Below are 56,057 nucleotides of genomic sequence, written 5' to 3'. Positions count from 1 at the left end.
TTCATGATCGCGAAGATCGCGATGATCCAGCAGAGGAAGATGCAGCCGATCGCCCAGCCCTTGTAGTCCTTGATGGCGTTGATGTCGCCACCGCCACCGGGCATGCCGCCCGGCGCGCCGTAAGGGGAAGGCTGGCCGTACGGAGCCGGCTGGCCGTAGGGGGCGGGCATGCCACCGGAAGGCGGCCCATAGCCAGGCTGCTGTCCGTAGGGCTGCTGCTGGCCGTAGGGGTTGGTCATGAAATTGGTCCTCGTCGTTCTTTCGGCTACGGGTCGGGCTAGATGCTCGCGGCGACCAGGACGATCCAGAGAATGGAGAACAGGCAGCCGACACCGCCGATGATCGACGCGATCATGCACATGGTCTTCGTCGACTTCGACGCGTCCATGGCGGCGGCGTAGTTGCCCTGCATCTTGTAGGTGTTGACCTCGTTGGACTTCATGATCGCGAAGATCGCGATGATCCAGCAGAGGAAGATGCAGCCGATCGCCCAGCCCTTGTAGTCCGGGATCGAGTTGATGTCACCACCGCCACCGGGCATACCGCCCGGCGCGCCATACGGTGCGGGCTGACCGTACGGCGCGGGCTGGCCATACGGCGCCGGCTGGCCGTACGGCATCGGGTTCGGGCCGGAGGGCTGGCCGTACGGCGCGGGCGTGGCGCCGGACGGGGGTCCGTATCCGGGCTGAGGCTGCTGGCCATAGGGCTGCTGCTGGCCGGGGCCGGGCTGCTGGCCGTACGGGTTCGTCATCGGGGTTCCCCACTTATGTCGCGCTTCCCGGCGGGTGGATCCCGCCGGTTTCCTTACTGTTGCGGTGTTCCGGGCCCGTTCGGCCCATCCGCTCCGGGCAGCTGCTGCCTCAGCTGTTCCGGGGTGATCTTCTGCGTCGGCTCGGCTTCGTCGAACCCTGACGGTGCCTGCTGAGGCTGCTGCCCCGGGCGAAGGACCTGGGTCGGCTCGGCCTCGCCCAGGGCCGGCACAGGCTGGGACTCCGGTGACGGTGCCGCGGTTCCCTGCGGCTGCTGCCCGAACGGCTGCGGCTGCTGGGGCTGCTGGCCGAACGGGGACTGCTGCGGCGGCGCGCCGAACGGCTGCTGTTGCTGCTGGCCGAACGGTGCGGGCGGCGCGGGGAACGACGGCGAAGGCGACGGTGGCGCCGGGAATCCCGGGGCCTGACCGAACGGCGCCGACGCGGGCGCGGCATCGGCTTCGCCCGGTACGACGACGGTATTGAGGATCTTGTCGGCGAACGTCTGCTTCTTCTCGTCCCACAGCGGCCAGAGGTAACCGAGGCCGCAGACCCAGCCGTCCAGGTTGTGGCACAGATCCCGGACGAAGGCCATCAGCGGGCCGATCGGCTGACCGTCGCTCTCGCGGACGAGCTTGATCTTCACCATCTTCTTGCCGAGCGACTGGCCGGTGGTGCCCATCTTGATCCACCGGTTGTAGACGGTCCAGCCGATCCCCGCGAGGTAGCCGACAGCGGAGATGATGCCGCCGATGAGCGAATTCGCGTTCGCGGCGATGATGGCGCCGATGATCGGGAGCACGAAGATCGGCGCGAAGTCGATCAGCGACCCGGCGGCGCGAAGGCCCCAGTGGGCGTAGTCGGTCCGCGGACCGAACTGGGCGGCCTGACCGAACGGCGAGGGCTGGCCCTGCTGGCCGAACGGGGAAGGCTGCCCAGGCTGCTGCCCGAACGGGGACTGCGGCTGCGCGCCGAACGGCTGGCTCGGCTGCTGCGGCTGCTGACCGAACGGCGAAGACTGCGTTTGCTGCCCGAAGGGCGACGGCTGGTCACCCGGCGCGGGCTGCTGACCGAATGGTGAAGGCTGGTCCCCCGGCACCGGCTGCTGAGGCTGTTGCCCGAACGGCGAGGGTTGTTCTCCCGACGGCTGCTGCCCGAACGGCTGCTGCGGCTGCGGTGACTGCAGCCCGTCCCCAGGCGGAGGCCCGGGCGGCGGCTGCTGTCCCGGCGGCTGCTGGCCGTAGGGAGTGGTCATCGAAATCCCCTCGCTGGTTCCTCGCCCCTGGCGCACGGGGCCTCGTGCGGCGACCCGGGCTGAATGTACGGCATGTGTACATACCGAGCAGTCCGGTGCGCGGGAGCGTACTCGGTACCACCGACGATCCGGGCCTCGGCCCGGCACTCACACGTAGAGCGAGGTGAACGGGGCGAAGGGCAGGTTACGGATGACGAACCAGACGACGAACACGACACCGAACGCGAGTGGCGTCCAGCGCCAGTGCAGCCAGCTGTTCACCGCACGGCCGCGAAGTCTGCCGACCGCCCAGGCGGCGGTGCTCCAGATGAGCAGCAGAACGACCACAAAGGACACCGCGTTGTAGTGCAGTGCGGCGGGAATGTCCCCGTGCAGCGCGCTGTAGACCATGCGCATGCCGCCACACCCGGGGCAGGCGATGCCCAGCAGGGTTTTGGTGGGGCAGACCGGAAGCGGCCCGCCCGGCGTGGTGGGATCGCCCAGCCAGAGGACCACGCAGCCGAGGCCCGCCCCGGCCGCGATGGCGAGGGGCGGCCCCAGCGCGCGGGCCTTCGCCTTGAACCCGCGCGCCGGGAATCCCGTGTAGACGGACGTCGTCACGGCGTGAAGCTTCCCGCCGACGCGCCGATGATGACCATCACCACGATGAAGATGATGTACAGCAGGAAGAGCACGCCCGTGGAGATCGCTCCCCACATGGACCACTTCTTCGCGTCGTCGGCGGCCTTCTGGGCTTCGGCGTGGAAACCCTGCGCCCACAACGTCTGCACCTGGCTCGACTTCACGATCGCGACGATACCCAGCGGCAAGCAGCACAACACCGTGCAGAGAATGGCCCACACCAGGTTGTTGTCCGGCGGGGGACCGTAGCTCGGCATGCCACCGTAATACGGCTGCTGCGGCGGTGGCCCGCCCGGAGGCGGGTAGTTCGGGTACTGGTCGGTCATGAGGTCTCCCCCTCGAGCGCCGGGATCAGCGGTAGTTGTTCACGTCCACCGAGGCCGCGAAGACGCCCAGGACGACGACGAGGACAACGTACAGAACGATGAGGACGCCACCGACGATCGCCGCGATGATCGACCACTTCTTGGCGGCGTCGGCCGCTTCCTGCGCCGCGGCGGGCTGGCCCTGCGCCCAGAGGGTGTTCACCTGGTTCGCCTTGACGATGGCGACGATACCGAAGGGCAGGCAGCACAGGATCGTGGTGAGGATGGCCCACACCAGGTTGTTGTTGGGCGGCGGGCCGGGGTTGTTGAAACCGCCACCGCCCTGAGGGTCGCCGGAGTAGTTGGGCAGGCCCTGGTTGTCGGTCATTTACCGCTTTCCCTTCACGAATGAGATGTGGAACTCCGCCCCGGGCGCGCCGCCCGATCAGCGATCCCCGGAGTCAAGGGTTGAGACTCTAAGGTCACCCGTCCGGTTCCACATCATCAACCGGTCTCCGCGACCGAATCGAGACATTCCGTTCAGTCAGAAGCCCAGCCGTCGCAACTGACGGGGGTCGCGCTGCCACTCTTTGGCGACCTTGATGTGCAGGTCGAGGTAGACCTTCGAGCCGAGGAGCCCTTCGATCTGCTGCCGGGCGCGCGCGCCGACGTCCTTGAGCCGCTCACCCTTGTGCCCGAGGATGATGCCCTTCTGGCTCGGACGTTCCACATAGAGGAACGCGTGCACGTCGATCATGTCGTCCCTGCCCTCGTGTGGCAGCATCTCCTCGACGGTGACGGCGATCGAGTGCGGGAGCTCGTCACGGACACCCTCCAGCGCCGCCTCGCGGATCAGCTCGGCGACCAAGGTCTGTTCCGGCTCGTCGGTGAGTTCGCCGCCCGGATACAGCTGCGGCCCCTCGGGAAGGTGCCGCACCAACAGGTCCGAGAGCGCGCCGACCTGGAAACCGTCCACAGCGGACACCGGGATCAGCTCGGCGAACTCCATGACCTCCTGCAGGGCGAGCAGCTGCTCGGCGACCTGTTCGGGTTTCACGAGATCCGTCTTGGTGACGACGCCGATCACGGGCGTGCGCTTGGCGATCTTCTTGAGTTCGGCGGCGATGAACCGGTCGCCGGGGCCGACCTTCTCGTTGGCGGGCACGCACAATCCGACAACGTCCACTTCGGACCATGTCGAGTGGACGATGTCGTTCAGCCGCTCGCCGAGCAAGGTCCTCGGCCGGTGCAGACCCGGTGTGTCGATGATCACCAGCTGGGCGTCGTCGCGGTGGACGATACCGCGGATGGCGTGCCGGGTGGTCTGCGGTTTGCTGGAGGTGATCGCCACCTTGCTGCCGACGAGCGCGTTGGTCAGCGTCGACTTGCCCGCGTTGGGCCGCCCGACGAAGCAGGCGAAACCGGAACGATGCGGCTCGGCCATCAGCTCAGCACCTTGCCGCTGGGATCGGCAAGGTGGATCGGAGCGTTCTCCGCGATGTCGCGTACCGCGCGCACGGAAGCCTCCTGGAGCACGCCTTCGGCGGTGACCACGACCGCGGCCTCGATTCCTTCGGCTCCGCTCGAAACGGCGGCGGCGACGGCGGCCTGCAACGCGGTGAGCTTGAACGACGGCTGGTCGACCGTGCTCGCCGCGTAGGTGCGGCCGTCGGTGTCGCGGAGCGCGGCTCCTTCGGCGGCCTGTGTGCGGGCTCGCGCGGACCTGGCCAGGGTCACCAGCTTCTCGTCCTCGGCGTCCAGCTCAGGCATGTTCGACACTCCTGTCACTTTCATCGGGCTGCGGGACCCGGGTCCGGCGCCTGCCCTGGGCTGCGTCGGTCACCGCGTCCGCGTCGGCGGGGTGGACGACCACCGTGGTGATCCGCATCCGCCCGCGCCGGTCCTTACCGCCTTCGGCGAACAGCCGAAGTCCGGCGACCTCGGCTTCGGCCCCCGGCAGCGGGACCCTACCCAGTCGCTCGGCGAGCAGCCCGCCCACGGTCTCCACGTCATGGTCTTCGAGGTCGATCCCGAACAGTTCGCCCAGGTCGTCGATCGAGAGCCGGGACGAGACGCGGACCGCGCCGTTTTCGAGTTCCTCGACCTCGGGGCGTTCGTCGGTGTCGGATTCGTCGGTGATCTCGCCGACGATCTCTTCGAGGATGTCCTCGATGGTGAGCAGGCCCGCGGTGCCGCCGTACTCGTCGACGGCAATCGCCATGTGGTTGTGCGAGACCTGCATCTCCTTGAGCAGGTCGTCGAGCCGTTTGGAGTCCGGCACGAAGCTCGCCGGGTTCATCAGCTCCTCGACCTGCCGCTGCGAGCCGCCCTCGGCCATGTACGCGGGCATGAGGTCTTTGATGTTGACCACGCCCACCACGTCGTCGACGGAGTCGCCGATCACCGGCAGCCGGGTGAACCCGGTGCGCAGGGCCAGCGCGAGCGCCTGGCGCACGGTCTTGTCGTGCTCGATCCAGACGATCTCCGTACGCGGCACCATGACCTCGCGCGCGACGGTGTCGCCGAGTTCGAACACCGAGTGGATCATCTCGCGTTCGGATTCCTCGACGACGCCGCGTTCCTGGGCGAGGTCGACCAGTTCACGCAGTTCGACTTCGGAGGTGAACGGGCCTTCGCGGAAGCCGCGGCCGGGGGTGATGGCGTTACCGAGGACGATCAGCAGCCTGCTGAGCGGGCCGAGGATCGATCCGAGGACACGGACGGGACCCGCGACGACCAGGCCGATCCGGTACGGGTGCTGGCGGCCGAGGGTGCGCGGGCCGACGCCGATGAGCACGTAGCTCACCACGACCATCACGCCCGCGGCGACGACGATGGCGAGCCACAGCGGCCGGATCCAGCCGAGGATGTCGACGGTGACCAGCACGGTGGCGGTCAGCTCGCAGGTCATCCGCAGCAGCAGGATCAGGTTGATGTGGCGGCGGCGTTCGGCGATGACCAGCGACAGCTGACGCGCGCCGGGGCGGCCGAGCCGGACGAGGCCGTCGGCACGGGCCTTGGAGACCGTGCTGACCGCGGCGTCGGCGGCCGCGAACACCCCGGCGAGCAGGATCAGCGCGATCGCGATGACCAGCAGGGCCGTGGGACTACCCATGTCCTCGAGCCGCCTAGGCGGGGGGTTCTTCGGCGGGCGCGGCGTCGAGGCCGGCGGTGCCGAGGAGCCTGTCGTCCGCGGAGCGCTGCGCGTCGCGCTTGTTGTGCGCGGCGACGGCGGCCTGGAACTCGCCCAGGATCCGCTTCTGCAGCCCGAACATCTCGCGTTCCTCGGCGGGCTCGGCGTGGTCGTAGCCGAGCAGGTGCAGCACGCCGTGCGTGGTGAGCAGGTGCAGCTCGTCCATCAGCGCGTGACCGGCCGTCTTGGCCTGGTCCTTCGCGAACGCCGGGCACAGCACGATGTCGCCGAGCAGCGCGGGCGAGGCGTCGGGCGCGTCGGGGCGGCGCGACGAGTCGAGCTCGTCCATCGGGAAGGCCATCACGTCGGTGGGACCGGGCAGGTCCATCCACCGCTCGTGCAGGTCCTCCATCACCTCGAGGGTGACGAGCAGGATGGACAGCTCGGCGAGCGGGCTGACCTCCATCTTGTCGAGCGCGAAGCGGGCGGCCGACACGATCGAGGTCTCGTCGACGTTCACGCCCGATTCATTGGCGATTTCGATGCTCATTTCTCATCCCCGATAGTGCGCGCGACCGCTGATCCGTAGACAGACCTCCGGCCTGCCTCCGCATCAGCGGGGCCTCCGGCCGAAAACGCGCGCGCCTTGGTCAATTCGGGCGACGGGCGCTCAGTCCTCATCTCCGCTGACCCTTCCAACCGCTGCCCTGGTCCTTGCTGTCCTGCAGCGCCTGCCACTTCTCGTACGCGTCGACGATGTCGCCGACGAGCTTGTGCCGCACCACGTCCTGGCTGGTGAGCTGGGCGAAGTGCAGGTCCTCGACGCCTTCGAGGATGTCGCGGACCACCCGGAGGCCGCTCTTCTGGCCGTTGGGGAGGTCGACCTGCGTGACGTCGCCGGTGACGACGATCTTGGCGCCGAACCCGAGCCGGGTGAGGAACATCTTCATCTGTTCCGGCGTGGTGTTCTGTGCTTCGTCGAGAATGATGAAGGCGTCGTTGAGGGTGCGGCCGCGCATGTACGCCAGCGGCGCGATCTCGATGGTGCCCGCCTGCATCAGCCGGGGGATCGACTCGGGCTCGACCATGTCGTGCAGCGCGTCGTACAGCGGGCGCAGGTACGGGTCGATCTTCTCGTTGAGCGTGCCCGGCAGGTAGCCGAGGCGCTCGCCCGCTTCGACCGCGGGGCGGGTCAGCACGATGCGGGTGACCTGCTTCGCCTGCAGCGCCTGGACGGCCTTGGCCATGGCGAGGTACGTCTTGCCGGTACCGGCGGGGCCGATGCCGAAGACGATCGTGTGCTTGTCGATGGCGTCGACGTAACGCTTCTGGTTGAGCGTCTTGGGCCGGATCGTCTTGCCGCGCCGGGAGATGATGTTCATGCTCAGCACTTCGGCCGGTGACTCGTGGTCACCGGTGGAGAGCATGCCGACGGTGCGGCGGACGGTGGCCGGGTCGACCTGCTGGCCGCGGCCGGCGAGCGTCACGAGTTCGGCGAAGACACGTTCGGCGAAGGCGACGTCGGCGGGGGTGCCGGTCAGAGTGACCTCGTTGCCACGGACGTGGACGTCGGCGGCGAGGAGTTCTTCGGCGACTCGGAGGTTTTCGTCCCTGGAGCCGAGCAGGCTGAGCGCGGCGGCGTCGGGGATGGGGAATCGGGACTGGGCCGCTTCGGTGATCGCGGCCTCGTCAGCCTTCGTCGGGATGACGTCCGCGGGAACGTCGGGTCGGGCGGCTTCACCCGGTACGGTTCCGGCCACGTGGCCTCGGGCCTACTTCCTGCGCTTACGCTGCGATTTTCAACGACAGTGACAAGTTCGATGTTACTGGTTGCGGGTGGCGGCACGCAGTCCGGTTTCCGCAGGCCGGGCGCTTCAGCGCCCGAAATGCCCCAGCTGCTCGCCGCCGAGCACGTGTGCGTGCACGTGGAAGACGGTCTGCCCGGCGTCACCGTCGGTGTTGAACACCACCCGGTAACCGGACTCGGCGATCCCCTCGATCTCCGCCACCTTACGAGCGGTCGCGGCGACATCGGCGAGCAACTGCGGATCACCCGAGGCCAACTCGGCCAGATTGCGGTACCGCTTCTTCGGCACCACGAGCACATGCACCCGCGCCTGCGGCGCTATGTCCCGGAACGCATACGTCGTCGCGTCCTCGTACACCTTGTCGGACGGGATCTCCCCCGCGATGATCCGCTCGAACAACGTCTCCGCGTCACTCATCCCCTCACCCTATCGCCCACGAGAGCCCCACGCGGACGGGGCGAAGGGAGCTTTCGTCGCGTCGCATGCAAGGAAAGTCCCCTTCGCGTCCCCGCATCTCGGTCGGGGTGGTCGTGAGTGGCACCCGCACTCACGTGATCGGCGGCGGAACACCCCGAGTGCGGCCTCCAATCACGCGAGTCACGCCTTCACTCACGCCGCGCCTGTGTTCCCAAGTCCGTGATCGGCCGCAGCCAAAGTCCAGTAGGTCCTGAAGGCACCCTTCGCCCTAACCCGAAACGCCACTCACGACCACCCCGGCCGCCGACCTCACCGTGGGGGCTCGGCCCCGGGTCAACACGCGGAACCGCGCCGCGGCGCGAATTCCGGAGCGCGGCAAGGAGCGAAGCAACTTGCGGAGGGCCCGAAATGAAGATGCCGCGGCGCGGTGGACCCTGGGGGTCGGCCCACCGCCGCCGCGGCTCCGCCGGACCGAGGGGGGAGGTGCCCGGCGGGGATTCACACGCGCGACTGGGCTTCATCCCCAGTGGCGCGCCGAAACCGTGTGTTGCGCGTCAGTTAACGAGAGTAACGGCTGTTTGCGTGATCGCGCCATAACTCGCCGCAAATTAGGGGGGTGTTTTTTCACTTCCAGCGGTCGGTGAGAACCCCTAGCGCGCCGAGTGCCACGGCGGCGGCGGTGGAAGTGCGCAAAACGGTGGGGCCCAACCGGATGGCGGTAGCGCCGGCGTCGGTGAGGGTGGCGAGTTCGTCGTCGGTGATGCCGCCTTCGGGGCCGACGACGAGAAGGATGTCGCCTTGTGCCGGGAGTTCGATCTCGGTGAGCCGGGTGGTGATGCCGGATTCGAGGACGAGTGCGCGGGAAACGGTCTGGGCGAGTTCGGCGAGTTCGCGGGTGGTGGAGGGCTCGGCGACTTCGGGGACGTGGGCGCGGCGGGCTTGTTTGGCGGCGGCGCGGGCCGTGGTGCGCCAACGGGTGAGGGCCTTGTCGCCGCGGGTCCCTTCTTCCCAGCGGGCGACGCTGCGGGCGGCGCGCCAGGGGACGATGGCGTCGGCGCCGGCTTCGGTGGCGAGTTCGACGGCGAGTTCGCCGCGGTCGCCTTTGGCGAGGGCCTGGGCGACGATGACGCGCAGCGCGGGCGGTTCCTCGGTCCAATGTTCTTCGATGGCGAGGGTGAGCGCCGCGTCGCGGCCTGCCTGGACGGCTTCGACGACGCAGCGTGCCATGCCGCCTTCGCCGTCGGAGAGCACGAGACGTTCGCCGACGCGCAGGCGGCGGACGGTGGCGGCGTGCCGGGCTTCCTCACCGTCGAGGGTGGTGCGCCCGGAGCCGGGCAGCGCGGCGGTGAGGAAGACCGGCAGTGTCGTCTCGGGCACGGGTTACCGGTGGTTCTTGGTGCGCAGCTTGGAGAACAGCCCGCCGGGCTTGGAGCCGTTCGAGGACAGCGAAGGCACGTCTTCGCCGCGCTGCTGGGCGAGTTCGACGAGAAGGTCGCGCTGGGCGTCGTCGAGTTTGGTCGGCACGACGACGTCGATGTGGACGTGCAGGTCGCCGCGGCCGTCGACGCGGCCGGAGGACCGCAGCCGCGGCATGCCCTTGGCGGTGAGCACGAGTTCGGTGGCGGGCTGGGTGCCCGGCTCGATGTCGAGTTCGTAGTCGCCGTCGATGAGGGTCTCGATGGGCACCGTGGCGCCGAGGGCGGCGGTGGTCATCGGGATGCGGAAGTTGCAGTGCAGGTCGTTGCCCTGCCGGACGAACACCTCGTGCGGCGCTTCGTCGATCTCGACGTAGAGGTCGCCGGCGGGGCCGCCGCCGGGGCCGACCTCGCCCTGGCCGGAGAGGCGGATGCGCATACCGTCGCCGACGCCCGGCGGGATCTTGGCGGTGACGTTGCGGCGGGCGCGGACCCGGCCGTCGCCGCCGCATTGGCGGCAGGGATCGGGGATGACCTCGCCGAAGCCGCGGCAGACCGGGCAGGGACGGGCGGTGACGACCTGGCCGAGGAAGGACCGCTGCACGGACTGGACCTCGCCCGCGCCGCCGCAGGTGTCGCAGGTCTTGGTGCCGGTGCCTTCGGCCGCACCGGCGCCGCGGCACAGGTCGCAGACGATGGCGGTGTCGACGGTGATCTCGCGGTCGACGCCGGTGGCGCATTCCTCGAGGGTCAGGCCGAGGCGGATGAGCGCGTCGGAGCCGGGCTGCACGCGGCTGCGCGGGCCGCGGCCACGGCCGCCGCCACCTCCGGCGGCGCCGAAGAAGGCGTCCATGATGTCGCCGAGGCCGCCGAAACCCGAGAACGGGTCTCCGCCGCCGCCACGGGCACCGCCGTCCATCGGGTCGCCGCCGAGGTCGACGACCTTGCGCTTCTGCGGATCCGACAGCACCTCGTACGCGGTGGTCACCTCGCCGAAGCGGTGCTGGGCGTCCTCCGACGGGTTGACGTCGGGGTGCAGTTCACGGGCCAGTTTGCGGTACGCGCGCTTGATCTCCTGATCCGTCGCGTTCTTCGCAACCCCGAGAATGCCGTAATAGTCCCTCGCCACCGTCTTCGCCTTCTCCTTCTGACTTCGACCTCACCGCCGCGTTCAGCGGCCGGAGAGGATCTGCCCCACGTAGTTCGCCACCGCGCGCACCGCGGCGATGGTGTTCGGGTAGTCCATCCTGGTGGGCCCGACGACGCCCATCCCGCCCAGCAGCAGGTCGTCCATTCCGTAGCCGATGGACACCACCGAGGTGCTGCGCATCTGCTCGTCCTCATTTTCCTCACCGATGCGCACCGTGATCGCACCGGGGTTGCGGGCGGCCGCGAGCAGCTTGAGGACGATGACCTGCTCCTCGAGCGCTTCCAGCACCTGCCGCAGCGATCCGGGGAAGTCCGAAACGTTGCGGGTGAGGTTGGCGGTGCCGCCGAGCACGAGCCGCTCCTCGGGGTGCTCGACCAGCGATTCCACGAGCACGGTGCAGACACGGGTGAGGTTGTCGCGCAGTTCGCCCGGTGCCTTCTCCGGCAGTTCGGCGACCGCCGCCGCGGCCTCGGAGAGACGGCGGCCCGCCAGCGCCCCGTTGAGCACCGTGCGCAGCCTGCCGACGTTCTCCTCGGTGATGACGTCCCCGAGGTCGACGGTGCGCTGGTCGACGCGGCCGGAATCGGTGATCAGCACGAGCATCAGCCGGGCCGGGGTGAGCGGCACCACTTCCAGGTGGCGGACGGCGGAGTTGGTCATCATCGGGTACTGGATGACCGCGACCTGCCTGGTCAGCTGCGCGAGCAGCCGGACGGAGCGGCGCAGGACGTCGTCGACGTCGGTGCCGCTGTCGAGGAACGCGGTGATGGCCCGCCGCTCGGCCGAGCTGAGCGGTTTGACCTCGGCTATCCGGTCGACGAACAGCCGGTACCCCTTGTCGGTGGGGATACGGCCCGCACTGGTGTGGGGCTGTGTGATGTAGCCCTCTTCTTCCAGCGCCGCCATGTCGTTGCGCACGGTGGCGCTGGACACACCGAGGTTGTGCTTGTCGACGATCGCCTTGGAGCCGACGGGCTCCTGGTTGGCCACGTAGTCGGCGACGATCGCGCGCAGCACTTCGAAGCGGCGCTCTTCCGCGTTGGCCACCTGCACCTCCCTCGGCTCGTCCTCACAACGAGTTTACGGAAGGTGGAGTGCCCGGCGAGCCACCGGACTTCTTTGGGCACCTCAGCCGCGCCCTCGCGGAGAGCGCCGGCGCGGCTCCAAGGGCTTCCGGATCACCTTCACCGACCCCCACCAGGCGAAACCCGTGACGCGCAGCACCGGCGCGCCCGTCACCGGCCGCCGGCGCCCAGTCCTGCGGCCAGTGCCGAACCCGCCCATCAGGCCGATCCCCCGGACGTCGAGGGCGAAGTCCTCGGGAACGAGGATCTTGACGCCGCCCATGATCGCCACCGCCCTGATCGTGCAGGGTCCGGCGGCGATCCGGGCCTGCCGCAGATCGAGGCGCACGCTGCCCCAGAACGCGCGGCTGACGTGGTTCGGCGGCAGCGGTCCGCCGAACCGCCGCGTGGTGGCGGACATGACGGCGAACGAGCGCCGTCCGCCTTGCTCCTCGTCGCCGGCGTGGGACAGGGCGAGCGCCCCGCCGGGTGACAGATCCGCGACGACGGGTTCGAATTCCGCGAAGGTCTTGGCCGCGTAGACGGTGTCCAGTCTCGTTTCCAGTTCACCGGCGGTGATCCGTCCCGCTCCCATGGCTTCGTACAGCAGTTGCGCGACGTTTTCGCGATCGGAATCGGCCACCCGCATCGCCGATCGCTTCGGTTCTGCCATGACGGCGACGATAACCGGAATCGGCGAATTCCGGAAATCGCACGACCGCCGCACGGAAAGCCATGAGTGAAATCAGTTTCGCCACACTGACGGGAATGACAATTCGACGACCGGCCATTGACCGCCCAGCACCGGAAGGTCTTCCATCTAGCTCACGTGCGGAGTTTTCGTCCACCGGCCTCACATTCCGACTCAGCGTGGAGCGCAGTATGACTTCTTCCTTTCGCCATGTCCTGATCGCCGTCATGACCGTGACGTTGGTCGCGGTGGGCGCGCCGGCCGCGAACGCGGACACCGATTCGGTATACGTCTCCTCTTCACCGCTTCCCGCCGGCGAGAACGGTGACGTGGTCAAGTCCCAGCCCTCGACCTACAACGGGGCGAAATCGACCCGGATCCAATATCTTTCCCGGGACAACAAGGACAAGCAGGTCGCGGTGAGCGGCACCGTCCTGGTGCCGGACAATCCGTGGAACGGTCCCGGCGAACGGCCGATCGTGGCCTATGCGCCGTTCACCTTCGGCATGGGTCCGGACTGCGCTCCCTCGAAGACCCTCGCGGGCGAGGGGGCCTCGGACATGGTCTCCGGTTTCCAAGGCAGTTTCGTCAACGCGTTGCTGGGCGCCGGGTTCGCCGTCGCGCAGACCGACTACATCGGCCCATGGGTGACGGGCGGCGGCGACCACCCGTACGTCATCCGGCTATCCGAAGCGCACACGGTGCTCGACGTCATCCGCGCCGCGCAGCGGTTGCCCGGAACGGGTCTGCCCGCCAACGGCCCGGTCGGCATCGCCGGCTACTCCGAGGGCGGCAGTGCCGCCGCGGCCGCCGCCGAACTGGCCGCCACTTACGCTCCCGAACTGAACGTCAAGGGCGTCTACTCGGGCGCGGCACCCGCGGACAAGGCCGTGCTGTCGAAGTCGCTCGACGGCGGGATGTACGCCGGGTTCCTCGGTTACGCCCTGATCGGCATCAACCAGGCCTACCCCGAGGCCAGGTTGATGGACCTGGCCAACCAGGCCGGGGCCGAACTGTTCTTGAAGGCCCGGCAGACCTGCACCATGAACGCGGTCCTCCAGTTCATGTACAAGCAGACCAGCTCGCTGACGAAGGAGGGCAAGCCGGTCTCCGCCTATCTGTCCCAGCCGCCGTTCGACGCGATCGTGGCGGAGAACCGGATCGGCACCATCAAGCCCGCGATGCCGGTTCTGGTCGAACACAGCCCGATGGACGACGTCATCCCGGCGGCCGTCGGCAAGCAGATGGCGAAGGACTGGTGCGGCAAGGGCGCCAACGTCCAGTGGAAGGACTTGACGACCTTCACGCCGTTCTTCTCCCACGCGCTGGGCATGATGACCGCGCCCACCGATGCCACCGAGTGGCTGAAGAGCGCGTTCAACGGGCAAGCAGGCAACGGGAACTGCGGCCGGTTCTGACGTCCCTGCCCCGAGTACATGAAGGCCCCCTTCCTTGCGCCTATGTACAGGAAGGGGGCCTTCATGTACTTAGGCGCAAGGGGCGGCGGCAGTCAGCTGTTGCGCGGGAACCCGAGGTTCACCCCGCCCTGCGAAGGATCGGGCCACCGCGAGGTGACGACCTTCGTCCGCGTGAAGAAGTGGAACCCTTCCGGCCCGTAGGCGTGGCTGTCCCCGAACAGCGAGTCCTTCCACCCGCCGAACGAGTAGTAGCCGACCGGCACCGGGATCGGCACGTTCACGCCGACCATCCCGACCTCGACCTCGTTCTGGAACCGCCGCGCGGCCCGCCCGTCGTTGGTGAAGATCGCGGTGCCGTTGCCGTAGGCGTTGGCGTTGATCAGCTCCAGCGCCGCGTCGTAGCCCTCGGCCCGCGCGACCGCGAGCACCGGTCCGAAGATCTCGTCGGTGTAGACGGACATGTCCGGGGTGACCTGGTCGAACAGTGTCGGGCCGAGCCAGAACCCGCCGTCCTCGCCGTCGACCTCGATACCGCGGCCGTCGACGACGAGCCGGGCGCCCGCTTCGACACCGGCCTCCACATAGGACTCGACGCGTTCGTGGTGGGCGGCGGTGACGAGCGGCCCCATCTCCGAGGTGGGCCGCCTGCCGTCCCCGACGCGCAGCCGTTTGATCCGCTCGGCGATCTTCGCGACCAGTTCGTCGCCGACCGGGTCGACCGCGACCACGACCGACACCGCCATGCACCGCTCCCCCGCCGAGCCGAAGCCCGCGGACACGGCCGCGTCGGCGGCGAGGTCGAGGTCCGCGTCCGGGAGGACGACCATGTGGTTCTTCGCACCGCCGAGCGCCTGCACGCGTTTCCCGTGCCTGGTCCCGGTTTCGTAGACGTACTTCGCGATCGGCGTCGACCCGACGAACGAGATCGCCTTGACGTCGCGGTGTTCCAGCAGCCCGTCGACGGCCACTTTGTCGCCGTGCAGGACGTTGAGGACACCGTCGGGCAGACCCGCCTCGGCGAACAGTTCCGCGATGAACACGGCCGCGGTCGGATCCTTCTCGCTCGGTTTGAGCACGACGGTGTTGCCGCAGGCGAGCGCGTTCGGCACGAACCACAGCGGGACCATCGCCGGGAAGTTGAACGGCGAGATCACGCCGACCACGCCCAGCGGCTGCGAGATCGAGTACACGTCGACGCCGGTGGAGGCGTTCTCGCTGAACCCGCCTTTGAGCATCTGCGCCGCGCCGCAGGCGTATTCGACGTTCTCGATCGCGCGCGCGATCTCCCCCGCGGCGTCGGATTCGACCTTGCCGTGTTCGCTGGTGACGATCTTCGCCAGTTCGTGACGCCGCGCCGAAAGCAGCTCACGGAAGGCGAACAGCACTCGCGTCCGCCCGGCCAGCGACGTCCCGCGCCAGCCCGGCAGCGCCCGGGACGCGGCGGCGACGGCGGCGTCGACGTCGTCCTGCGCCGCGAAGGCGACCTTCGCCCGCACCTGGCCGGTGGCCGGATCGAACACGTCACCGGATCGTTCGCTCACGCCTTCGCACGGTTTGCCGTCGATCCAGTGGTTGATGCGGTCGGTCACGGGTTCCGCCTTCCTGGTCCCTGGTGCCTGCTCCCGGTCGAGTCTGGGTGCGCGCGCCACACCGACGCCATCGTCAACGTGTACGGACTCCCGGTCCCGGCCGTACAGTCTGTCTCCAGCGTTGTCGAACCGGGTGGGAGGCCGATGTACCCGACCGTCGCCGAGGTGCTCGCGCTGCCGGTGCTGCGTCAGGGCAGGCCCCATGTGGTGGCGGGGGCGGCGGGGCTGGACGCGCCGGTCCGCTGGGCGCATGTCGCCGAGGTCGCGGACATCGCCCCGTTGCTGCGGGGCGGGGAACTCGTGCTCACCACCGGGGTCGCGCTGCCCGACGACGGCGCCGCGCTGGCCAGGTACGTCGGCGATCTGGCGGGCGTCGGGGTCGCCGGGATCGTCGTCGAACTGGTCCGGCATTGGAGTGACAAGCTGCCGCCCGCGCTGGTCGACGCCGCGGACCGCCACGGTGTCCCGCTGATCACCCTTTCGCGCGAGACGCGTTTCGTGTCGGTCACCGAGGCGGTGAACGGGCTGATCGTCGACGCCCAGGTCGACGAACTGCGCGCGGCGGAGCGGGTCCACGAGACCTTCACGGCGCTGACGGTCGCCGGCGCCGAACCGGGCGACATCCTGCGGGAGGTCGCGAGGCTCACCGAACATCCCGTCGTGCTGGAGACGCTGTCGCACGAGGTCCTCGCCTACGACACGGCGGGGACCGACCCCGGCGAACTGCTGCCCGGCTGGCCGTCCCGGTCACGACCGGTGCAGGTCGGCGAGCGGACCGGCTACCACCAGGGCGCGGGCTGGCTGATCACCGTCGTCGGCGCGCGCGGACACGACTGGGGGCGGCTGGTCGTCGTCTGCGGGGATCAGCCGCCGCACCGGCATGTCGTGGTCGCCGAACGGGCCGCGTCCGCGCTCGCGGTCCACCGGCTGGTCGCCAAGGACACCGACAGCCTCGAACGCCAGGCGCACCGCGCGATCCTGACCGAACTGCTGGCGAACCCGGTGCCGCCCGCCGAACTGACCGCGCGGGCCTCCGCGCTGGGTGTCCCGCTGACGGGACGGTTGCTGGTCGGGGTCGCCGTGCGGCCCCGGATCACCGTCACCGCCAAGACCGCGCAGTCCACTCCGGTGCTGCTGCGGGAACTCGCCGAGGCGACCGTGCTCGCCGCGCGGCACGCCAAGGTGTCCGCGCTGGTGGCCACCGACGACACCCAGGTGCGTGCGCTGATCGCGCTCTCGCCGGAGGCGGGGGTCGACGCGGTACTGAGGCGGCTGGCCACCGACGTCCACGAGGCCCGGGCCGGCGCGCCCGCGGTGGTCGCGGTCGGGACCACGGGGAGCGGGCCCGCCGAAGCGCGGCGGACGCTCGTCGAAGCCGCGCAGGTCGCCGCCGCGGCGCTCGCCGAGAACGTCGAACGGGTGGTCCACCGGCTCGACGACGTCCGGTTGCGCGGACTGTTGCAGCTGCTGGCGGGCGACGAACGGATCACCGCGTTCGCCGCTCGGGAACTCGGCCCGCTGCTGAGCCGGGACGCCGCGCAGGGCAGCAGACTCGTTCAGGCGTTGAGGCATTACTGCGAGCACGGTGGCAACAAGTCGGCGGCGGCCGCCGCCGCGCACACCTCCCGCACCGCGTACTACCAGCAGCTGGCCCGGATCGAGCAGGTACTGGGCGTGCGGCTCGAAGATCCGGAGTCGATGCTCTCGCTTTATGTCGCTTTGCTCGCCCACGACATCCGAAAAGCGGACGACCACACGTCCGGGTGAGCGAATTTCACCCGAGCGTGGAACACAGTGATCGGCCCACGTCAGCCGATAGGGTTGATATGGCTTTCTTCGAACCGATCGGCGCCTGCGTGCTCGCGCTGGCCTGTATGGCCCCGGCACCGCCCGCCGAATCCACGTTCCAGCTGACCAGCCACGACACCAGGGGCCGGATCGGCACCGTCTCGCTCACTTGCGGACCCACCGGGGGATCGCACCCCACGCGCGGCCACGCCTGCGGCAAACTGTCCGAAGTGGACGGAAAGTTCGACCGGCTCCGCCCGGAACCGCGGGCCTGCACCCTCGAATACTCGCCGGTGGACGTCTCGGCGGTCGGCAAGTGGCGCGGCGAACCGGTCACCTTCCGCACCTCGTACGCCAACCGTTGCGTCGCCGACGCCGAGTCGGCCGGCGTCTTCACCTTCTGACCGGAATCACCACAAAGCGTTGCCACGAAGGACTTCCGTCCGATAAGGCCGTCGTGGCACAGGTGACCGCCGGACCTCCCCCTCGGTGGCCCGGCGGCGCCGTTCACCGCCGCCTTGATCGCCCTCACCCCCAAGAGGGCGATCAAGGCCGTGGGTCACGGCTCAAGGACGGGTCAGGTACCGGCATCCGATCCCGTCGTTCGCGGTAACGGGGGTCTGACGCGCGAGGGACCGGCTCAGGTTCCATTCGCGCCAATCATCTTCCGGGATTTCTCGCACGACCGGTCCGAGCACACAGGACCGCAGCGGCTCGGGAAGCCGGTCCGCCGACGGCACCACATCCGCGGAAAACCGTGAGAGGTAAGCGGTGTCGAGCGTCTTGCCGTGCGTGAGCCGATCGATGTTGCGGTCGGCGATGAACCGTTCCGGATCGAGTACGGCCAGCCCGAGCAGCGCCGCGACGGCGGCCCCGATGGCCGCGCGCGGCAGCCAGGCCGACCGCAGCGGGATCAGGGACGCGAGCACCAGCAGGAAGATCAGGCCGATCCAGAGTTCGCAGACCTCGACGAGCAGCCGCAGCACGGTGAACCCGTACGCCTGCTGGTATGTCCACATGCGACTCAACGCCGACGCGACCAGCACCAGGCTGAGCACGCTCAACGCGCCGAGCAGCCCGCGCTGCCAGACACGATCGGCCACCGAGGTCTTCGGCGCCCAGCGCAGCGCGGCGGCGACCAGCAGCAGGGTCAGCACGGTGATGGCGGAGAGCTGCCAGAACCCGCTCCTGGCGTACTCGGCCGCCGTCAGGCCGCTCGTGGCCAGAAGGTACTCGGTGCCGCCGAACAACACGACCAGGCGCACCACGACGAAGCTCGTGAACAGCAACACCAGCACACCCAGCGGCAACGTCCATTCGAGGCGGTGCGCGAGCCGTTTGCGCGGCGCGTCGTCGGCGGCGGGCAGCGGAGGCGCCGCCAGCAGGTAACACGCCCCGGTGACGGCCACCGCGGCCACCACGAACAGGAAACCCCAGCGCACGAAGGTCCCCGGGTCCAGCTCGGGGATCACGGTGTCGACGACGCTCGCGAACGCGGCGTCCGCACCACTCATCAACGGGACGAACACCAGTAGCAGCAAGGCGCTCGCCAGCACCGGCACGAGAAACCTCGGCCTCGGTTTCTTGCCGAGCTTCGTGAGCCCGCGCCCGACCCACGGGATCGAAAGCAGCGCTTCGATGGGGACCGCGAAGACGTCGTAGACGATCGTGTTCACGGTGCGTTTCCCGACCACCGCGAGGGATCCCGCGACGAAGGCCGCCAGCACGCACAACACGTTCAGCCACACCGACGCGCGGAACATGCCGACGGCGAGCAGCCCGAGCGCTGACGCCGCCCACACCGCGTTGACCAGCCGGAAGTGTGGTTCGGCGTCGCCTCGGGCGCGTTTGTCGGCGAAGTAGACGGCCACCGCGAAGGCGAGCCCTGCCACGAACCAGCCGGCTCCTGGGTCGTCCGGCATGACGAAGGCGGTGACCAGCCCGGCCGCGACCGCCGCGGGCAGCACGGAGGCGGGCAGCGGGACGATCGCCGACTTCGGCGGTACCCGTGGCCGCATCAGAATCGGCACCTGTGGCGCGGGCGGCATCGGCGAGGCGGGCGGCAGGGTGGTCGTCGCCGAGGGCGGCGACGCGTGCGCCTGCTTCTCCTCTTGCTCTTCGCTCATCGAATCCTCCAGTTTGCGAAAGCACATATCGTTGGCTGTGTGCGGCGCCCGGACAAAGCGGCGGAGAACTACGGAACGGGGATCACGACGCGGATGACACAGCCCGGCCGCCCTTCGGGGGTGACCACGGCGATGCTGCCGTCGTGCAGGTCGACCACCCACCGGGCGATCGCGAGCCCGAGGCCGGTGCCCCCGCCGCCCGCCCGCTCACCGCGGGTGAACCGCTCGAACACGCTGTCCCGCTCCCCAGGCGGGATCCCGGGGCCTTCGTCTTCGACCTCGATGACGACGTCGGCTTCGCGAGCCTCCGCCCGCACCCGGACCTCTCCCCCGGCGGGTCCGTGCCGGACGGCGTTGTCGAGCAGGTTGACCACGACCTGGTAGAGCCGTCCGCGATCGGCGACGGCGGTCGCGCCGGGCGGCTGGACGTCGACGGCGAACCGCACACCGCGACCGGTGGCCCCGGCTTCGGCGGCGACCTCCTCCAGCAGCAGTTCGAGATCGAACTCCTCCAGCTGCAACGGGAACGCGCCCGCGTCGATCCGCGAAAGATCCAGGAGTTCCGAAACCAGCCTGCCGAGCCGTTCGGTCTGCTGCAGCGCGGTCTTCAGCGTCGCCGGATCGGGTTCGGCGACCCCGTCGACCAGGTTCTCCAGCACCCCGTTCAGCGCGGTGATCGGGGTGCGGAGCTCGTGGGAGACGTTCGCGATCAGCTCGCGGCGGCGCTGATCCGAGGCGTCCAGGTCGGCGGCCATCTGGTTGAAGGCGTGCGACAGCTCCCCGACCTCGTCGCGGGCGGTCGCGCGGACCCGCCGGGTGTAGTCGCCCTTGGCCATCGCGCGGGCCGCGGCGGTCATCTCCCGCAGCGGCCTGGTCATCCCGTGCGCCAGGATCTGCGAGGTGACCACGGCCAGCACCATGGCGGCGATCGTGGTCCGCGGCGGCAGCCAGCCGATCTGCCAGTTGAAGAAGGCGAACGCGATCCCGCCGGAGGACACCAGCAGGATCGCGAGCTTGAGTTTGATGGAGCGGACCGGGTCGAGCGGTCTCGGCAGCGCGTCGACGACACGGCCGAGCAGCGGGCGAAGTGATCGCCATCGGAAGGCCTTCGGGGGTATTCGGCGGATCCAGGTTTCCGCTGGGTGTGTGGCCGCGAGGTCCTCGTACCGGGGTTGTACTCGGGCCTCGCGGCCACGCGTCCAGCGGGAAGCTGGGCCGTCGAGACCTCCGGAGGACTTCCGATGGCGATCACTTGACTTCACGATCCCACCTCCAGGGCGTAGCCGACGCCGTGCACGGTGCGGATGAGGTCCGCGCCCAGTTTGCGGCGCAGCGCCTTGATATGGCTGTCGACGGCGCGGGTGCCCGAGCCGGTGCCCGCGACGTCCCAGTCCCAGACCTCGCTGAGCAGCCGTTCCCTCGGCTGCACCGCCCTCGGGCGTTTCGCGAAGTGGACGAGGAGGTCGAACTCGATCGGCGTCAGCTGGGCCTGGGTGCCCGCCCGCGTGACCCGCCGCTGGTCGACGTCGATTTCGAGGTCGCCGAGCACGATCTTCGTCCCCGTCTCCTCGCCTTCGGCGCGCGTGGACCGTTCGACGCGGCGCAGCAGCGCGTGCACCCGCGCCGAGAGCACCCGCATCGAGAACGGCTTGGTGAGGTAGTCGTCCGCGCCGACGCCGAGGCCGATCAGCATGTCCGTCTCGTCCGACCGGGCGGTCAGCATGAGCACCGGGACCGGGCGGCGGGCCTGGATCCGGCGGCAGACCTCCAGCCCGTCGAATCCCGGCAGCATCACGTCGAGCACCACCAGGTCCGGCTCCCGCTCGGCGTCCGCCTCGACGCCGGAAGGGCCGTCGTGCGCCAGGTCGACAGAGAATCCCTCGGCCCGCAAACGCGCGGCGATGCTCTCCGCGATGGTCACGTCGTCCTCGACGACCAGCACCCGGCGTCCTCCCAGTTCCATGGGGATGACTGTAGGCACCGGCCGTGGAGACCATCCGGGTGAGCTGTGGAGATCCTGTGGAGATGTTTCAGCCGGTTTGCCGGATCACTACGGCCACGTGTGTGACGCAGGTCATGCACTCCGGACCCGGCGAACGCAATCGACAGTCTGCGCTCCGACGCCCTCAACAGTGAACAGTCTGCCAGTCCCACCCGTGCGGCGCGGGCGAGCACGATTCCGCAATGGAGCCGACGGCACGCGGTACGCAGCACGTGCATCCTGATGGCCGGGTGGAACTCGGCGAGGTCGAGTCCTTGAAGGACAGCCGCTTCTACAACGAAGAACTCGCCCCGGTCCCGGTCGAAAAGCGGACCTGGACCACGTACACCTACTTCGCGCTGTGGATGGGCATGGCGCACAACATCCCGTCCTACGCTCTCGCCGCGTCGCTGATCGCGCTCGGGATGGACTGGGTCCAGGCACTGCTCACGATCACCATCGGCAACCTGATCGTGTTGATCCCGATGCTGCTCAACAGCCACGCCGGAACGAAGTACGGCATCCCGTTCCCGGTGTTCGCCCGCGCCTTCTTCGGTATGCGCGGCGCGAATCTGGCGGCCTTGCTGCGGGCGTTCATCGCGTGCGGCTGGTTCGGCATCCAGACCTGGGTCGGCGGTGAGGCGATCTACATCATCGTCGGCAGGCTGGCGGGTTCCGGGTGGAAGAACTCCACCGTCGTCCTCGGCCAGCACTGGACGCTGTGGCTCTCCTTCGGCCTGTTCTGGCTGTTCCAGATGCTCGTCATCTGGCGCGGCATGGAGGCGGTCCGGAAGTTCGAGAACTGGACGGCGCCGCTGGTGTCGGTCGGCTTCCTGATCCTGCTGGGCTACGTGCTCGTCAAGGCGGGCGGACTCGGCCCGATCCTGTCCGAACCCGGGAAACTCGGCTGGGGGCCGGACTTCTGGAAGGTGTTCGCCCCGTCGCTGATGGCGATGATCGCGTTCTGGTCGACGCTTTCGCTGAACATGCCGGACTTCACCCGGTTCGGCGGCAGCCAGGGCAAGCAGGTCCGCGGCCAGATCCTCGGCCTGCCGACCACGATGACGTTCATCGCGATCGTGGCCATCCTGACCACCTCGGGCGGCAGTGTCCTCTACGGCGAGCAGATCTGGGACCCGGCGAAACTGGCCGACCGGTTCGATTCCCCGGTCGTCGTGGTGGTCGCGCTCATCGCACTGGTGCTGGCGACCGTGTCGGCGAACCTCGCGGCCAACGTGGTCAGCCCGTCCTACGACTTCTCCAACGCCTTCCCGAAGAAGATCACCTTCGCGGTCGGCGGGCTGATCACGGGCATCATCGGCATCGTCATCCAGCCGTGGCGGCTCTACTCCGACCCGAACATCTACATCTTCGCGTGGCTCGGCTTCTACGGCGGCCTGCTCGGCGCCGTGGCCGGGGTGCTGGTCGCCGGCTACTGGGTCGTCAACCGCACGCGCCTCAACCTGCGGGATCTCTACACCGAACGCGGCGTCTACTGGTTCAACGGCGGCTGGAACTGGCGCGCGCTCGTCGCGACGCTGGTCGGCGCCGTGCTCTCGGTCGGCGGCGCGTACGGCGGGCCGTTCCCCGCCGACGGGCTGATCCCGTTCCTGAAACCCCTCTACGACTACAACTGGGTCGTCGGCCTGGCGGGCGCCTTCGTCGTCTACCTGCTGCTGTCCCTGCCCGAACGCAACCGCACCACCGAAATCGAGGAGGATGCAAGTGAGCGACGTGGTCCGAGCCGGATTGATCCAGCAGCGGTGGACGGGTGACAAGGAGTCCATGATCGCGAACGCGGTCGATGCCATCGGCAAGGCCGCTTCGCAGGGTGCTCAGGTCGTCTGCCTGCAGGAGTTGTTCTACGGCCCGTATTTCTGCCAGGTGCAGGACACCGATTACTACTCCTACACCGAAGGCATCCCTGACGGTCCGACGACCAAGCTCATGCAGGAGGTCGCCGAGCGGCACGGTGTCGTGCTGGTCGTCCCGATGTACGAGGTCGAGCAGCCCGGCGTGTACTACAACACCGCCGCGGTGATCGACGCCGACGGCACCTACCTCGGCAAGCACCGCAAGAACCACATCCCGCAGGTGAAGGGCTTCTGGGAGAAGTTCTACTTCCGGCCCGGGAACATGGGCTACCCGGTGTTCGACACCGCCGTCGGCCGCATCGGCGTCTACATCTGTTACGAGCGGCACTTCCCGGAGGGCTGGCGCGCGCTGGGCCTGGCCGGGGCGAAGATCGTGTTCAACCCGTCGGCGACCAGCCGGGGCCTGTCGGAGTACCTGTGGCGGCTGGAGCAGCCCGCGGCCGCCGTCGCGAACGAGTACTACGTCGGCACGATCAACCGTGTCGGGGTGGAACCCTTGGGCGACAACGACTTCTACGGCCAGTCGTATTTCGCGGACCCGCGCGGGCAGCTCGTCGGCGAAGCCGCGTCCGACACCGAGGAGGAGATCGTCGTCCGCGACCTCGACATGGGCAAACTCGCCGAAGTGCGGGACCTGTGGGCCTTCTACCGAGACCGGCGTCCCGACAGCTACGGACCCCTCGCGGAGGCGTGATGACCACCCTCATCAGCGGCGGGCAGGTGCTGTCCACGGCGGGCGCTGCGGCGGCGGACGTCCTCGTCGACGGCGAGACGATCTCGGCCGTCGGCGCCCCCGGCACGCTGGGGCCCGCCGACGAGACGATCGACGCCACCGGGAAGTACGTCCTGCCGGGCGGGATCGACGCGCACACCCATATGGAGATGCCGTTCGGCGGAACGCATTCGGTCGACACCTTCGGCACCGGGACGACGGCGGCGGCGTGGGGCGGCACGACCACGATCATCGACTTCGCCGTCCAGGCCAAGGGCACCTCCCTGTTGTCCACAATGGACAAATGGCACGAGAAGGCCGACGGCAACTGCGCCATCGACTACGGCTTCCACATGATCGTCTCCGACGTCAACGACTCGTCGTTGAAGGAGATGCAGGCCTGCGTCGACGGCGGAGTCGGCAGCTTCAAGATGTTCATGGCCTATCCGGGGGTCTTCTACTCCACGGACGGCGAGATCCTGCTGGCCATGCAGAAGGCGCGCGAGATCGGCGCGACGATCATGATGCACGCGGAGAACGGCATCGCGATCGACCAGCTGGCCGCGCAGGCGTTCGCCGCCGGGAAGATCGACCCGGTGCAGCACGGCCTCACCCGCCCGCCGGAGCTGGAGGGCGAGGCGACCTCGCGCGCGATCCAGCTGGCCAAGGTGACCGGGGCGCCGCTGTACATCGTGCACCTCTCGGCGTCGCAAGCGCTGGCGGCGGTCGCGGAAGCGCGCGACGACGGGCAGAACGTCTTCGCGGAGACGTGTCCTCAGTATCTCTATCTGTCCATCGAGGATTTGGCGAAGCCTGATTTCGAAGGCTCGAAGTACGTCGCCTCTCCCCCGCTGCGCGAGAAATCGCATCAGGCGGATCTGTGGCGGGGGCTGCGCACCAACGATCTCTCGGTGGTGTCGACGGATCACTGTCCGTTCTGTTTCAAGGACCAGAAGGAACTCGGCCGCGGCGACTTCCGCGCGATCCCCAACGGGATCCCCGGCGTCGAGCACCGGATGGACCTGCTGCACCAAGGTGTCGTGGCGGGCGAGCTCACCCTCGGCCGCTGGGTCGAGACCTGCTCGACCACGCCGGCGCGCATGTTCGGGCTGTACCCGCGCAAGGGGGTGATCGCGGCGGGTTCGGACGCGGACATCGTCGTCTACGACCCGGCGGCGAAACAGACCCTTTCGGTCGAGACGCACCACATGAACGTGGACTACTCGGCCTACGAAGGGCTGGAGATCACCGGCAAGGTCGACACCGTGCTCTCGCGCGGGCGCGTGGTGGTGTCGCCGTCCGGCTTCTCGGGCAGTACGACGCACGGGAAATTCCTCTCGCGCGACCTCAACCAGTATCTGAATTGAGGGGTGGCCGTGGACTTCGGGATAGTGCTCCAGACCGATCCGCCCGCGCGCGATCTCGTGCGGCTGATGAAGGCGGCGGAAGACCAGGGTTTCCGCTACGGCTGGACGTTCGACTCGTGCGTGCTGTGGCAGGAACCGTTCGTCATCTACTCGCAGATCCTCGCGGCGACGTCGTCGATGATCGTGGGCCCGATGGTGACCAGCCCGGCCACCCGGGACTGGTCGGTGATGGCGTCGACCTTCGCCACGCTCAACGACATGTACGGCAACCGGACCGTCTGCGGCATCGGCCGCGGCGACTCGGCGCACCGGGTGGTCGGCAAGCCACCATCCACTTTGGCCACCGTGCGCGACTGCATGCACGTGGTCAAGGAACTGGCCGAAGGACGCGAAGTCCTGTTGCGGGACAAGCCGGTCCGGATCCCCTGGATCCGCAACGGCAGGCTCGAAATGTGGATGGCGGGATACGGGCCGAAGGCGCTGAAGACGGTCGGCGAACACGCCGACGGCTTCATCCTCCAATGTGCCGATCCCGCGATCGCCCGGTGGACCATCGGTTCCGTCCGCGAGGCCGCTCGCGCGGCCGGGCGGGATCCGGCCGGGATCACGATCTGCCTCGCGGCCCCGGCGTACGTCGGCGACGATCTGGCTCATCAGCGGGAGCAGCTGCGCTGGTTCGGCGGGATGGTCGGCAACCACGTCGCGGATCTCGTGGCGCGGTACGGCGATTCCGGGCCGGTGCCGCGCGAGCTGACCGACTACATCCGTGAGCGGGAGGGCTACGACTACTCGCACCACGGGCGGGCGGGGAATCCGTCGACCGACTTCGTCCCGGACGAGATCGTGGACCGGTTCTGCCTGCTCGGGCCGTCTTCGGCCCATGTGGACCGGCTGGAGGAGCTGGCTTCGCTCGGTGTCGACCAGTTCTCGCTGTACCTGATGCACGATCAGCGCGAGGAAACCCTGAAGCGGTACGGCTCCGAGGTCGTCAACCGCTGACGACCGCGTTTCGTCCTCTGAATGCGTCCGCATTCAGAGGACGAAACGCGTGGGATCAGGCCCCGAACCAGGCGGCTAGGGCCTCGCGCAGGCCCTCGGCGTCGTCTCCGGCCCAAGCGATGTAGCCGTCCGGGCGGATCAGGAGGACGTCGGCGGGCCTGTCCTCGGTCTTCGCGGTGTGGACGTCGGCCCGGCCGTGCGCGAGTTCACGCAGGTCAGGCCTGCCCGCGAGGTCGAGCAGGACCGGCCGCGCCGCCCGCAGCAGCTCGGCGACGCTGGTCGCCCCGTCGTCGGTCTCCAGCGCGAGATCCGGGACGAACGTGCCGGCGAGCGCGTGCGTGGAACCGGGCATCGGGTAGCGCGTGTCGGTCCCGGCGACGTGGGCCGACAACCGTCGCGCGGCCTGCTCGTCGTCCAGCAGTTCCTGGAAGACCGCGCGGAGCGCTTCAGCCGCTTCGTCGTGCCCGCGCCGCAACGCGACCTGTGCCCGGGACTGCAGCAGCGCACGCGCGCCGGCGGCGTGCCGTTCCGCGTGATAGGTGTCCAGCAGTCCTTCCGGCGCCCGGCCCTGGATCTCGGCGGCCAGCTTCCAGGCGAGGTTGACCGAGTCGGACATGCCGACGTTGATCGCCGTGCCGGTGGAAGGCAGCAGGTGGGCCGCGTCGCCCGCCAGCAGGATCCGGCCTTCGCGGTAGCGCTCGGCCTGGCGGGCGGAGAACTGGTAGCGCGAGAGCCGGACCGGTTCGCCCAGCGGGACGTCCCCGCCGAGCACGCGGCGAATGCTGTCCCCGAGTTCGGCCAGGGTCATCGGCACGTCGTCGTCGACCTCGCCGGGATCGTCCTCCGTGGTCTGGATGAACACGATCCCCGGCGTGAGCGAACCGAGCGCGAACACGCCGGTGTCGGTGCGCGTGAAACCCGCCTTGATCCGGCCCAGCTCCGGCGTTTCGATGTCGCTGTTGTCGTGCACGGTCAGACCTTCGGGGATCTTGACCTGCCCGATCCGGTTCACCTCGGGATAGGTGGTGCCGGGGAAGCCGATCCCCGCCATCGACCGGACGGGGCTGCGCCCGCCGTCGCAACCCACCAGATACGGGGCGGTGACCTCGTACGTCCCGTCCGGGCCGCGCACCTCGGCGGTCACCGACTCGTCGTCCTGGCGCAACCCGACGACCTCGTGCCCGCGACGCACTTCCGTGCCGAGCTCCGTGGCGTGCTCCTCCAGCAGCCGCTCCAGCGACTGCTGCCGTACCGAAAGCGCCTTCAGCGGCGGCTCGTCGAACCGCGTGAGGTCGACGTGGACCCCACCGAAGGGGAAGCGGTGCGGCGGCACGGGATCGGTGACGAGCCCTCGCACCCGGTCCAGCAGGCCGCGATAGTGCAGCAGGTCCAGGATCTGCCCGCTGAGGCCATGGGCCTTCGGAGTCTTCCCCTGTTCCGGCCGCCGTTCCAGGACCAGCGGGCGCGCACCTGCCAGCCGCAGTTCGGCGGCCAGCATCAGACCGGTCGGGCCGGCACCCACGATGATCACGTCGACGTCCGTCAAATCTTCACTCCTGTTCGGCCTGTTCTGGCTACGGCCGAGGATTCTGCGGCATCACCGGGGTCTTGCCGCAAGCCCCCCGGTGCGCTATATGTTGAACATGGAGGGGTTCACCCCACCATGTTTCCGGGTACGAGCACCAGGGATCGCGCGCCCGCGAGGCGAGACGCTGGCCTGGTGACCAGAATCCGCATCGCCGCTGTGTTCACCCTCACCGCACTCGCCGCCGTCACGCTCGCGCCCGCGGTTTCTGCCGCGCCGAAAGACCTCGACTGGGGCTCCTGTCCGTCCGGCTCGCCGCCGGGCTACGACTGCGCAGAGATCGAAGTCCCGCTGTCCTATCAGGACCCTGGCGGCCCGCTGATCACCATCGCGCTCGGCCGTCTCCCGGCGACGGACCAGAAGCACAAACGCGGCACCCTCTTCACCAACCCCGGCGGCCCCGGGAACCCCGGCCGCTTCAGCAAGTTCCAGACTCCGTCGCTGCACCGGCAGTTCGACATCGTCGGCTTCGACCCGCGCGGGGTCGGCGCCAGTACGCCGGTCCGCTGCTTCACGTCCGACGCCGAAACCGAGCCGCTCAAACGGGTTTTCGGCACCTTCCCGATCACCACCGAACAGGAGACCCGGCATTTCGCCGACGTCCGCGAGGTGGCCGCCTCGTGCGGCCGCAACGCCGGGCCCCTGCTGAACCACCTGTCGACCGCGAACGTCGCCAGGGACCTCGACAGGCTGCGCGAAGCCGTCGGCGAGCCCCGGCTGCGGTACTACGGCCTCTCCTACGGCACCTACCTCGGTGAGGTGTACGCCAACCTGTTCCCGCATCGCGTCGGCGCCTTGGCACTGGACGCCGTCGACGATCCGATCGCCTGGTCGACCGGGCACCGTCCGGAGGACGCGAACGTCCCGTTCAGCACCAGGCTCGGCGGCTTCCGGGACGCGGAGCGCGCGCTGCAGGCGTTCCTCGACGCGTGCGCGGCCGACACCCGATGCGCGTTCCGCGAGCCGGGAACGGACCTGCGGGCCAAGTACGACGCGCTCCTCGACCGGCTGCAGGCCACGCCGGGAGCGATCACCTATCAGGAGGTCATCCGGCGTACCCACAACGCGCTGACCGACGAGGCCAACTCCCCCGCGCTGGCGGAATTCCTCCAGTCCGCGACGAAACCCGCCGCGGCGAAGGCCATCGCGACCCCGTTCGATTCCGCGCTGGGTGGTGGCGGGACGGTCTGCGCCGACACCACGAACCCGCGTGACCCGGCCGCCTGGCCTCGCGCGGCCAGGGCGAGCGACCGGGAAAGCCGCGGTTTCGGTTCGTACGACGCGTATCTCTCACTGCCGTGCGCCTTCTGGCCTGCCTCCGATCCGGCCCGGTACACGGGACCGTGGAACCGGCCGACCGCGCCGATCCTCTTGCTGGCCAACGGCAAGGGCGACCCGGAAACCCCGTACGCCGGAGCGAAGCGCACCGAACGCATCCTCGGCCATGCCCGGCTCCTGACGCTGGACGCGTGGGGACACGGCGCCGCGAACCGCAGCGCGTGTGTCGATGCCGCTCTCGACGCCTATCTGGCCCAGGGCCGCCTTCCGGCGCGCGGTACCGTCTGCGCCCCGGATCACGCGCCGTTCGACGCCAGGTAAGCCAGGGCGGTGTCCTCGTCGGTGAGCCAACCGGCGTAGTCGACGGGGTCGGAGAAGATGTTCGCGAACCGGCGCGCCACCTCGGGCGCCGTCCGCGCGGCTTCCAAGGTGGCCAGCACGTGATCCGGCGGCGGAGCGAGCAGATCGTTGCTCAGCCGGGTCGCGTGCTGTGCCTTTTCCCAGTATTCGGCGAAAGTACCGCGCAGGAACGGCTCGTCGAACGGGCGGTCGCCGTGGTCGAGGATGCGTCGTTCGTAGACCGCGGCCGCGTGGGCCGCCATGTTCGCGCCCTGTCCGGCGATCGGGTCGTTCGTCACCGCGGCGTCGCCCATCGCCAGTACCTTCGCCCCCGACGGCAGCGTCCCGACCGGGTCGCGCACGATCGGCAGGACGCGGCCCCGCAGGACGTCCAGCGGTCCGCTCGGGCGCGCGTCGGCGAGCGACTCCCGCACCCACGGGAACTGTTCGCGCAGCACCGTCTTCGCGAGTTCGAAGTGCTCGTCGACGTCGGTGACGCCGTCCCAGACATCCATGGGGCCGCCGGGCACGCCGAAGAACCCGAGACCGAAGACAGGCCCGCGCACGGACTGGACCGGCAGGCCGAACAGCTCACCTGCCTGGGAAAGCCCGAACGTCAGCCCCGGATACACCGGGAGCGGTTCGTCCCGGCCGGATACGAGGTACAGGATCCCGATGGTCCGCTGCGGTTCGCGGTGCGGGGAACGCGCGTCGTCACGGGAGAAGAGGGCGTCGAACTGCGGTCCCCGCCCGGCCGCGACCAGCACGAGGTCGAATTCGCGGGCGTACTCCTCCAGCCCGTCCGGGGTCACCTTGCCGATCCGCACCTCGCCACCGCGTTCGGCGAAGGCGGTCAGCCAGGCGGACACCTTGACCCGCTGATCGACCGACTGCGCGGGATGGTCGAACCGGGCCTGCCACGAGACGGCGGGCTCCGGGGAATCCCCGGCGAGCCCGAACGAAGCGCCGAGGATCTCCGGGGCCTGCCCGTCCCAGAAGTTGATGCCCAGCGCGCGTTCCCGGGTCAGCGCCGGGTGGAACACGCACTGGTTCGAGATGAGCCTGCCCGCCCGGATCGTTTCCGCGTCGTGGTCGGTGACCACGGTGACGGCGTATCCGTGCCGCTGCAGGCCCAAGGCCAGGACCAGCCCGGCTTGACCGGCCCCGACCACCACGATCCGGCGCATGGCTCCCCCTCAGTCGAGCAAGGCTTGATACACCAGGTTCCTCAATTCGACGCGGATCGGGTAGGTCGACGACGGCAGCAACTGGGTGAAGAACAGGACCGTGATGTCCTCGTCCGGATCGACCCAGAACGCGGTACTCGCCGCGCCGCCCCAGGCGAACTCCCCGGCGCTGGCGAGCGTCTTGGCCTTCACCGGGTCGTCGAGCACGGAAAAGCCCAGCCCGAAGCCGAAACCGTGGTACGGCACCTCGGAGAACCCGGTCCGTCCGCAGGTCTCCAGGTCCACCCCGCCGGGCAGGTGGTTGGTCGCCATCAGCCGAAGCGTGCGCGGGCCGAGCAGCCGGACGCCGTCGAGTTCGCCGCCGCGCACCAGCATCTGGGTGAAGCGGTGGTAGTCACCGGCGGTCGAGACCAGCCCTCCGCCGCCTGAGAAGCACGTGGGCGTGACACGGCCGACGGCGCCCATCTCGTCGTGACGGAACGGCGCCTTGGTGACCGGATGCGGCACGTAGAGCGCGGCCAGCCGGTCGAGAGCGCCGGGGTCGGCCTGGAAACCCGTGTCGTGCATGCCGAGCGGCGTGAAGATCCGCTCGGCGAAGAAGGTGTCGAGGGATTGCCCGGAGACGACCTCGACGAGCCTGCCGAGGATGTCCGTCGCGACCGAATAGTTCCATTCCGAACCCGGCTCGAACAGCAGCGGCAGCCTTGCGATCGCCTCCGAGACACCGGCCAGGTCGAGCCCCGGCGCGGTGCCCCAGTCGAAGCCGGCGTCGCGGTAGACCGCGTCGACCGGATGCGTGCGATGGAAGCCGTAGGTGAGCCCCGCGGTGTGGGTGAGCAGATGCCAGAGCCGGATCGGTTCGGTGGCGGCCACGGTCGCCTGCTTCACCGACGAACCCCCGGCGAAGACCCGCGGCTGGGAGAACTCCGGGAGCCAGCGGGAAATCGGGTCCTTGAGATCGATGAGCCCCGCTTCGACGAGCATCATCGCGGCGACCGACGTGACCGGCTTGGTCATCGAGTAGACCCGCCAGATCGTGTCGGTCTCGACCGGCAGCCCGGCCTCGATGTCGCGCTGCCCGTTCGCCGCGAGATGCGCGACCTTCCCGTTCCTGGTCACCACGGCCAGGTATCCGGGGAGCCGGTTTCGCTCCAGGTATCCGTCGAAGTGCTTGTCGATCCGTCGCAGCCGCTCCGCGTCGAAACCCACCTCGGCCGGGTCGACGTCCACCTTCAGCTCGATCATGCGACCGAGGCTACGCGTTCCGCTCGGCCTGTTTCTCCAGTCGCCACGCCTCGTCGGTCTTCCCGATCCGCCAGTATCCGGAGATCGACAGCAGATCGCGCCGCATGCCCCGGTCGTCCAGCAGATGACGCCGCAGGTCCCGGACGAACCCGGCCTCGCCGTGGACGAACGCCTGCACGACACCTTCGCGCCACTCGAGCGCGCGGACGGCGGCCGCGAGATCGTCGCCCCGGCTCCGGTGCAGCCAGGTGATCCGCGCGTCGCCCTTGGTGGTCAGCGACTGCTCCTCGGCGGCGTCCTCCACGAGGATCAACGCGTGCACGGGAACACCCGCCGGCATCGCCTCAAGGGAGGCGGCGATCGCCGGCAGGGCACTCTCGTCACCGGCGAGCAGATGCCAGTCGGCCTCCTCGCCCGGCGCGTACGCCCCGCCGGGCCCGGAGATCAGCAGTTCGTCGCCGGGTTTCGCGGCGGCGGCCCACGGTCCGGCGACCCCCTCGTCACCGTGGTGGACGAAGTCGAGCACCAGTTCGCCGAGATTCGGGTCGAAGGCCCGGACGGTGTAGGAGCGCATCCGCGGCCACTGCTCGCGCGGCAGCTCTTCGCGGACACGCGCCAGGTCGAACGGCTCGGGATAGGTGACGCCGGGCACCCGGAAGTGCACCTTGACGTAGGCGTCGGTGAAGTCGTTGGGCTGGAACGAGGCGATCTCTTCGCCCCCAGCGACGATCCGGACCATGTGCGGGGTGATCCGCTCGGTGCGCAGCACCCGCAACCGGGTCGCCGACACCGCTCTCCGCGCCTCGGCCATCCACACTCCTTCTTCCTGGCTTAGGTGAACCTAACCGAGCGTACGCCTCTCCCCGCCCGCCGGGGCACCGGCGGCCGGATCGCTCACCCGGGTGTTCTGAAAGGACGCGACGCGCCAGCCGCCGGACTCCTCGACGAGGACATACGTCAGCGTCGATTCCCGGCCAGGCTCAGGTTCGCCATCGGAGAGCGACGACCCGCCGCCGGATACGACGATCGCGACGTCCGGCCGGACGAACCGGACCTTGGGCTCGCCGCCGCCCGCGACCAGTTTCGACCCCCGCAGCGGCCCCTCGAACAAGGCGCGATGCGCGCTTTCGATGATCGCGCGGCCAGGCATGTTCATCCCGAAAAAGGTCACGTAGTCGGCGTCTTCGGTGAAATGCGAGGCGTACGCGGCCGCGTCGCCGTCGTTCCACGCGTCGGCGAGCTTGCCCAGCACCGCCAGCACTTCGTCCTGTCGTTCGGTCATGGCTTCCTCCAGTTGGACGAACAGCGTTCGTTAGACGAACACTGTTCTACAGACGAACACCGTTCGCGTCAAGTAGAGTTCCCGGCGAACCCCGGATCAGGAGGCGAACGAAGTGAGCAGGCCCCGGCGTCGCGCCGAGAAACCCGTGCTGTCCCAGGAGCTCGTGGTGAAGACGGCACTGGACCTCCTCGCCACCCATGGACTGGAAGCGGTGAGCATGCGTTGTGTGGCCAAGGCGCTGGAGACCGGCCCGGCGTCGCTCTACGCCCATGTCGCGAACAAGGAAGAGCTCCACGAGCTGATGGTCGACCACGTCCTCGACTTCGGCCCGTTCCCCGAGCCCGACCCGGATCGCTGGATCGAACAGGCGAAGGAACTGCTGCGCGACAACGTGCGCGCGCTGACGTCGGTTCCCGGGATCGCCAAGATCGCGTGGGCCATCCCCGTCCCGGTCGGCGCGAACGCCCTGCAGCAGGCGGAAGCGATGCTCGCGGTCCTGCGCGCGGGCGGCCTCGATCTCAAGCGGGCACTGTTCGCCGCCGATGCTTTATGGCTCTACGCCAAGGCGTTCGCCTACGAAGGCGCCGGCTGGCTACACGGCGACATCGACCTCGCCGAGCAGGAAGACCGCGGCAGGCGGATGGTCGAGTACATGACGTCGTTCCCGCCCGGCGCCTTCCCGAACCTGCTGGGCGCGGGCGAGTACTTCACCGCGGAGACCGCGCAGGAGCGGTTCGAGTTCGCCATCGACCTCTTCCTGCGCGGCTTGGCCTCCAGCTCCTCGTGAGGGTCAGAGCAGCGCGACCGCGGCCGCGTACTGCGGCACCAGACTCGCTCCCAGCGACGCCTTCGTCTCGGACATCTTCTTGCCGAACATCACCCGTGGCCGCCCCGTCTCCAACGCCCAGCGCACCACTTCTCCGTAGAAGTGGAAGTACAGGTTGGTACGTCCGCCCAGCTCCGGCGGGAGCGCCGCCCAGTTGCGCACGATCGGCAGGGTCGGGTGATCGAGCAGGGTCGTCATGGCGATCACCCGGCCCGTGGCGGTCTCGCGGTAGCAGATGAGGTGCACGTCGGGCTGCCGCAGCAGGGCGCTCCAGTAGCCCACGAACGCCGGTAGCGGCACGATCGGCACATCATGGTGTTTGGATTCGTTGTGCCGCAGCAATTCCGCGATCTCGACCGGATCCGCGTCGATACCCGGTACGACCCTCGCCTCGATCGAAGGGTCGGCCTCGAAGGTACGGAAGATCTTGCGCAGATTGTATTTGCGTTTCTTGGCCAGCGAGTTCACCCAGTCGTCCCGGCTCGAGAACGGCGTGACGTCGAGGACGGCGACGTCCTCGGTCCGGCGCACCATCTTCAGCCCACCGCGGACACTGTCCACCCCGGACTCGCCGACCTGGCGCACCAGCAGTCCGCGCAGACCGAAGCCGAGCTCCTCGCGCATGGCCGGGACGAAGGTGCCCAGCAGCCTGCCGACGCCACCGTCGGCGTCCTCGCCGTCGAACCACCAGCCCGGCATCGCGGCCGTACCGGGTGAGCGGACGTCGAGCCCGCCGAACCGGCCACGCCCCGCCGGGCGGGCGAACCGGTGCCGCCGCGTCGATCCGGTGACCCACGCGGAACTCACCACGCCACGCGGTTCCCCGTCATCGAGCAGGACCGTGATCGGCTGCTCGGTGCGCGCCGCCCACGCCTGGGCGGTGAGCACCTCCCAGGTCCAGTCCGCGCGCAGACCGGCCTTGGCCCGCAACGATCTCCAGTACGCGGGCTCCGCGTCGCGCCGAGGGTCCAGCACCTCGATCACCATCGGATCACCGGCCTCGGCACGACGACCCCTCGCAGCGGGACCGGCTGAAAACCGAGCGATGCCTTCAGCTCCGTGAGCCCCCGCCCCATCGACAGGGACTTCCGGTTGCCCTCGATCATGTAGCGCACGTTACGGATGACCACGTCGAAGTAGAGGTGCTTCGGCCGCCCCTCCTCCGGTGCGACCGCGGCCCAATGCTGGTGCAGCGGCGCCACCGGGTGATCGAGCACGGTGGAGAACGCGAGCAGCCTGCTTTCGCCGTCGTGGTAGGTCGTGGTGAGCACGTCCGGCCTGCGCACGAGTTCGGCGAGGTACTCGGCGGTGACCGGACCGCGCCGGTCGAACTTCACCGGCCCCATCCGCTCGCGGTGCTCCCGCAGCAGGCCGGCCAGTTCCGACGCGTCGAGGTCGGTGCGGGCGGCCTCGGTGCGGACGATCACATCCGGATCCGCGGCGATCTTCCTCGCCTGACCGCGCAGGCTCAGCCGCCTGCTCCGGCGCAGGGACGCCAGCCACCCTTCGATGTCCACGAACCGGTTCTCCAGCACCGATGTCGGCATCGTGTCGCATACGCGCCTGCCTCGCCCGGACAACATGTCGAGCGATTCCGGCGCTACGGTGCGGTAAACGACACCGACACAGCCGGGCCCGGTGAAGCGGCAGACGGCTCGCTCGAACCGGCGCATGATCTCCCGGCGGTCGGCGGCGTCGAGCCCGTCCGCGAACAACCACGGCGGATACCCCGAAAGCCACGCGTGCTGCACTTCGGCCCACCGTGGTCCCAGCCGCGCCGGACCGCGCACGGCACCGGGACGATCCGGGGAGAACGGGGCACACAGCATCGCCAGCACCGCGGCGACGATCTCTCCCCCCGCACTGATCACGGTGAGGACGTTGGGACTGCGGGAGAACCGCGACTCCACCCTCAACAACCCGTAGTCCCACGGAACCGGCGCCTGCTGGACGGCGAGGAACGCGGCCCAGCCCTCGGGTTCGGAATCGGTTCGCGGGTCGAGCACCCGCACGTCCCAGGTCATCGGCCCAGCACCGGTCTCGGCACGGCGACCGACACCAGCGACCTCGTGCCGAAGCCGAGCGCGGTCTTGTTCTCCAGCATCGCCCGGCCCGCCGTCAGTTCGCGGCGCCCGTGCGTGATCATGTGTTCCACTCCCCTGGCGTAGAAGTCGACATAGAGCCCCTTCCGTCCCCCGCCCGCGCTCGGCAGCGCGGCCCACTGGTGCAGCACGCATTCGCCCCATGCGTCGAACAGCGTGCCGAAACCCAGCAGCCGTCCGGATCCGTCACGGTAGGTACGGGTGATGACGTCGGGGCGGCGCACGAGCGCGTCCAGATAGGACGGTGCGATCGGGCTCCGGGTGTCCATGTGCAGCCCGCCGAACCGCGACCGCTGCCCGCCGGCCCAGGCCCGTTCGTCCTGCCTGGCGCGGTGGGCGTTGAGCAGGACGGCGAGTTCGTGGCAGTCCAGGTCCCGCCGGGCGGTGGCCGCCTCGGTGCGCAGGTCCCCGTCTTCCCGCAGTTCGTGCAGCGTCTTCCGGCTCTCGTCGCCGAGTGTCCGCTCCCAATCGTCCACAGTGGAGTAAGCGTTGGCCAGCACGGCGGCCGGGTCGATCTCCCGGGACATCCGGCCTCGGCCGTCCAACGCCGGGAGGAGTTCCGGATTCATCGCGCGGTAGATCACGCCCAGCAGCCCAGGGCCGACGTGAGCGCATAGTGCTCGTTCGAACACGCGGACCACCTCCCGCCGCTCGGCTTCGTCCAGCCGCTCGTCGAGCACCCCGGCGGGATAACCGCTGAGCTGCCAGAGATAGGCCTCGGCCCAGCGCGGACGGAACCGTCCACCGCGGACGGACAGCGGCGCGAACTCCCCCGCCCGCCAGCTCCGGCACACCATCACGGTGAACGCGCCGACGACCTGATCGCCTCTGCGGAGCACCGCGAGTACCGCCGGGTTCTTCGCCAGCCAGGCTTCCCGGCGCAGGACCTCGTATTCCCAGACCGGCAGCAGCTTCGCCCGGTGCAGGAACTCCCGCCAGCCCGCGGGTTCGGCCGCGCTCCTCGGATCGAGCACCTCGACCTCGAAACCGGTGCTCCTCGCCGCCACCTTCATCGTCACCATCCCAGTACCGGTCTCGGCACGGCCGCGGAATACACCGGGCGCGCCCGGAAGCCCAGCGTGGCCTTGAGTTCGGGCAGCCCGCGCCCGGCGGTGAGCTCCTTGACCCCGCGCCGCGTGACGTAGCGCATGGCGTGGATGTAGGAGTCGAACAGCAGTCCCTGCCGCCCGCCTTCGTCCACCGGCAAGGTGCCCCAATGCTGTTTCGCCGGGCTGTCCGGATGGTCGAGCAAGGTGTTCACCGCGAGCAGCCTGCCGTCCGCGCCGGTGTAGGTCAGCGTGTGCACGTCCGGCCGCCGCAGGAACCGGTGCAGGAACGCGGCCGAGGGCGGCGTCCTGGTGTCGAGCGCGAGCTTGCCGTGCCGCTCACGATGCCCCTGGATGAGGGTCGCGACCTCGGCGCTGTCGAGATCTTCCCGGCCGGCGCCACCGACGACCACCACACCGGGATCGTCGGCGATCCTGCGCCGCTGCCGTCGCAGTCCGCCCCGCCGCGACTTGGGCAGCGACGCGATCCATTCGTCTTCCGAAGCGAAGCGGTTTTCCAGCACCGCCACCGAATCGACGGCCTTCACCAGCCGCCCGCGGCCCTGGAGGTCCTGCGCGAAATCCTGCCGCAACGCCCGGTACAGCACTCCGAGCAGGCCGGGGCCGAGCTTCCGGCGCAGGGACCGTTCGAATTCCCGGATCAGCGGACGACGGTCGGCGGCGGTGACCTCCGGCGCGAACGCGAGCCCCGGGTAGCCGCTCAGCCAAGGCTGGCACACCTCGGCCCAGAACGGGCGCAGCAACCGGTGTCCCGGCGTCGGCGCGAAGCGGTATCGCAACCGGGGACGGCACACCAGCACCGAGAACGCCGCGACGATCCCGGCGCCGTCCGAGACGGTGGCGAGCACCGGCGGGTTCCGCGCGGTCCAGGCGTCGAGCCCCATCACGTCGTAGTCCCACACCGGATGCAGGCGGGCGGCGCGGAAGAACTCCGGCCAGCCGACGGGAACGGGATCGGTGCGAGGATCGTGGAAACCTGTCTTCACGTGAGTACGACCGGCGTCCCGTGTCGCGGGCACGGCGCGATCTCGCCGCGGACGCCGCCGGCCGGGAGCACGTCCACGAAGCGCGGGGAATCCTGGCGCAGCAACGTGAACGCGAGACCGCCCGTCGTCGGGCGCGCGTAGACGCGGGGCCAGTCGAGGTGCCAGCGGCCGCATTCTTCGATCGCGCCCAGGTAGCCCAGCGCCGGATCGTGGAGCACCCCGTACGGGCCGGAGTCCATTGTGTCCAGTTCCCGTCGCGGTACGGATTCGACCCGGTACGCACGGTCTTCGGGCAAGGCCGCGGCGAAGACGGCCAGCTGCTTGTCGTCGCCGACCGCGAGCACGCGACGGCCACGCCGAAGGGCGGAGGACAGTTCCGCCAGCACGCTCGGCGCCGGGACGTCGGGATCCACCACACAGCAACGAACCCCGCTCGGCAGGTCCGACGGCGGCCGCACCCCGTCCCCGCCGAGCACGACGACCAGCGCGTCTCCGCTCACCGAACGTGCCTTGCGCAGCACGGGCCCCAGGCCCCGGCTCGGCTCGATCCGTTGCGCGCCACCGGCGAGCGGTACCAGGTCGACGATCTTGTGCACCGCCTCGGCCAGTGGCGCCGCGCCGGAATCCGTCCCGGTGCGACCGGGCACCAGCACGGGATCCGTTCTGCCGTCGAGTGCCCAGCGTTCGCGATAGAACGGCACAGTCGCGAAGGCCGACCGCACCGACCGCCGGTAGGCGGCCCGCCAGGCAGCATTCACCCCCACAGTCCACATGGCGCGCAAGCCTGCGTCATCACCGGCGGTTTGGGAATACCCCGCGTCGGATTCATCCGGTTTTCGCCCGACTTCCCACCTTTTCGACTGAGCTGAAAGGACGAACTTGCGGATTCCCCTGGCGGCAGCAAAGCGAGTCTGCCTATAACACGGGAACTTTCGATCCGGCACGACCTGCCGGACGCCTGGGGCCAAGGGGACTCATGAACCGTGAAAACACAACGCGTGACGCTACGAACACAATAGCGCGCTCACCGCAGGGATTCGACAGATGAGCCGGTCGGTCCCCGGCCCCGCGGAAAGCGGACTCACCGTAGTCGTCCCGTGCTTCAACGAAGTCGACAACGTCGAGCCCTCCTACCAGGAGATCGTCGCCGAGTTGGGAAATCTCCCCCTCGAACTGCTCTATGTGGACGATGGGAGCACGGACGGGACCCTGGACGTCATCCGGGCGCTCGCGCACACCGACCCCCGGGTGCGCTATCTGTCCTTCACCAGGAACTTCGGGTTCGAAGCGGCCTTTTCCGCCGGCTATCGATACGCCGGGAAACCGTGGCTCCTGCACATGGACGCCGATCAGCAGTTTCCCGCCTCCGAGGTGGGAAAACTGATCACCGCGGCCGAGGCGGGCAACGACGCCGTTTTCGGTGTTCGCACCAATAGGCAAGATCCCTTACCAAGGCGCTGGGGCACCGCCGCCTTCCATTTCCTCGGCCGCCGCGTCCTGCGCATCGAGATCCCGCCCGGCGCGACGGCGTTCCGCCTGGTGCGCACGGAGCTCGCGCGCAAGATCGTCGATCTCCGGCTGGGCACCCCGTACTTCCTCGCCACCGTGCCGAGGCTGACCAGCCGCTACACCACCGTCCAGGTGGCACACCGGGCCCGCGAACGCGGTGAGTCCAAAGTGGGCTTCGGCTTCCTTTCCTCGCACGCCATCGAGTTGTTCGTCGGCTTCACCCGGCGGCTGACGACGGTGGCTTCGACCACGGCGGTGCTGGCCGCCGGGATCTCGGTGCTCGCCGGGATCGCGGCCGCCACCGGGCTTCTCGGGCTGACCGCCGCGTCGACGCTGACGTTCGTCATGTTCTCCGTGCTGCTGACCGTGCTTGCGTTGTCCGTCCGCTACCTGGTCGTGGTCGGCGCGGGGCAGGCGCGGCCACGGCAGTTCTACATCAGGGAAGCCAGCTTCCCGGTCGACGAGGACGACCGGCTCTACACCTCGGCCATGGCCGAGATCCATCCTGGGGAAAGGCAAGCGGGAGTGAAGAACACCGAAGACACGGCGGCGGTACGGAGCCTGGTGATCCTGGGCGGCGCCGACGGTTCGGTCAGCACGTACCACCGGGCGCGGGAGCTCGGCTTCCGCACCATCTGTGTGGACGTCCGCGCGAGCGCGCCCGCGGTGGCACTGGCCGACGAGTTCGTCCAGGTCAGCGTCCGCGCGCCGGAACAGATCGCGGCGGCGCTCGAGGGACGGGACGACATCGCCGGGGTGCTCTGCCCGGCCAGCGACGTCGGGCTGCCCGCGCTCGCCTGGCTCACCCGGCACTGGAACCTGCCCGACCCGTTGCCCGAGGCCGCCGTCGCCGCGTCCGTCGACAAGTCCGTCTTCCGCGAACTCTGCGACAGGCTGCGTCTGCCGACCTACCGCAGCGTCGGCGGGAAGCCCGGCCCGGATCTCGTGCTCGCCGCGCAGCAACTGCGGTTCCCGACGCTGGTGAAACCGGTCGATTCCTCCGGGAGCCGTGGTGTCGTCTCGTGCGCGAGCCCCGGCGGCCTCACCACCGCGTTCTCCGACTCCCTCGCGTTCTCGCCGTCCGGCAAGCTGGTCGTCGAGGAACACCTCGACGGCTCGCACTACACGATCGAAGCCCTCGCGGTCGACGGCCGGATCGTGTTCCACGCGGTCACCCGGCGCACGCTGACACCGCCGCCGTTCTTCGTGACGGCGTCGCATCTGCTTCCCGCCGGGTTGCCGCCGGTGGTCGACCGCGCGCTCCCGGTGATGCTGGCCGCGTTGTGCGCCGAACTCGGTTACCGCACCGGGCCGCTCACCCTCGACGCCGTCCTGGGCCGTGACGGGAAGTTCTATCTCATCGAGATGGGCGCCCGGATGGGCGGGAACGGCCTGGCCGAGGCGATCGAGCACAGCACCGGCGTCGACCTGATCGCCGCGGGGATCGCCGCCGCGACCGGCGGCGAGGTCGTGCTCTCCCCGCGCGACCCGCGCCCGACGCTCATCCACATCCTCGCCTCCGACCGCGGCGGCCGGATCGTGCGCATCGAGGGCGTCGACGAGGTCCGCGCCATGCCCGCGGTGCACAACCTGGAACTGTTCGCGGAAGAGGACTCCTACGTCAAACCGTACGAGCAGGCCGGTTACAAGATGGGGTACGCCGTGCTTTCCGCGCCGACCGTGCCCGACGTGCTCGCGGCGGAGGACGAACTGCGCGGCACGTTGAAGTTCCTGCTCGACGAGCAGGGTGCGGCGGTACCGCTCCCTTGACCGGCACTTCGCTCACCGGCGCCGGCACCGCGTCCATCGCGGCGCCGAAGCCGTCCATGGTGCTCCGGCTGCTCGCCGGTCGTGGCGTGTTCCGGCTGGCGATCCAGGCGATGGGCCTGGTCCTGGTCACCGCCTGGGGCGCGCACGACTACGGCCGGTTCGCCACCGCGCTCGGGCTGATGGCATGGCTCAACTTCGTGCCGTCGGCGGCGGAGAAGTCGGCGTTGAAATGCTTGCCGCGCCTGCGGATGACGCGAGACGCGGTCGCGGCCCTCGCCGTCCGTGTCGCCGTCGTCCCGGTGCTGGTGGTACTGGCGGCGATGGCGGTCGCGCTGATCGTGGCGCCGGACTCGGACGCCGCGCTGTACCTGACGGCCGCGGGCTGGTCGATTTCCGGCGGCCTGCTGATGACGGTCTCGGGCCTGCACCGTTTCACCGGGAAGTCCTCTTTGGACGCTCTCGCGTTCACCGCGGGCGCGCTGGTGGTCGGCGCCGTGACGGTGGGCACCTGGTTCGTCCGCTGGTCGCCGTTGACGCACCTCGGCCTGTTGCTCGGCGGGATCCTGCTCATCCTCGGCTTCTCCGCGGCGCTGCTGCCGAAGAAGTGGCTGCGGGTGGAAAGGATCGACGGGCACCGGCTCCTGCCCGCCTTCGGCCGGACCACCGTGCTGCTCGGGATGACCGAAGTGCTGGACGTCCTCGCGACGTCGACGGTGTTCGGCGTACTGGCGCTGGCCGGACGGACCGTCGACAGTGGACCGTTCTACGTCGCCCTGCTGGCCAGCAGCGCGTTCTGTTCGCTGCTGTTCTATCAGCTTCGCGTGCACCAGCCGGCGATCTCGGCGCGGCTGCGCGGGAGCGGGGCGGCGGCGGGCCGGGCCCGCGCGGCCGAACTGCTGAAACTGGTCGAACGGGGCGCGCTCGCGTTCCTCGTCCTCGTGGGGATCGCCCTCGCGATCCCGGCGACCCGCGCGGTGCTGACCGCCGAAGACACTGTCGGCGCGTACGTGGTCCTCGGCGTGTTCGTCCTGGTCGAAACGGTGCTGTTCGCCGTCCGGCTCTACGCGGGCTTCCTGATCGAAAACACCAACAGCAAGGTCCTCACGCTCACGGCGTCGGCCTCGATCGCCGGGCTGGCCGCCACCCCGCTGGCCGCCGCCGCACTCGTCCCGGCGATGGGACCGGTCGGCGGGTTCGCCGCGCTCGTCTTCGCCATCGGCACGCGGGCGACCGTCCTCCGGCGGCTGCTGCGCCGCCGCCACCCCGAACTCTGAACGTCGCACTGGAGAAGGAACATGTACGTACTGGGAATCAGCAGGGTCCACGACTCGGCGGCCGCACTCGTGCGCGACGGCGAGATCATCGCTTTCGCCGAAGAAGAACGCTTCACCCGGAAGAAGCACGACGGGGACTTCCCCGCGGAGGCGATCAAGTTCTGCCTGGAGCGCGGTGGGATCACCCTCGCCGATGTCGACCACGTCGCCTACTACTGGCAGCGCTGGCGCGAGGGCATCCACGCGGCGAAGGTGTTCGCGAAGTACTTCCCTGGAACGTTGGAGGTGTTCCGCAACCAGAACGGCGACGAGGGTGGCGCCTCCGCGGGCATGGTGGAGACGTTCAAAACCGGTGGCGGCAAAGGGGTCGACGACTACCACGTCGGCGGCGCGGTGCTCGCGCACATCAAACGGTCCTTCACCCTCGAACGCGATGTGAAGGAGGCCGCGGGCTGGACCGGCCCGACGAAGTTCAAGACGCATCTGGTCGACCACCACAAGGCGCACGCCGCCAGCGGGTACTTCATCTCGCCGTGGGAAGAGTCGGCGGTGCTCACCTTCGACGGCATCGGCAGCGACGGCACCGCGACCTATCTGGGCCACGGCAAGGGAAACCGGATCATCGACATCCGGCGGATCAAGTTCCCGCACTCGCTCGGCGCGATGTACGCGGGCGTCACCGGCTATCTGGGCTTCTACCCCACCCGTGACGAAGGCAAGATCATGGGGCTGGCACCGCTCGGCAACGACACCTACGTCGATGCGTTCAAGCAGCTGATCCACCTCGACGACGACGGCGGCTACGAGCTCGAACTGAGCTTCTTCGGCCACCACCGCACCGGCAAGCACGTGATGTCGAAGAAGTTCACCGACCTGTTCGGCCCGGCGCGGCCCAAGACCCGGGTCACCGCGGAGAACCCGGTGCCGCAGCACTACTGCGACATCGCCTACGCGCTGCAGGTCACCTTGGAGGAGGCCGGGCTGCACATCGCGCGCTGGCTGCAGCGGGAGACCGGATCGCGCCGGCTGTCCGTCGCGGGCGGTGTCGCGCTGAACAGCGTGACGAACGGCCGGATCCTCCTGGAAACCCCGTTCGAGGACTTCTTCGCCCAGCCCGCGGCCGCCGACGACGGCTGCGCGCTCGGTGCGGCGCTGGAGGTGTCGGTCGGCAAGTACGGCAAGCCCCGCCCTCGCGACGGCTACACCTACACCGGCCCGGACTACACCGAGGCGGAGATGGAACTGGCGCTGCAGGACGCCGGGGTCCGCTACACCAAGGTCGACGACATCGCCGCGCACACGGCGAAGAAGATCTCCGAGGGCAAGATCATCGGCTGGGTGCAGGGCCGGATGGAATGCGGGCCGCGCGCGCTCGGCAACCGCTCGCTGGTGGCCGACCCGCGTGACCCCGACTCGAAGACGCGGATGAACGAGAAGGTCAAACACCGCGAGGCGTTCCGGCCGTTCGCGCCCTCGTGCCTCGCCGAACGCGCGGGCGACTGGTTCGTCAGCGACTACCCCTCGCCGGTCATGCTGCTGGTGTTCGACGTCCTGCCGGACAAACGCGACGAGGTCCCGGCCATCACCCACGTCGACGGGACGGCCCGCGTGCAGACGGTGACCGAATCGGACAACCCGCTGTACTACCGGATGATCAGCGAGTTCGAGAAGCTCACCGGCGTGCCGATGGTGGTCAACACCTCGTTCAACGACAACAACGAACCGATCGTCGCCAGCCCGGCCGACGCGGTGGCCTGCTATCTGAAGACCGACGTCGACGCCCTCGCCCTCGGGCCGTTCTGGGCAGAGAAGGACGACCTGTGACCGCCACACTGCCCGACACCGACGGCTGGATTCCCGCGCTCTACCGGCGGCGCAAATGGCTGTGGCTGGTGGCCGCGGGCCCGGCCGTGGTCACCGCGCTGCTGATCATGGTGATCCTGCCGCCGGACCAGACGCTGGACAACGTCGCGGACTGGGCGTTCAAGCTGTGCCCGTTCGTCTTCGCGGTCGCCACGGTGGCGCTGTTCCCGCGCACCAAATGGGGTCCGGCGCTGATCGTGCTCGCGGTGTTCGTCTATATGTCCTATTTGGACACCGAACTGATCATGCGGATCCAGGCGTTCGCCAGGAACGCCGCCACCGACGAGGACGCCTTCCAGCCGGTGTACCAGTTCGAGCTGTTCATCGTGACGTTCATCGTCCTGTTCGGGCTGATGGCGTACCGGCTGGGCGGCGGCCGGACGGCGAACGTGCTCAAGGCCGGTGTCGCGTCGATCCTCGTGGTGATCTCGGGCGCGAACGACCTGACGTTCTGGGCGCTCAACGACGTCTGGTCCGCCGGGACGAAACCGACCGAGCTCAAGTGGGCTTCGCATATGATCGTGTTCCTCGGCGGGCCGCCGAGTGTCCCGGTCGCGGTGATGTTCATGCTGGTGCATCTGGTGCTGGCGGCGATCGTGGTGGCGCTGCCGGTGGGCCGGTGGGTCGACCGGGCACTGGGGCTCAGGTGAGCCGGCGCACCAGACCGTCGGCCAGCAACCGGCCGCGGTCGGTCAGCACCGCCCGCCCCTGACCGTCCAAAGCGGACTGTTCCAGCAACCCCTCGGCGGCGGCGGCGCGGGCTTCGGCCCGGCCGTCGTCGTCGAGCGCGTCGAGCGGAAGCCCTTCGGACAGCCGGAGTTCCAGCATCACCCGTTCCAGATGCCGGTCTTCGCCGGTCAGCAGTTCGCGGCCCGCGGCAGGCGACTCCCCTGCCGCGAGGGAGGCGGCGTAGCGGGCCGGATGCTTGACGTTCCACCAGCGGACGCCGCCGACGTGGCTGTGCGCGCCCGGCCCGGCGCCCCACCAGTCGCCGCCGCGCCAGTAGCCGATGTTGTGCCGGCAGCGGGCTTCCTCCGAGGTCGCCCAGTTGGACACTTCGTACCAGCGCAATCCCGCCGTGGCGAGGACGCGGTCGATCATCTCGTAGTCGGCGGCCAGCACGTCGTCGTCCGGCGCGGGCAGTTCGCCGCGGCGGATGCGGCGGGCGAGCGCGGTGCCCTCTTCGACGATCAGCGCGTACGCCGAGACGTGGTCGACACCGGCGGCCAGCACCGCGTCCAGCGATGCCTGGAGATCTTCGGGCCGCTCCCCCGGCGTGCCGTAGATGACGTCGAGGTTGACGTGTTCGAACCCGGCGGCGCGCGCCTCCTCGGCGGCCGCGACCGGACGGCCCGCGGTGTGCACGCGGTCGAGGATCTTCAGCACATGCCGCGCGGCCGATTGCATCCCGAGGGAGATCCGGTTGTACCCGGCGTCACGGATACCCGCGAAGAACTCGGGCGACGTGGACTCCGGGTTGGACTCGGTCGTCACCTCGGCGCCCGGCGCGAGCCCGAAGGTGCCGCGAACGGCATCAAGAACGCTTCGCAGCCCGTCGGCGCCGAGCAGGGACGGGGTTCCGCCGCCGACGAAGACGGTGTCGACCGCGGGCGGCTCCTTCAACACGTGCGCGGCCAGCTCGAACTCACGCTTGAGCCCTTCGAGCCACGACTGCGGCGACGAACCGCTGTCCAGCTCTCCGGCGGTGTAGGTGTTGAAATCGCAATAGCCGCAACGGGTCGCACAGAACGGGACGTGCACGTAGACGCCGAACGGTCGCGTGCCGAGCCCCTCCAGCGCGCTCTCGGGGAGCGCGGACTCGACGGGCGTGGTGGTTTCGGGCAGCAACGCGGGCACACCCCAGTGTCCCTCACGCCGTGAAGGCCTCCTTCCCGGGGGAAAGAGGCCTTCACGGAACGCGTCATCTGTCGGCGATGCGCACCCTGACCGAGGTCGAGCGGGTGCCGTCGTCGAACCGCACCCAGACGAGGGTCTCCATGTTCAGCGAGTAGTCGTTGACCACGTGGTCGACCGACCAGTCGCCCTGTTCGTCCGCGACGGCGTCGCGGCTCATGGCGACCTCGACCAGCACCGTATGGGACAGGTGTCCCCGGACGTTCGGCGAACAGCCGGCCGCCTCGAACCGGTACGAGTCGCCCTTGTGCAGCACCGCCCCCTCTTCGGGCGAGACCAGCCTGCAGCCCTGCTGAGCCCCGGAAGCGGTACCCGGGATCAGCAGGGACGCCAGCACCATCGCGGCGACCACCCATCGGCGCATACGCAACTCCTCCGTCCTCTGTGGATCGGAGACCGAAGCTAGCGGCGACGGCGGCCTCACGCGGCCTCACTCACCCGAAGCGGTACTAGGCGGTGTCACTTAAAGCGCGCTTTCGGATTTCCGTAGCCGGGCCGTGGTATCGGCTGGTCACTCGCTCAGTCGTGGCAGCGGCCCGCCTCCGCAAATCCGAGGCCTCCGGCCGCAAAGACACGCGCGCGCGTGTCCTCACCAACCAGCCGAACCTCGCTTGAGCGACACGCCCTAAGCCAACCCGTTCGCGGCCAGCCATTCCGGCGACGGCGGGATGGCCTCGATGATGTCGACCAGGAAGCCGTTCAGGTCCTCGATGTAGAAATGCCGCTGACCGAATTCCTCGTCCACGAGTTCCGTCACGATCTTGACCCCCTCCCCGCGCAGCCTTTCGTACTCGCCCGCGGCGTCGGCGACCATGAACCCGACCATCGATCCGGCCGCTTCCTGTGCTCGCCAAGGCGCCGGCGTGGCCTTGTGACCGCGCTTCACGAAGCTCATCTCGTAACCCGGCACTCCGGCGTTGAGGCTGGAGAACCAGTCGAGCTCGATCGTCACCGTCAGTTGCAGGTGCCGCTTCCACCAGGCGGTGGTCTCGGCGATGTCCTCGACGACCACGCAGGCGCCGAAACCGTTGAGTTGCATCTGGTGTTCCTCCCAGTCGAACCACTTGATGCGTAGTACTATAGCTATAGTGGTTTGACTGAGGCAAGGAGAATGTTCCGATGCGACAGAACCCGGAGCGCCGGACCGCGCTCACCGACGCCGCCATCACCGTCCTCGCCCGCGAAGGCGCACGCGGCCTCACCTACCGCGCCGTGGACGTCGAAGCGGACGTGCCGCCGGGAACGACGTCCAATTACTTCCGAAACCGGGACCAGCTGCTCGGCGAGGTCGGTGTCCGCGTGCAGGAGCGCATGTCGGCGCCGGCCGAGGTGATGGCGAACCCGCAGGCCGAGTCGCCGTCCCACGACCGGGTCGGCGTCCTGCTCGGCGAGCTCATGGGACGGCTGACCGGCCACCGGGAGCCTTATCTCGCCTTGCTCGAACTCCGCCTCGAAGCCACCCGGCGCCCGGACCTCTCGGCCGAACTGACCAAGACCGTCCGCGAAGGCATCGACATGAGCGTCGACTGGCATATCGCGGCGGGCATGCCGGGCGGGCGCGCCGAAGTGCTGCTGATGTACCTCGCGCTGACCGGGCTCACCGTCGAACGGCTCACCCTGCCGGAGGTGCTCGCGGACGTCACCGACGAAGAGGTCATCCGGATCATCGTGGACCGCGTCCTGCCCTCTTGAGTCGTGCGCGTTCTGCGTCACAATGCCGGGCCGCGAGCCCGGACTTGACCTTCAAAGGATGCCCTTGACCAGCGAAAACAGCCGCGTTCGGACACTGTTCCCAGTATTCGGACCGGCCTAGACCACATAGTGGGCGCGTGGCACGCTGAATGAATGACCCGCGCCGGAATCAGCCTCGTGGCACGCCGCCACGTGGACCTCCGTCGTGTGGCGAGCGCGCTCTGTGCGACGAACCGCTGACTCCCCGCCACCACCACGATCAGCCGGAGGATTCCCATGTCGTCGCCCACGCGCGAGACCCCTGCCCGTACGCCCCGGGTCAAACAGAAACGGGGCGAGGGACAGTGGGCACTGGGGTATCGCGAGCCGTTGAACCCCAACGAGCGGTCCAAGAAGGACGACAACCCGCTCAACGTCCGGGCCCGGATCGAGAACATCTACGCCCGCGGCGGCTTCGATTCGATCGACCCGGGTGACCTCCGCGGCCGGTTCCGCTGGTTCGGTCTCTACACCCAGCGCAAGCCGGGGATCGACGGCGGCCGGACCGCGACGCTGGAGCCCGAAGAGCTCGACGACCGCTACTTCATGCTGCGGGTGCGGCTCGACGGCGGCGCGCTGACCACCGGGCAGCTGGCCGTGCTCGCCGAGATCTCGCAGACCCACGCCCGCGACACCGCCGACATCACCGACCGGCAGAACATCCAGTACCACTGGATCCAGATCGAGGACGTGCCGACGATCTGGGCGAAGCTCGAAAAGGCCGGGATGACCACGCTGGAGGCGTGCGGTGACAGCCCGCGCGTCATTCTGGGCTCCCCCGTGGCGGGTATCGCCGCCGACGAGATCATCGACGGCACACCCGCGATCGACGAGATCAAACGCCGCTACATCGGCGACCCGCGCTACTCGAACCTGCCGCGCAAGTTCAAGACCGCGGTCTCCGGGCAGCAGGACGTCGCGCACGAGATCAACGACATCGCCTTCGTCGGCGTGAACCACCCGGAACACGGCCCCGGCTTCGACCTCTGGGTCGGCGGCGGCCTGTCCACCAACCCGATGATCGGGCAGCGGCTGGGCGCCTGGGTCCCGCTCGACGAGGTCCCGGACGTCTGGGAAGGCGTGATCAGTGTCTTCCGCGACTACGGCTACCGGCGGCTCCGCGCCCGTGCCCGGATCAAGTTCCTGGTGAAGGACTGGGGCGCCGCGAAGTTCCGCCAGGTACTGGAAGACGAGTACCTCAAGCGCAAACTGACCGACGGCCCGGCTCCCGAGGTGCCCGCCACCCAGATCGACCACGTCGGCGTGCACCCGCAGATCGACGGCAAGTTCTACGTCGGCGCCGCGCCGGTGGCGGGCCGCGTCTCCGGGGCCACCCTGCTGGCGGTCGCCAAGGCCGCCGAGCGGGCCGGGTCGAACCGCGTCCGCCTCACCCCGCACCAGAAGCTCGTGATCCTCGACGTCCCCGAGGCCGAGGTGAACGGGCTGAAGACCGAGCTGGCCGATCTCGGCCTGCAGACCGAGCCCTCGCCGTGGCGGCGCGGGATCATGGCGTGCACCGGTCTGGAGTTCTGCAAACTCGCGATCGTCGAGACGAAGGCCCGCGCGATCGAACTGGTCACCGACCTGGAGAAGCGCCTCGCCGACATCCAGGCCGAGATCGAGAACCCGGTGACCGTGCACCTCAACGGCTGCCCCAACTCCTGCGCCCGGGTCCAGACCGCCGACATCGGGCTCAAGGGCCAGATCGTCACCGACGGGGACGGCAAGCAGGTCGAAGGCTTCCAGGTGCACCTCGGCGGCGGGCTCGGCCTGGACGCCGGGTTCGGCCGGAAACTGCGCGGGCACAAGGTGACCGCGTCGGAGCTGACCGCGTACGTCGAGCGGGTCGTGCGGGCGTACATCGCCGGCCGCGAACCCGGCGAGCGGTTCGCCCAGTGGGTCCTGCGGGCCGACGAAAGCGTCTTGCAATGACCGAACGCGCGACCCCGTACTACTGCCCTTTCTGTGGCGATGAAGACCTGCGGCCCGCCGACGGCGGTTCCTGGCTGTGCTCGGGCTGCCGCCGGGTCTTCACCGTGAAGTTCCTCGGACTGTCCTTTCCGGAGGTGTCGCAAGGATGACCGCCACTGCCGACTACAAGACGCTCGCCGAACGGGCCTCGAAGGAGCTCGCGGAGGCGACCGCGACCGAGGCCCTGCGCTGGACCGCGGAGACCTTCGGCGACGACTTCATCGTCGCCTCGAATATGCAGGACGCCGTCCTGATCGACCTGGCCACCCAGGTCAAACCCGACGTCGACGTGCTGTTCCTGCAGACCGGCTACCACTTCCCGGAGACCATCGGCACCCGTGACGCGGTGCAGGCGGTGTACCCCGGCGTACGGATCGTCAACGCCGAAGCCGAACAGAGCGTCGCCGAACAGGACGCGGAGTACGGCCCGAAGCTGCACGAACGCGACCCGAACCAGTGCTGCCACCTCCGCAAGGTCGTGCCGCTACGCGACACTCTCGCGAAGTACTCGGCGTGGGTGACCGGCGTCCGCCGCGTCGACGCGCCGACCCGCGCGAACACCCCCATCGTCACCTGGGACGACCGCAACGGGCTGGTGAAGATCAACCCGATCGCGCCGTGGTCCGACGACGAGTTCAGGAACTACATCGACGAGCACGGGATCCTCGAGAACCCGTTGGTGTCCATCGGTTATCTGTCGATCGGCTGCGCGCCGTGCACCGCGAAGGTCGCTCCGGGCCAGGACCCGCGCAGCGGCCGGTGGGCCGGGCAGGGCAAGACCGAATGCGGCCTGCACGGGTGAGAAGGGACGAAATGACCACGCTCGAACCGGCCGCTGACGCCGCCCAGGACAACCTGGCGGCGCTGGAATCCGAGGCCATCCACATCTTCCGCGAGGTGGCGGGTGAGTTCGACCGGCCGGTGATCCTCTTCTCCGGCGGCAAGGACTCGACGCTCCTGCTGCACCTGGCGATCAAGGCGTTCTGGCCCGCTCCGGTGCCGTTCCCGTTGCTGCACGTGGACACCGGCCACAACTTCGACGAGGTCATCGACTTCCGCGACCGCGTGGTCGAGCAGCACGGGCTGCGGCTGGTCGTGGCGAAGGTCCAGGACTGGATCGACGACGGCAGGCTCGAAGAGCGCGCCGACGGGATGCGCAACCCGTTGCAGACCACGCCGCTGCTCGACACGATCGCCGAGAACAAGTTCGACGCGGTCTTCGGCGGCGGGCGCCGCGACGAGGAGCGCGCCCGCGCCAAGGAGCGGATCTTCAGCCTGCGCAACGCTTTCGGCCAGTGGGAGCCGCGTCGGCAGCGCCCGGAACTGTGGAACCTCTACAACGGGCGGCACCGCCCTGGCGAGCAGGTCCGCGTCTTCCCGTTGTCCAACTGGACCGAGGCGGACGTCTGGAACTACATCGCGCGGGAGAAGGTCGAACTGCCGTCGATCTACTACGCGCACCGGCGCGAGGTCTACCAGCGCGACGGCATGTGGCTGGCCGAAGGCCCGTGGGGCGGCCCGCGACCGGACGAGGTCGTCCGGGAACTGACCGTGCGCTACCGGACCGTCGGCGACGGTTCGTGCACGGGCGCCATCGAATCGACCGCCGCCACGGTGGACGAGGTCATCGCCGAGGTCTCGGCCTCCCGGCTCACCGAACGCGGCGCCACCCGCGCCGACGACCGGATGTCGGAGGCGGCGATGGAAGACCGCAAGCGGGAAGGGTACTTCTGATGTCCAGCCTCCTCAGGCTCGCGACCGCGGGCAGCGTGGACGACGGGAAGTCGACCCTGGTCGGGCGGCTCCTGTACGACACCAAATCCGTCCTCGCCGACCAGCTGGACGCGGTCACCCGCGCCAGTGTCGACAAAGGACTGTCCACTCCGGACCTCTCACTGCTCGTGGACGGCCTGCGCTCGGAACGCGAGCAGGGCATCACGATCGACGTGGCGTACCGGTACTTCGCGACGCCGAAGCGCAGTTTCGTGCTCGCGGACACGCCGGGCCACGTGCAGTACACGCGGAACACGGTGACCGGGGCGTCCACCGCGCAGCTCGCCGTGCTGCTGGTCGACGCGCGCAAGGGCGTCATCGAGCAGACCCGCCGCCACGCCGCGGTACTCGCCCTGCTCGGTGTCCCGAACCTGGTGCTGGCGGTGAACAAGATCGACCTCGTCGGCTACGACGAAGCGACGTTCACCGTGATCGCCGAGGAGTTCGCCGAGCACGCCGCGTCCCTGGGCTACGAACGGGGCTCCGTGCTCGCGGTGCCGGTTTCGGCGCTGGTGGGTGACAACGTGGCTGAGAAGTCGGACAAGACGCCGTGGTACTCGGGCCCGACCCTGCTGGAGCATCTGGAAACCGTGCCGGTGGCACCGGATCCGCACGATTCGGCGTTCCGCTTCCCGGTGCAGTACGTGATCCGGCCGCGCACGGCCGACCATCCCGACTACCGCGGATACGCGGGGCAGATCGCGGCGGGCACCGTCCGGCCGGGTGACGAGATCGTCGTGCTCCCGCAAGGAATCCGCAGCCGGGTCGAGGGCATCGACACCGCCGACGGGCCGCTCGCCGAAGCCGGCGCGGGCACCTCGGTGACCCTGTTGCTCGCCGACGACGTCGACATCTCGCGCGGCGACCTGATCGCCGCCGCCGACCGGCAGCCGACGGTGACCGACGAGATCACCGCGACCCTGTGCTGGCTCTCGGCCAAGGCGCTCAAACCGGGCGCGCGGGTGCTGGTGAAACACGGAACACGGACGGTGCAGGCCCTGGTCGGCGAGCTCCACGCCCGCTTCGACGAGCAGACGTTGTCCAGTGTGGACGATCCGGCTACCTTGGAGCTCAACGACATCGGCCGGGTGACGCTGAGGCTGGCCGAAGAGATCGGCGTGGACGACTACGGCGTCAGCCCTCGGACGGGCGCATTCCTGGTCATCGACCCGAAGGACGGCGACACCCTCGCCGCCGGACTCGTCGGCGAAAGGTTCGCATGATCCCAAGCCACACTCCGCCACTGGTCGCCGTCGCCCACGGCAGCCGCGATCCGCGGTCCGCCGCGACCATCCGCGCCCTGCTCGACGTCTCCCGTGGGCTGGCACCGGGCCTCGACATCCGCGAGTCCTTTTTGGACCTCTCTGAGCCGTTGCTCACCGACGCCCTGCGCGGCCTGTACGCCGAGGGGCATCGTGAGGTCGTCGTGGTGCCCCTGCTGCTCGGCGTGGCCTATCACGCCCGGGTCGACCTGCCCGCGCTCGTCGCCGAGGTGACCGCGGACTGCCCGGGCCTCGACGTGCGGGTTTCCGGGGTGCTGGGCATCGACCCGCTCATCGAGACGGTCGCGCTGGACCGGCTCACCGAGGCGGGCGCCGACCTGGACGATCCGGGGCTGGGTGTCCTGCTGGCCGGCGTCGGCTCGTCGAACGTCGCGGCGAACGACGCGGTCGCCGGGATCACCACTCGCTGGCAGCTGCGTCGCGGGCTGCTCGCGACACCCGCCTTCGCCAGTGCCGCGCAGCCGGACGTGCCGGCCGCCATCGCGCGGCTGCGGCTCAACGGCGCGCGGCGGCTCGCGGTCGCGGGCTGGTTCCTCGCGCCGGGGCTGCTGCCGGACCGGATCGCACGCCTGGCCCGCGAAGCCGACCCGTCGGTGATCGTCGCCGGGCCGCTGGGGCCGGATCCGCGGATCGCCGGGCTCGTCCTGGATCGCTACGACATCGCCGCCGCCCGGCTCGCCGCCTGAGTAGCATGCCTCGTCCCGTACGGGCGCTTGATGCCGATTTTCGGTGGGTTCCGTTCCCAGTTCCGTGACACCCCGCGTATGGGAACGGAGATTTCTTGACGAGTTACTTAACTTGCCGGTAACTCTCTAAACGCTGCGCAGCTCCCTCTCTCCCCCTCGAACCCCCAGGTAGGTGGAACATGAAGGCTGCCATCCGTGCCCTCCTCTGCGCTTCGGCCGTACTCGTCCCGATCACCGGTCTGGCCGCGCCGGCTTCGGCGGCGACCACTGTCGTCTTCGACTGCGAAGCGAAGCCGCCGCTGGTCGGCAACAAGTACCTCAAGCTGAGCCAGGACGCGGACGTCACCGCCCCGGCCACGGTCGCCCCCGGTGCCGCGCTCGACGTCGTCATCGACCCGGCGCCCAACACCGTCCCGGCCGAGGTGAGCGGCTACCAGGTCAAGAACATCAAGGACTTCTCCCTGAAGATCCCGATCCCGGCGAATTCGACCTGGGTGGGCGCCGACCTCGCCGGGGGCTCCGGCATCGGCTCGACCCCGCCGAAGATCACCGTCTCCGGCAGCGTCGCGACGCTGAGCTTCCCCGGCCCGATCGCGGGCGGCTCGACCTTCGAACTGCCGACCGTGACCGCGCACCTCACCGCGGGCTCGTCCGGCACCATCGAGACGAAACTGGGCGGTTCCAGCTACAGCGACCCGGGCCTGACGTTCACCGCCGTGGTCAGCGCCGGTTTCGACGTTTCCGCCCCGACGGCGTGTTTCCCGAACCCGAGCCCCACGTTCACCACGACGACGATCGGCTGACCCGCGCCTGCGCCACCGTCGGTGGAGACGGTGGCGCAGGCCACTGCCCGGCCCGACTTCGCCCGTGCGAAGGTGGGGCATGGCTGACGAACTGGTGCACTACGACGTGGTGGGCGGCACCGCCACGATCACCTTGGACTCCCCGCACAACCGCAACGCGCTCTCCGCCCAGCTGCGGCGTGAACTGAGCGAATCACTGGACAAGGCACAGGCGGACGACGCGGTGCGGGTCATCGTGCTCACCCACACCGGCCCGGTGTTCTGCGCGGGCATGGATCTCAAGGAGGCCCGCGGCGCCGGTGCGGGCGCCCAGGGCGTGAACGAGTTCCCGAAGATCCTCGAACAGCTGTGGACCAGTCCCAAGCCCGTCGTGGCGAGGCTCGCGGGCCCCGCACGCGCCGGTGGAATCGGCATGGTGGCCGCGACCGACATCGCGGTCGCCGTGCCCGAAGCGACCTTCGCCTTCTCCGAGGTGCGGATCGGCGTCGTACCCGCCGTCATCTCGCTCACCGTGCTGCCGCGGCTCAACGCCCGCGCCGCGCACGAGCTGTTCCTGACCGGTGACACCTTCGACGCGAAGCGCGCCGTCGAGATCGGCCTGCTGAACTCGGCCGTCCCCGCGGACGAGCTCGACGACGAGGTCGCCCGCTACGTCAAGGCGCTCGCGCTCGGCGGACCGAAGGCGCTCGCGGCGACGAAGGAACTGCTCAGCAGGCCGCGTCCGGCGACACCCGCCGAAGGCTTCGAGGCCATGAACAAGCTGTCCGCCGGGTTCTTCGCGAGCGAAGAAGGCCAGGAGGGCATCACGGCCTTCGCGCAGAAGCGCAAGCCGAACTGGGTCCCGGCCGACTAGTCAGCTTCTCTTAAAGCGCGCTTTCGGATTCCCGTAGCCGGGCCGCGGCATCGGCTGGTCACTCACTCAGCCGTGTCGGTGGCCCGCCTCCGCGAATCCGAGGCCTCCGGCCGAAAAGAAACGCGCGCGTGTGTCCTCACCCAATCAGCCGACCCCGGTTTGAGAGACACGCTCTAGGGCGTGTCCTGCGGATCTTTTCCATGATCGTGTGCAGATGATGGATTGTGGTGGGTCGTGGTGAGCTGACGGACAAGGCCTGGGCGGTGAT

The 56,057-nt window shown here is 69.2% G+C and carries 56 protein-coding genes (1 of these 56 running past the window's edge); 23 read left to right on the top strand and 33 right to left on the bottom strand.

What is annotated here, in order from left to right; translation table 11 throughout:
- The 16 genes from ACIBTM_RS29320 to ACIBTM_RS29245 form a co-directional block, all read right to left on the bottom strand.
- Positions 1-239, bottom strand: the 5' portion of a protein-coding gene (locus tag ACIBTM_RS29320; protein WP_038517052.1) for a CD225/dispanin family protein. 193 nt of this gene lie to the left of the window's left edge; only the first 239 of its 432 coding nucleotides appear in the window; the start codon lies at positions 237-239; its stop codon lies beyond the left edge, outside the window.
- 38 nt (positions 240-277) lie between these two features.
- A complete protein-coding gene (locus ACIBTM_RS29315; RefSeq protein ID WP_378369655.1) occupies positions 278-751 on the bottom strand; it encodes a CD225/dispanin family protein in 474 nt (157 codons plus the stop codon).
- A gap of 53 nt (positions 752-804) precedes the next feature.
- Positions 805-2,004, bottom strand: a complete 1,200-nt coding sequence (locus ACIBTM_RS29310) for an RDD family protein (protein ID WP_395880377.1) — start codon at positions 2,002-2,004, stop codon at positions 805-807.
- Between the two features lie 147 nt (positions 2,005-2,151).
- Positions 2,152-2,604, bottom strand: coding sequence for a DUF2752 domain-containing protein (locus ACIBTM_RS29305; protein ID WP_395880376.1), 453 nt, complete (start codon positions 2,602-2,604; stop codon positions 2,152-2,154).
- On the bottom strand, positions 2,601-2,951 hold the full coding sequence (locus tag ACIBTM_RS29300) for a CD225/dispanin family protein (RefSeq protein WP_395880375.1): 351 nt from the start codon (positions 2,949-2,951) through the stop codon (positions 2,601-2,603). Before ACIBTM_RS29300 ends, ACIBTM_RS29305 begins: the two co-directional genes overlap by 4 nt.
- A 25-nt stretch (positions 2,952-2,976) precedes the next feature.
- Positions 2,977-3,318: a CD225/dispanin family protein gene (locus ACIBTM_RS29295; protein WP_007034858.1), complete on the bottom strand. Its 342-nt coding sequence runs from the start codon at positions 3,316-3,318 to the stop codon at positions 2,977-2,979.
- Positions 3,319-3,474: 156 nt separating this feature from the next.
- Positions 3,475-4,374: a GTPase Era gene (gene era / locus ACIBTM_RS29290; RefSeq protein WP_016332464.1), complete on the bottom strand. Its 900-nt coding sequence runs from the start codon at positions 4,372-4,374 to the stop codon at positions 3,475-3,477.
- Entirely contained in the window at positions 4,374-4,700 is a 327-nt protein-coding gene (locus ACIBTM_RS29285) for a cytidine deaminase (RefSeq protein WP_395880374.1), read from the bottom strand. The genes era and ACIBTM_RS29285 overlap by 1 nt, the downstream gene beginning before the upstream one ends.
- Entirely contained in the window at positions 4,693-6,045 is a 1,353-nt protein-coding gene (locus tag ACIBTM_RS29280) for a hemolysin family protein (protein WP_395880373.1), read from the bottom strand. The genes ACIBTM_RS29285 and ACIBTM_RS29280 overlap by 8 nt, the downstream gene beginning before the upstream one ends.
- 13 nt (positions 6,046-6,058) lie before the next feature.
- On the bottom strand, positions 6,059-6,613 hold the full coding sequence (gene ybeY / locus ACIBTM_RS29275) for an rRNA maturation RNase YbeY (RefSeq protein ID WP_016332461.1): 555 nt from the start codon (positions 6,611-6,613) through the stop codon (positions 6,059-6,061).
- A 127-nt stretch (positions 6,614-6,740) separates the two neighbouring features.
- On the bottom strand, positions 6,741-7,823 hold the full coding sequence (locus tag ACIBTM_RS29270; protein ID WP_395880372.1) for a PhoH family protein: 1,083 nt from the start codon (positions 7,821-7,823) through the stop codon (positions 6,741-6,743).
- A 114-nt stretch (positions 7,824-7,937) separates the two neighbouring features.
- Positions 7,938-8,288: a histidine triad nucleotide-binding protein gene (locus ACIBTM_RS29265; protein ID WP_395880371.1), complete on the bottom strand. Its 351-nt coding sequence runs from the start codon at positions 8,286-8,288 to the stop codon at positions 7,938-7,940.
- A gap of 624 nt (positions 8,289-8,912) precedes the next feature.
- Positions 8,913-9,665: a 16S rRNA (uracil(1498)-N(3))-methyltransferase gene (locus ACIBTM_RS29260; protein ID WP_395880370.1), complete on the bottom strand. Its 753-nt coding sequence runs from the start codon at positions 9,663-9,665 to the stop codon at positions 8,913-8,915.
- 3 nt (positions 9,666-9,668) lie between these two features.
- Positions 9,669-10,832: a molecular chaperone DnaJ gene (gene dnaJ, locus ACIBTM_RS29255; protein ID WP_016332457.1), complete on the bottom strand. Its 1,164-nt coding sequence runs from the start codon at positions 10,830-10,832 to the stop codon at positions 9,669-9,671.
- Between the two features lie 42 nt (positions 10,833-10,874).
- Entirely contained in the window at positions 10,875-11,900 is a 1,026-nt protein-coding gene (gene hrcA / locus ACIBTM_RS29250; protein ID WP_395880369.1) for a heat-inducible transcriptional repressor HrcA, read from the bottom strand.
- 81 nt (positions 11,901-11,981) lie between these two features.
- Positions 11,982-12,590, bottom strand: a complete 609-nt coding sequence (locus ACIBTM_RS29245; protein WP_395880368.1) for a DUF1707 domain-containing protein — start codon at positions 12,588-12,590, stop codon at positions 11,982-11,984.
- Positions 12,591-12,799: 209 nt separating this feature from the next.
- Here ACIBTM_RS29245 and ACIBTM_RS29240 point away from each other — a divergent pair, with 209 nt between their 5' ends.
- The gene (locus tag ACIBTM_RS29240; protein WP_395880367.1) at positions 12,800-14,026 is read left to right on the top strand and encodes a lipase family protein; all 1,227 of its coding nucleotides are present in this window, start codon (positions 12,800-12,802) and stop codon (positions 14,024-14,026) included.
- A gap of 92 nt (positions 14,027-14,118) precedes the next feature.
- Here ACIBTM_RS29240 and ACIBTM_RS29235 read toward each other — a convergent pair whose 3' ends face one another.
- Positions 14,119-15,615 (bottom strand): CoA-acylating methylmalonate-semialdehyde dehydrogenase, encoded by a 1,497-nt coding sequence (locus ACIBTM_RS29235; protein WP_395880366.1) that lies wholly within the window; start codon positions 15,613-15,615, stop codon positions 14,119-14,121.
- Positions 15,616-15,759: 144 nt separating this feature from the next.
- Between ACIBTM_RS29235 and ACIBTM_RS29230 the strand changes: the two genes are divergently transcribed.
- Both ACIBTM_RS29230 and ACIBTM_RS29225 read left to right on the top strand, forming a co-directional pair.
- Positions 15,760-17,382 carry a PucR family transcriptional regulator gene (locus ACIBTM_RS29230; RefSeq protein ID WP_395880365.1) on the top strand — a complete coding sequence of 541 codons (1,623 nt, stop codon included), beginning with the start codon at positions 15,760-15,762 and terminating at the stop codon, positions 17,380-17,382.
- Positions 17,383-17,441: 59 nt separating this feature from the next.
- Positions 17,442-17,807 carry an SSI family serine proteinase inhibitor gene (locus ACIBTM_RS29225; protein WP_395880364.1) on the top strand — a complete coding sequence of 122 codons (366 nt, stop codon included), beginning with the start codon at positions 17,442-17,444 and terminating at the stop codon, positions 17,805-17,807.
- Positions 17,808-17,969: 162 nt separating this feature from the next.
- Here ACIBTM_RS29225 and ACIBTM_RS29220 read toward each other — a convergent pair whose 3' ends face one another.
- The 3 genes from ACIBTM_RS29220 to ACIBTM_RS29210 form a co-directional block, all read right to left on the bottom strand.
- A complete protein-coding gene (locus tag ACIBTM_RS29220; RefSeq protein ID WP_395880363.1) occupies positions 17,970-19,529 on the bottom strand; it encodes a DUF4153 domain-containing protein in 1,560 nt (519 codons plus the stop codon).
- Between the two features lie 68 nt (positions 19,530-19,597).
- On the bottom strand, positions 19,598-20,608 hold the full coding sequence (locus ACIBTM_RS29215; protein WP_395880680.1) for an ATP-binding protein: 1,011 nt from the start codon (positions 20,606-20,608) through the stop codon (positions 19,598-19,600).
- A 179-nt stretch (positions 20,609-20,787) separates the two neighbouring features.
- The gene (locus ACIBTM_RS29210) at positions 20,788-21,471 is read right to left on the bottom strand and encodes a response regulator transcription factor (RefSeq protein ID WP_395880679.1); all 684 of its coding nucleotides are present in this window, start codon (positions 21,469-21,471) and stop codon (positions 20,788-20,790) included.
- A gap of 242 nt (positions 21,472-21,713) precedes the next feature.
- Between ACIBTM_RS29210 and ACIBTM_RS29205 the strand changes: the two genes are divergently transcribed.
- From ACIBTM_RS29205 to ACIBTM_RS29190, 4 genes are read left to right on the top strand one after another with little or no spacing between them, the layout of a single operon-like run.
- Positions 21,714-23,285 carry an NCS1 family nucleobase:cation symporter-1 gene (locus ACIBTM_RS29205; RefSeq protein ID WP_395880362.1) on the top strand — a complete coding sequence of 524 codons (1,572 nt, stop codon included), beginning with the start codon at positions 21,714-21,716 and terminating at the stop codon, positions 23,283-23,285.
- Positions 23,236-24,078, top strand: coding sequence for a nitrilase-related carbon-nitrogen hydrolase (locus ACIBTM_RS29200; protein ID WP_073846488.1), 843 nt, complete (start codon positions 23,236-23,238; stop codon positions 24,076-24,078). Before ACIBTM_RS29205 ends, ACIBTM_RS29200 begins: the two co-directional genes overlap by 50 nt.
- Positions 24,078-25,463: a dihydropyrimidinase gene (hydA, locus tag ACIBTM_RS29195; RefSeq protein WP_395880361.1), complete on the top strand. Its 1,386-nt coding sequence runs from the start codon at positions 24,078-24,080 to the stop codon at positions 25,461-25,463. The genes ACIBTM_RS29200 and hydA overlap by 1 nt, the downstream gene beginning before the upstream one ends.
- 9 nt (positions 25,464-25,472) lie before the next feature.
- The gene (locus tag ACIBTM_RS29190; RefSeq protein WP_395880360.1) at positions 25,473-26,462 is read left to right on the top strand and encodes a TIGR03842 family LLM class F420-dependent oxidoreductase; all 990 of its coding nucleotides are present in this window, start codon (positions 25,473-25,475) and stop codon (positions 26,460-26,462) included.
- A gap of 55 nt (positions 26,463-26,517) precedes the next feature.
- Here the strand turns inward: ACIBTM_RS29190 and ACIBTM_RS29185 are convergent, their stop codons facing one another.
- The gene (locus ACIBTM_RS29185; protein ID WP_395880359.1) at positions 26,518-28,008 is read right to left on the bottom strand and encodes an FAD-dependent monooxygenase; all 1,491 of its coding nucleotides are present in this window, start codon (positions 28,006-28,008) and stop codon (positions 26,518-26,520) included.
- Positions 28,009-28,182: 174 nt separating this feature from the next.
- Between ACIBTM_RS29185 and ACIBTM_RS29180 the strand changes: the two genes are divergently transcribed.
- Complete coding sequence (locus ACIBTM_RS29180) at positions 28,183-29,646, top strand: alpha/beta hydrolase (protein WP_395880358.1); 1,464 nt, start codon at positions 28,183-28,185, stop codon at positions 29,644-29,646.
- Here the strand turns inward: ACIBTM_RS29180 and ACIBTM_RS29175 are convergent.
- The 4 genes from ACIBTM_RS29175 to ACIBTM_RS29160 are packed head-to-tail and all read right to left on the bottom strand — an operon-like array spanning position 29,622 to position 33,378.
- A complete protein-coding gene (locus tag ACIBTM_RS29175; protein ID WP_395880357.1) occupies positions 29,622-30,851 on the bottom strand; it encodes a styrene monooxygenase/indole monooxygenase family protein in 1,230 nt (409 codons plus the stop codon). The two genes, ACIBTM_RS29180 and ACIBTM_RS29175, sit on opposite strands and share 25 nt — an antisense overlap.
- 9 nt (positions 30,852-30,860) lie before the next feature.
- Complete coding sequence (locus ACIBTM_RS29170; RefSeq protein WP_395880356.1) at positions 30,861-32,096, bottom strand: serine hydrolase domain-containing protein; 1,236 nt, start codon at positions 32,094-32,096, stop codon at positions 30,861-30,863.
- Positions 32,097-32,106: 10 nt separating this feature from the next.
- Positions 32,107-32,907, bottom strand: a complete 801-nt coding sequence (locus tag ACIBTM_RS29165; RefSeq protein WP_395880355.1) for a siderophore-interacting protein — start codon at positions 32,905-32,907, stop codon at positions 32,107-32,109.
- 30 nt (positions 32,908-32,937) lie between these two features.
- On the bottom strand, positions 32,938-33,378 hold the full coding sequence (locus tag ACIBTM_RS29160) for an SgcJ/EcaC family oxidoreductase (RefSeq protein ID WP_395880354.1): 441 nt from the start codon (positions 33,376-33,378) through the stop codon (positions 32,938-32,940).
- Positions 33,379-33,490: 112 nt separating this feature from the next.
- Here ACIBTM_RS29160 and ACIBTM_RS29155 point away from each other — a divergent pair, with 112 nt between their 5' ends.
- Positions 33,491-34,165 carry a TetR/AcrR family transcriptional regulator gene (locus tag ACIBTM_RS29155; RefSeq protein WP_395880353.1) on the top strand — a complete coding sequence of 225 codons (675 nt, stop codon included), beginning with the start codon at positions 33,491-33,493 and terminating at the stop codon, positions 34,163-34,165.
- Between the two features lie 3 nt (positions 34,166-34,168).
- On the opposite strand, the gene ACIBTM_RS29150 is transcribed toward ACIBTM_RS29155, so the two are convergent.
- Genes ACIBTM_RS29150 through ACIBTM_RS29130 form a run of 5 tightly spaced genes read right to left on the bottom strand, consistent with a single transcriptional unit; the run spans position 34,169 to position 39,081 of the window.
- Positions 34,169-35,191 carry a GNAT family N-acetyltransferase gene (locus ACIBTM_RS29150; protein ID WP_395880352.1) on the bottom strand — a complete coding sequence of 341 codons (1,023 nt, stop codon included), beginning with the start codon at positions 35,189-35,191 and terminating at the stop codon, positions 34,169-34,171.
- On the bottom strand, positions 35,185-36,228 hold the full coding sequence (locus ACIBTM_RS29145; protein WP_395880351.1) for a GNAT family N-acetyltransferase: 1,044 nt from the start codon (positions 36,226-36,228) through the stop codon (positions 35,185-35,187). Before ACIBTM_RS29145 ends, ACIBTM_RS29150 begins: the two co-directional genes overlap by 7 nt.
- Complete coding sequence (locus tag ACIBTM_RS29140; protein ID WP_395880350.1) at positions 36,225-37,328, bottom strand: hypothetical protein; 1,104 nt, start codon at positions 37,326-37,328, stop codon at positions 36,225-36,227. The genes ACIBTM_RS29145 and ACIBTM_RS29140 overlap by 4 nt, the downstream gene beginning before the upstream one ends.
- Complete coding sequence (locus tag ACIBTM_RS29135; protein ID WP_395880349.1) at positions 37,322-38,359, bottom strand: GNAT family N-acetyltransferase; 1,038 nt, start codon at positions 38,357-38,359, stop codon at positions 37,322-37,324. The genes ACIBTM_RS29140 and ACIBTM_RS29135 overlap by 7 nt, the downstream gene beginning before the upstream one ends.
- Positions 38,356-39,081: a hypothetical protein gene (locus ACIBTM_RS29130; protein ID WP_395880678.1), complete on the bottom strand. Its 726-nt coding sequence runs from the start codon at positions 39,079-39,081 to the stop codon at positions 38,356-38,358. The genes ACIBTM_RS29135 and ACIBTM_RS29130 overlap by 4 nt, the downstream gene beginning before the upstream one ends.
- Before the next feature lie 322 nt (positions 39,082-39,403).
- Here ACIBTM_RS29130 and ACIBTM_RS29125 point away from each other — a divergent pair, with 322 nt between their 5' ends.
- Genes ACIBTM_RS29125 through ACIBTM_RS29110 form a run of 4 tightly spaced genes read left to right on the top strand, consistent with a single transcriptional unit; the run spans position 39,404 to position 45,425 of the window.
- Complete coding sequence (locus ACIBTM_RS29125) at positions 39,404-41,638, top strand: glycosyltransferase (protein WP_395880348.1); 2,235 nt, start codon at positions 39,404-39,406, stop codon at positions 41,636-41,638.
- A complete protein-coding gene (locus ACIBTM_RS29120; protein WP_395880347.1) occupies positions 41,635-42,912 on the top strand; it encodes a hypothetical protein in 1,278 nt (425 codons plus the stop codon). The genes ACIBTM_RS29125 and ACIBTM_RS29120 overlap by 4 nt, the downstream gene beginning before the upstream one ends.
- Before the next feature lie 21 nt (positions 42,913-42,933).
- Complete coding sequence (locus tag ACIBTM_RS29115) at positions 42,934-44,736, top strand: carbamoyltransferase (RefSeq protein WP_395880346.1); 1,803 nt, start codon at positions 42,934-42,936, stop codon at positions 44,734-44,736.
- Positions 44,733-45,425: a hypothetical protein gene (locus tag ACIBTM_RS29110; RefSeq protein WP_395880345.1), complete on the top strand. Its 693-nt coding sequence runs from the start codon at positions 44,733-44,735 to the stop codon at positions 45,423-45,425. The genes ACIBTM_RS29115 and ACIBTM_RS29110 overlap by 4 nt, the downstream gene beginning before the upstream one ends.
- Here the strand turns inward: ACIBTM_RS29110 and hemW are convergent.
- The 3 genes from hemW to ACIBTM_RS29095 form a co-directional block, all read right to left on the bottom strand.
- Positions 45,418-46,632: a radical SAM family heme chaperone HemW gene (gene hemW / locus ACIBTM_RS29105; RefSeq protein WP_395880344.1), complete on the bottom strand. Its 1,215-nt coding sequence runs from the start codon at positions 46,630-46,632 to the stop codon at positions 45,418-45,420. The genes ACIBTM_RS29110 and hemW overlap by 8 nt on opposite strands.
- Positions 46,633-46,696: 64 nt before the next feature.
- Positions 46,697-47,053 carry a hypothetical protein gene (locus tag ACIBTM_RS29100; RefSeq protein ID WP_395880343.1) on the bottom strand — a complete coding sequence of 119 codons (357 nt, stop codon included), beginning with the start codon at positions 47,051-47,053 and terminating at the stop codon, positions 46,697-46,699.
- 261 nt (positions 47,054-47,314) lie between these two features.
- The gene (locus tag ACIBTM_RS29095) at positions 47,315-47,728 is read right to left on the bottom strand and encodes a VOC family protein (protein ID WP_395880342.1); all 414 of its coding nucleotides are present in this window, start codon (positions 47,726-47,728) and stop codon (positions 47,315-47,317) included.
- A gap of 80 nt (positions 47,729-47,808) precedes the next feature.
- Here ACIBTM_RS29095 and ACIBTM_RS29090 point away from each other — a divergent pair, with 80 nt between their 5' ends.
- The 10 genes from ACIBTM_RS29090 to ACIBTM_RS29045 all read left to right on the top strand — a co-directional run bounded on the left by ACIBTM_RS29090 (position 47,809) and on the right by ACIBTM_RS29045 (position 55,789).
- Entirely contained in the window at positions 47,809-48,381 is a 573-nt protein-coding gene (locus ACIBTM_RS29090; RefSeq protein WP_395880341.1) for a TetR/AcrR family transcriptional regulator, read from the top strand.
- A gap of 153 nt (positions 48,382-48,534) precedes the next feature.
- Positions 48,535-48,621, top strand: coding sequence for a putative leader peptide (locus tag ACIBTM_RS29085; protein WP_350573702.1), 87 nt, complete (start codon positions 48,535-48,537; stop codon positions 48,619-48,621).
- 36 nt (positions 48,622-48,657) lie between these two features.
- On the top strand, positions 48,658-50,352 hold the full coding sequence (locus ACIBTM_RS29080) for a nitrite/sulfite reductase (protein WP_395880340.1): 1,695 nt from the start codon (positions 48,658-48,660) through the stop codon (positions 50,350-50,352).
- Positions 50,349-50,501, top strand: coding sequence for an Insertion element protein (locus ACIBTM_RS29075; RefSeq protein WP_395880339.1), 153 nt, complete (start codon positions 50,349-50,351; stop codon positions 50,499-50,501). Before ACIBTM_RS29080 ends, ACIBTM_RS29075 begins: the two co-directional genes overlap by 4 nt.
- Complete coding sequence (locus ACIBTM_RS29070; RefSeq protein ID WP_395880338.1) at positions 50,498-51,193, top strand: phosphoadenylyl-sulfate reductase; 696 nt, start codon at positions 50,498-50,500, stop codon at positions 51,191-51,193. Before ACIBTM_RS29075 ends, ACIBTM_RS29070 begins: the two co-directional genes overlap by 4 nt.
- Before the next feature lie 11 nt (positions 51,194-51,204).
- Positions 51,205-52,125 (top strand): sulfate adenylyltransferase subunit CysD, encoded by a 921-nt coding sequence (gene cysD / locus ACIBTM_RS29065; RefSeq protein ID WP_037342770.1) that lies wholly within the window; start codon positions 51,205-51,207, stop codon positions 52,123-52,125.
- Positions 52,125-53,387, top strand: coding sequence for a sulfate adenylyltransferase subunit 1 (locus ACIBTM_RS29060; protein WP_395880337.1), 1,263 nt, complete (start codon positions 52,125-52,127; stop codon positions 53,385-53,387). The genes cysD and ACIBTM_RS29060 overlap by 1 nt, the downstream gene beginning before the upstream one ends.
- Positions 53,384-54,133, top strand: coding sequence for a sirohydrochlorin chelatase (locus ACIBTM_RS29055; protein WP_395880336.1), 750 nt, complete (start codon positions 53,384-53,386; stop codon positions 54,131-54,133). The genes ACIBTM_RS29060 and ACIBTM_RS29055 overlap by 4 nt, the downstream gene beginning before the upstream one ends.
- A 179-nt stretch (positions 54,134-54,312) precedes the next feature.
- Positions 54,313-54,936 carry a cyclase gene (locus tag ACIBTM_RS29050; RefSeq protein WP_395880335.1) on the top strand — a complete coding sequence of 208 codons (624 nt, stop codon included), beginning with the start codon at positions 54,313-54,315 and terminating at the stop codon, positions 54,934-54,936.
- A gap of 79 nt (positions 54,937-55,015) precedes the next feature.
- Positions 55,016-55,789: an enoyl-CoA hydratase family protein gene (locus ACIBTM_RS29045; RefSeq protein WP_395880334.1), complete on the top strand. Its 774-nt coding sequence runs from the start codon at positions 55,016-55,018 to the stop codon at positions 55,787-55,789.
- Positions 55,790-56,057: the final 268 nt, after the last annotated feature.

Source organism: Amycolatopsis sp. NPDC049868, from assembly GCF_044461365.1.
Lineage (GTDB): Bacteria > Actinomycetota > Actinomycetes > Mycobacteriales > Pseudonocardiaceae > Amycolatopsis.
Note: the sequence above shows the minus strand (reverse complement) of the source record. Positions and strands in the feature narration are given on the sequence as shown.

Excerpts from the sequence above, each read along its gene's own strand:
- ACIBTM_RS29315 (WP_378369655.1), bottom strand. The coding sequence starts at position 751 with ATGACGAACCCGTACGGCCAGCAGCCCGGCCCCGGCCAGCAGCAGCCC.
- ACIBTM_RS29310 (WP_395880377.1), bottom strand. The coding sequence starts at position 2,004 with ATGACCACTCCCTACGGCCAGCAGCCGCCGGGACAGCAGCCGCCGCCC.
- ACIBTM_RS29300 (WP_395880375.1), bottom strand. The coding sequence starts at position 2,951 with ATGACCGACCAGTACCCGAACTACCCGCCTCCGGGCGGGCCACCGCCG.
- ACIBTM_RS29295 (WP_007034858.1), bottom strand. The coding sequence starts at position 3,318 with ATGACCGACAACCAGGGCCTGCCCAACTACTCCGGCGACCCTCAGGGC.
- era (WP_016332464.1), bottom strand. The coding sequence starts at position 4,374 with ATGGCCGAGCCGCATCGTTCCGGTTTCGCCTGCTTCGTCGGGCGGCCC.
- ACIBTM_RS29285 (WP_395880374.1), bottom strand. The coding sequence starts at position 4,700 with ATGCCTGAGCTGGACGCCGAGGACGAGAAGCTGGTGACCCTGGCCAGG.
- ACIBTM_RS29280 (WP_395880373.1), bottom strand. The coding sequence starts at position 6,045 with ATGGGTAGTCCCACGGCCCTGCTGGTCATCGCGATCGCGCTGATCCTG.
- ybeY (WP_016332461.1), bottom strand. The coding sequence starts at position 6,613 with ATGAGCATCGAAATCGCCAATGAATCGGGCGTGAACGTCGACGAGACC.
- ACIBTM_RS29265 (WP_395880371.1), bottom strand. The coding sequence starts at position 8,288 with ATGAGTGACGCGGAGACGTTGTTCGAGCGGATCATCGCGGGGGAGATC.
- ACIBTM_RS29245 (WP_395880368.1), bottom strand. The coding sequence starts at position 12,590 with ATGGCAGAACCGAAGCGATCGGCGATGCGGGTGGCCGATTCCGATCGC.
- ACIBTM_RS29240 (WP_395880367.1), top strand. The coding sequence starts at position 12,800 with ATGACTTCTTCCTTTCGCCATGTCCTGATCGCCGTCATGACCGTGACG.
- ACIBTM_RS29230 (WP_395880365.1), top strand. The coding sequence starts at position 15,760 with ATGTACCCGACCGTCGCCGAGGTGCTCGCGCTGCCGGTGCTGCGTCAG.
- ACIBTM_RS29225 (WP_395880364.1), top strand. The coding sequence starts at position 17,442 with ATGGCTTTCTTCGAACCGATCGGCGCCTGCGTGCTCGCGCTGGCCTGT.
- ACIBTM_RS29220 (WP_395880363.1), bottom strand. The coding sequence starts at position 19,529 with ATGAGCGAAGAGCAAGAGGAGAAGCAGGCGCACGCGTCGCCGCCCTCG.
- ACIBTM_RS29205 (WP_395880362.1), top strand. The coding sequence starts at position 21,714 with ATGGAGCCGACGGCACGCGGTACGCAGCACGTGCATCCTGATGGCCGG.
- hydA (WP_395880361.1), top strand. The coding sequence starts at position 24,078 with ATGACCACCCTCATCAGCGGCGGGCAGGTGCTGTCCACGGCGGGCGCT.
- ACIBTM_RS29175 (WP_395880357.1), bottom strand. The coding sequence starts at position 30,851 with ATGCGCCGGATCGTGGTGGTCGGGGCCGGTCAAGCCGGGCTGGTCCTG.
- ACIBTM_RS29170 (WP_395880356.1), bottom strand. The coding sequence starts at position 32,096 with ATGATCGAGCTGAAGGTGGACGTCGACCCGGCCGAGGTGGGTTTCGAC.
- ACIBTM_RS29165 (WP_395880355.1), bottom strand. The coding sequence starts at position 32,907 with ATGGCCGAGGCGCGGAGAGCGGTGTCGGCGACCCGGTTGCGGGTGCTG.
- ACIBTM_RS29160 (WP_395880354.1), bottom strand. The coding sequence starts at position 33,378 with ATGACCGAACGACAGGACGAAGTGCTGGCGGTGCTGGGCAAGCTCGCC.
- ACIBTM_RS29150 (WP_395880352.1), bottom strand. The coding sequence starts at position 35,191 with ATGGTGATCGAGGTGCTGGACCCTCGGCGCGACGCGGAGCCCGCGTAC.
- ACIBTM_RS29145 (WP_395880351.1), bottom strand. The coding sequence starts at position 36,228 with ATGACCTGGGACGTGCGGGTGCTCGACCCGCGAACCGATTCCGAACCC.
- ACIBTM_RS29140 (WP_395880350.1), bottom strand. The coding sequence starts at position 37,328 with ATGGTGACGATGAAGGTGGCGGCGAGGAGCACCGGTTTCGAGGTCGAG.
- ACIBTM_RS29125 (WP_395880348.1), top strand. The coding sequence starts at position 39,404 with ATGAGCCGGTCGGTCCCCGGCCCCGCGGAAAGCGGACTCACCGTAGTC.
- ACIBTM_RS29115 (WP_395880346.1), top strand. The coding sequence starts at position 42,934 with ATGTACGTACTGGGAATCAGCAGGGTCCACGACTCGGCGGCCGCACTC.
- ACIBTM_RS29100 (WP_395880343.1), bottom strand. The coding sequence starts at position 47,053 with ATGCGCCGATGGGTGGTCGCCGCGATGGTGCTGGCGTCCCTGCTGATC.
- ACIBTM_RS29095 (WP_395880342.1), bottom strand. The coding sequence starts at position 47,728 with ATGCAACTCAACGGTTTCGGCGCCTGCGTGGTCGTCGAGGACATCGCC.
- ACIBTM_RS29090 (WP_395880341.1), top strand. The coding sequence starts at position 47,809 with ATGCGACAGAACCCGGAGCGCCGGACCGCGCTCACCGACGCCGCCATC.
- ACIBTM_RS29085 (WP_350573702.1), top strand. The coding sequence starts at position 48,535 with ATGACCCGCGCCGGAATCAGCCTCGTGGCACGCCGCCACGTGGACCTC.
- ACIBTM_RS29080 (WP_395880340.1), top strand. The coding sequence starts at position 48,658 with ATGTCGTCGCCCACGCGCGAGACCCCTGCCCGTACGCCCCGGGTCAAA.
- ACIBTM_RS29075 (WP_395880339.1), top strand. The coding sequence starts at position 50,349 with ATGACCGAACGCGCGACCCCGTACTACTGCCCTTTCTGTGGCGATGAA.
- ACIBTM_RS29070 (WP_395880338.1), top strand. The coding sequence starts at position 50,498 with ATGACCGCCACTGCCGACTACAAGACGCTCGCCGAACGGGCCTCGAAG.
- cysD (WP_037342770.1), top strand. The coding sequence starts at position 51,205 with ATGACCACGCTCGAACCGGCCGCTGACGCCGCCCAGGACAACCTGGCG.
- ACIBTM_RS29060 (WP_395880337.1), top strand. The coding sequence starts at position 52,125 with ATGTCCAGCCTCCTCAGGCTCGCGACCGCGGGCAGCGTGGACGACGGG.
- ACIBTM_RS29055 (WP_395880336.1), top strand. The coding sequence starts at position 53,384 with ATGATCCCAAGCCACACTCCGCCACTGGTCGCCGTCGCCCACGGCAGC.
- ACIBTM_RS29050 (WP_395880335.1), top strand. The coding sequence starts at position 54,313 with ATGAAGGCTGCCATCCGTGCCCTCCTCTGCGCTTCGGCCGTACTCGTC.
- ACIBTM_RS29045 (WP_395880334.1), top strand. The coding sequence starts at position 55,016 with ATGGCTGACGAACTGGTGCACTACGACGTGGTGGGCGGCACCGCCACG.